The following is a 57,671-nucleotide window of genomic DNA, read 5'->3' as shown; positions in this document are numbered from 1 at the left end:
TTCGATAGTCCGCGTGATGCCATGGAGGCGGGGATCGCCACGGTGTTTCAAGATCTCGCCATGATCCCGCTGATGTCGGTCACCCGCAACTTCTTCATGGGGCGGGAACCGACGAAAGGCAGGGGGCTCTTCAAGCGCTTCGATATCGACACGGCCAACGACATCACCCGGGCCGAAATGCGCCGGATGGGCATCAATCTGCGCAGCCCCGAACAGGCGGTGGGGACGCTGTCGGGCGGGGAGCGGCAGACGGTGGCTATCGCCCGGGCGGTCTATTTCGGCGCAAAGGTGCTGATTCTCGATGAGCCGACCTCGGCGCTCGGCGTGCGCCAGACCTCGAACGTGCTGGCGACGATTGATCGCGTCCGGTCGCAGGGGATCGGCGTGGTGTTCATTTCCCACAATGTGCGGCATGCGCTCGCTGTCGGCGACCGCTTCACCGTGCTCAATCGCGGGCAGACGCTCGGCACGGCGACGAAGGGCGAAATCACGGCCACTGAACTGCAGGATTTGATGGCGGGCGGGCAGGAACTGGCCGTACTCGAAGGTTCGCTTGGAGGAACTGTGTGATGTCAGGGAAACCTCAAATGCTTAGTGGAATGCCCCTCACCCTTACCCTCTCCCCGCACACGGGGAGAGGGGGACATGAACGCCGCGCCTCCTTCTCATGCCAGGCAAGGGGGAGAAAAAGGGCGCCGGCGATGACGTCCCCCTCTCCCCGCAATTCGCGGGGAGAGGGTAAGGGTGAGGGGCGGATTGCTCCCTATCCGACCGGCTTTTTATCGAGCGGGAGTTGACGATGTCGCAGAAAGAATTGGGCGTCGCCCTGATCGGAACCGGCTTCATGGGCAAATGCCACGCCATGGCCTGGCGCAATGTCGCGGCGGTTTTCAGCGGGGCGCATCCGAGGCTGGAAATCCTCGCGGATGCGACGGAGGATGCGGCGAACGCTTTCGCTAGCCAGTTCGGTTTTGCTCGTGCCACGGCCCGCTGGGAGGAGGCTGTTACCGATCCCAAGGTCGATGTCGTGTCCATCACCGCGCCCAACGGTTTGCACCGGCCCATGGCAGAAGCCGCGTTGAAGGCCGGCAAGCATGTCTGGCTGGAAAAGCCTATGGCGCTGACGCTTGCCGACGCGGAAGCAATGGCCGCCACCGCCGCCGCCCATCCGGGACAGATGACGATGCTCGGCTACAACTATTTGAGGAACCCCGCCTTTCAGGCGGCGCGCGACATGATCCGCAATGGCGAGATCGGGGAGCCGCTTGCCTTTCGCGGCGTCTATGACGAGGATTATTCCGCCGATCCGCTCCTGCCATGGTCGTGGCGGATGACGCATGAGGGCGGAGGTCTCGGTGCGCTCGGCGACCTTGGCTGCCATCTTGTGAGCCAGATGCTGGCGCTGATGGGACCTGTCACACAGGTCATCGCGCAGACGCAGATCGCCATACCGGCACGTCCCTCGCGGGAGGGCGCGAAGGCGGTGGAGAACGAGGACAGCGCCATGGCTCTGTTGCGTTTTGCGTCCGGCGCGCATGGCTCCTTTGCCACGTCGCGCGTGGCGCGCGGGCGAAAGTGCCGGCTGCAATGGGAAGCGCATGGAACGAACGGAACCATCATTTTCGACCAGGAGAACATGAACGAGCTTTGGGTGCACCGAGCCGGAGAGGCCGGCTTCGTGCGGCACCTGAGCGGCCCCGCTCAACCGGATTACGCCGCCTTCTGCCCCGCTCCCGGCCATAATTTCGGGTTCAATGAGCAGAAGGTGATCGAGGCCCGCGATCTCCTCACCGCCATTGCAGGCGGCCCGAACGTTGGACCTGATTTCGCGGATGGGCTGGAGATAGAACGGATCATCCATGCCATGGCGGCGTCAAACGGAACGCCCGTCCGGATCGGAGGGCAGTGATGAAGACCCTCGATGTCATCACCATAGGCCGCGCCAGCGTCGATCTCTACGGAACACAAATTGGCGGGCGGCTGGAGGATATGGGCTCGTTCGAGAAATATATCGGCGGCTCGCCCACCAACATTGCCTGCGGCGCCGCGCGGTTGGGGCTGAAGACCGCGCTCATCAGCCGCGTTGGTGACGAGCATATGGGACGGTTCATCCTGGAGCAGCTCGCGCGCGAAGGTGTGTCAACCGCGGGCGTGAAGGTCGATCCCGAACGGCTCACCGCGCTGGTCATCCTCGGCATCCGCGATGACACGCAGTTTCCGCTGATCTTCTACCGCGAGAACTGCGCCGACATGGCGCTCTGCGAGGACGATATCGATGAAGCCTTCATCGCTGTCGCGCGGGCCATTGTGGTAACCGGCACGCATCTTTCCCACCCGCACACTGAAGCCGCCGTGATCAAGGCACTGCGGCTTGCGCGCAAGCATGGTCTCCGCACCGCGCTCGATATCGATTATCGCCCGAACCTCTGGGGCGTCGCAGGCCACGGCGAGGGCGAAAGCCGGTTTGTCGAGAGCGCCAAGGTCACCGCCCGGCTGCAATCGACGCTGCACTATTTCGACCTGATCGTCGGCACCGAAGAAGAGTTCCACATCGCGGGGGGATCGACCGATACGATTGCGGCCCTCCGCGCAGTTCGCGCCGTCAGCGCCGCGACGCTGGTCTGCAAGCGCGGGCCGCTCGGCGCGGTCGCCTTCGAGGGGGAGATACCCGATAGCCTCGACAATGGCCAAAGCGGACAGGGATTCCCAATAGAGGTGTTCAACGTGCTGGGCGCGGGCGACGGGTTCTTCGCCGGCCTGTTGCGTGGCTGGATGAGCGGAGCGGACTGGTCCACATCGCTGAAATTTGCCAATGCCTGCGGCGCCTTCGCCGTCAGCCGCCATGGCTGTACGCCGGCCTATCCGAGCTGGGAGGAATTGCAGTTTTTCCTCGCGCGGGGCGTAAAGCGCGCCGATTTGCGCAACGATAGGGAATTGGAGCAGATCCACTGGTCAACCACGCGCCACACGCGGGCGGGTGGCGATTGGTCTACCATGCGCGTGTTCGCCTTCGACCACCGCAAACAACTCGAGGACATGCCGGGCTACACCCCGCAAAAGGGCGCGGCCTTCAAGGAACTCTGCCTCGACGCTGCCTTGCGGGTGCAGGCGGCGCATTGCCCCTCACCCTTACCCTCTCCCCGCTTGCGGGGAGAGGGGCGCATCCACGCTGGTGCCCTATCCATTGAGCCAGGCACAGCAGAACAGAAAGAAGCGTCAACGCTGACGCCCCCCTCTCCCTGTAATTCACGGGGAGAGGGTAAGGGTGTGGGGCAGTCCACCACCTCCGATGGCTACGGCATCCTCTGCGACAACCGCATTGGCCGCTCGGCGCTGCATCGGGCATCCGGCACCGGTCTCTGGATTGGGCGCCCGGCGGAATGGCCGGGATCGCGTCCGCTGATGCTGGAGCCGGAACTGGGTTCCGATTGCGGAGGGCTCGCGGAGTGGGCGCGCGAGCAGGTGGTGAAAGTGCTGTGCTTCTGCCATCCGGATGACGATGCCGACACACGCGCTGCCCAGGAGGCGATTGTCAAAAGACTGTTCGAGGCGGCGCGGCGCAACCGGCTGGAATTCCTGTTGGAGATCATCCCCTCCAAGGTCGGCGCAACCGGCGATATGACGGTCGCGACGCTGGTCCATCAGTTCTACGCGGCGGGCATCTATCCAGACTGGTGGAAACTGGAATCGATGAAGACCGAGACCGGTTGGGCCAACGCCATCGCCGCCATAGAGGCGCATGACCCGCATACGCGCGGCATCGTCGTGCTTGGGCTGGATGCGCCGGAGGCGGAGCTTGCCGAGAGCTTCGACGTCGCCGCCCGTTTCGATCTGGTCAAGGGCTTTGCCGTCGGGCGCACGATCTTCGCCGATGCGGCGCGGCGCTGGCTTGGCGGAGAAATCTCCGATGGGCAAGCAGTGGACGACATGGCGGCGCGATATGCCCGGCTTTGCCGGGTGTGGGACGCCGCACGGGAGAAGGCTAAAGCGCAATGAGCACGATCAGACTAACGGCGGCGCAAGCCATGGTGAAATGGCTTGCGAGCCAAATGACGGAAGAGGGCGAGCGTTTCGTCGATGGCGTATGGGCGATTTTCGGCCATGGCAATGTGGCCGGCCTTGGCGAAGCGCTGCAGCAGGCGGGCAATGGCCTGCCCACCTGGCGCGGCCAGAACGAGCAGACCATGGCGCACACGGCCATCGCCTATGCCAAGGCGATGAAGCGTCGCCGCGCGCAGGCCGTGACGTCCTCCATCGGGCCGGGCGCGACCAATATGATCACCGCGGCGGCGCTCGCCCATGTCAACCGGCTCCCCGTGCTTCTCATTCCGGGCGATGTATTCGCCAGCCGCCGGCCGGACCCGGTGCTGCAGCAGGTGGAAGATTTCGACGACGGCACCGTATCCGCAAATGATTGCTTCCGCCCGGTCAGCCGCTATTTCGACCGCATCACGCGGCCCGAGCAATTGCTGACGGCGCTGCCACGGGCGCTGCGGGTGATGACAGATCCGGCCAATTGCGGCCCGGTGACGCTGTCGTTTTGCCAGGATGTGCAGGCGGAAGCCTATGACTGGCCGGAAGCCTTCTTCGAGCGACATGTCTGGCGCATCCGCCGGCCTGTGCCGGACAGGCGCGATCTGGAGGACGTTGCCGCATTGATCCGCGCCGCGAAAAGTCCTGTCATCGTCGCCGGGGGCGGCGTGATTTACAGCGAAGCGGAGCAGGAATTGGCCGATTTCGCCATCCGCCACTCTATTCCTGTCATCGAGACGCAGGCAGGAAAATCGGCTTTGGCGCAGGCCCATCCGATGAATTTCGGCGCGGCGGGCGTCGATGGTTCGGCGGCGGCCAATGCGCTTGCTCGCGAGGCGGATCTGGTCATCGGCATCGGCACGCGCTTTCAGGATTTCACCACCGGCTCGTGGTCGCTATTCGAGGCGAAAGATATGAAGCTCGTTTCGATCAACGTGCAGGGCTATGATGCGGACAAGCACGGCGCAGTCGGCCTCGTGGCCGATGCGAAGGTTGCTCTTCAAGGTTTAAGCGACATACTTGGAGATCATCGCGCCCCCATGCCGGATACTGCCTCGCGAACCGAATGGCTTGCCGCCGTGAACCGCCATTGCGCCGCCCCCTCAGGCGAAGGACTTCCAACGGATGCGCAAGTCATCGGCGCGGTGCAGCGCGCGACCGGGGAAAGCGCCATCGCCATGGGCGCCGCCGGCACCATGCCGGGTGCGCTCAAGCTGCTCTGGCAGGCGAGCCAGGGCGGCTATCATATGGAATACGGCTATTCCTGCATGGGCTACGAGATCGCCGGGGCGATGGGGCTCAAGCTCGCGCGGCCCGACCGCGAGGTGATCTGCTTCGCTGGCGACGGTTCCTACATGATGGCGAATTCGGAGCTGGCGACCGCCGTCATGCGCAAGGTGCCGTTCACAGTGGTGCTCACCGACAACCGCGGCTTCGGCTGCATCAACCGCCTGCAGCGGCTAAGCGGCGGGGAGCCGTTCAACAATCTCTACAGGGATTGCAACATAGAGCAGCAGCCACAGATCGATTTCGTCGCCCATGCGGCATCGATGGGCGCGGTTGCGGTGAAGGCGAAAGATATTGCCGATCTGGAAGCGCAAATCGCCGCCGCGCGGGGACGAGACATTCCGACGGTTATCGTCATAGACACGGATCCGACCCATGGGCCGGGCTTCGGCGATGCTGGACAGTGGTGGGATGTGGCTGTGCCGGAGGTGGGGACTACCGACAAGCTTAAAGAGGCCTATGCGCGGTACCTTGAGGCGTCAGCGAAACAGAGAGTTGTGAATTGAGGAAAACATGATCCGCTTCGGCACCAACCCCATCGCCTGGGCCAATGATGACGACCAGACCCTTGGCGCAAACATTCCGACCGAACAGATATTGCGCGAGGCGGCGGATATCGGCTTCGACGGCATCGAGAACGGCCATCGCTGGCCGGACGATCCGCAAGCATTGAAACAATTGCTTGGCTCTTATGGTCTGGCCTTCGTGTCCGGCTGGTATTCGCTGAATCTGCTCGCGCACTCCGTGGAAGAGGAGAAAAAAGCGATCCAGCGCCATCTGGACAGGTTGAAGCATAATGGCTCTACGGTGTGCATCGTCTGCGAGACCTCGAACAGCATTCAGGGTTTGGCCAGGCCGCTGAGTGAAAGTCCGGTTCTTACGCCCGAGGAGATGAAGGCTTTCGGTGCGAAAGTGGAAGAGCTTGCGGCGTTCACGGCGGCGCAGGGCATTCATCTCGTCTATCACCACCATATGGGAACGGTGGTTGAAACGCCCGAAGAGATCGACGCTTTCATGGCGGCAACCGGCCCGAATACGCGGCTGCTCTTCGATGCGGGGCATTGTTATTTCGGGTCAAACGGACAGGATCCAGCGCCGGTTTTGTCCCGATATGCCGACCGGGTCAGCCATTTCCACGCCAAGAACGTGCGCCCCGCCATCATGCGTCAGGTTCGAGAGAGCGGCATGTCCTTCATGGATGGCGTGCGTGCCGGGGTCTTCACCGTGCCGGGCGACGAGGAAGGCGGAGTCGAATTTGTGCCGCTCCTGAGCATCCTGAAAGATGTGGGTTATGATGGCTGGATCGTCATCGAGGCCGAGCAGGACCCGGATGTTCGTAACCCGTTTCAATACCAGTCTCTTGGCTTGAAGACGCTGAAAGCTGCTGCGGCTGAAACAGGTTTAATCCAGGAGTAAAACCATGCCCAATCTGCTTCACCGCCCGTTCGGCACCCATGGCAAGGTGCACGAGATCACTCCGGCGCTTGCCGGCTGGCGCTATGTCGGCTTTTCGCTTTACCGCCTGCGGGCGGGCGAGCGCGCGGCGGAGGCGACCGGGGACTGCGAGGTCATCCTCGTCATGGTCGAGGGGAAGGCGCAAATTCAGGGTGCGGGGCGGGATTGGGGTGTGCTGGGCCAACGCATGAGCGTTTTTGAGAAATCGCCGCCGCATTGCCTGTATTTGCCTGATGGCAGCGAGTGGGAGGCAGTCGCGGAGACGGACTGCGTCATCGCCGTCTGCTCCGCGCCGGGCAACGGAGGCCACGAGGCGCGGCGGATCGGGCCTGATGGCATCACGCTGACGCAGCGGGGCGAAGGCACGAACACCCGCTACATCAACAATATCGCCATGGAAAACGAGGATTACTGCGACTCGCTGCTGGTGACGGAGGTATTCACGCCGGCTGGTCACTGGTCGAGCTATCCGAGCCATCGCCATGACGAGGATGATTTCCCGCGCATCACTTATCTGGAAGAGACCTATTATCACCGTCTGAACCCGGCTGACGGCTTCGGCATCCAGCGGGTCTATACCGACGATCTGACGCTCAACGAAACCATGGCCGTGCATGACGGCGACGTGGTCTGCGTCCCCCGCGGGCATCATCCTTGCGGGGCGCCTCCCGGATTTGAGATGTATTATTTGAACGTCATGGCCGGACCGCTGCGCAAATGGCGCTTTGTGGCTGCTCCGGCGGTTGAGCGGTTGGTGTAGGGGTTTTTGATGTTTGTTCCAAGCCATACCCCCCTCCGTCCTGCCGGACATCTCCCCCTCAAGGGGGGAGATTACGCTTTCATAGACGTTCGGCACCAATCGCAAACGTCGAAGGATGAGAGGCGTGGTTCGCGTCAGCCAATCTCCCCCCTTGAGGGGGAGATGCCCGGCAGGGCAGAGGGGGGTGTTCGGCGGGTACGCGGCCACGTCGGGGATATCCACACATGACCCACCCCTTCACCCTTTCCGCCTGTGCCGAAATGTTGTGGCGCGACAAACCCATCGAGTGGCGTTGCGCTTGCCTGAAAGAAATGGGCTTCCACGTCGGTCTATGGAACTGGTCCGATCACGATCTCGTCGCGCTCAAGCGCTCAGGCGCGACATTCTCCATCATGAATGGCTATGTGACCGGGCGGCTAGCCGATGACGAAGGAGCCGGTGAACTCCTGCGCTCCGCCCGCGAAACGGCGCAAATCGGCAAAATGCTCGGCGTCGCGCGGTTGAACCTGCATGGCACCGGATTGGGTCCGGGCGGTCTCCCCGCGCGGCCAAGCGAGATCGTCACGGGCAGAATGTGGCTCAAGGCGCGCGACACGCTTTGCCGCATTGCCGATATGGCGGAGGAGGAAGGCGTGGTGTTCACGCTGGAGAATCTGAACCTGCCGGTCGATCATCCGGGTGTACCCTTCGCCCGCGCGATGGATACGCTGGCGCTGGTTTCCGCCATCGACCATCCGCGCTTGAGGCTCAACCTCGATCTCTACCATGTGCAGATCGGCGAGGGAAATCTGATCGAAACTTGCCGGACCTGCCTGCCATGGATTGGCGAAATCCAGGTGGCGGATGTACCCGGACGCTGCGAGCCGGGCACTGGGGAGATCAACTATCCGGCCATTGCGCGCGCGCTTCATGACATGGGGTATCGCGGGCCGGTCGGACTGGAAGCTTTCGCCAAGGATGATGCCGAAAAGGCGCTAGAGGCATTCCGGGCGGTTTTCACGTTGTAATATCCTGATTACTGGTTCAAACGACAAAACAGCATCATGGGAGGACCCGCCATGCCCACCGACATTTCTCATTTCATCGATGGCCGCCTCAATGCCGGCCGCGGCAGCCGCACGGCTCCCGTATTCAATCCGGCGACTGGCGAGCAAACCGGCTCCGTCGCGCTCGGCGGTGCGGATGAAGTGCGCGAGGCGGTCGCGGCGGCGAAGAAGGCGTTTCCCGAATGGGCTGGAACGACGCCGCTGCGCCGCGCGCGTATCTTGAACCGCTTCCTGCATATCCTTGAAGAGCGTGTCGACGAACTGGCCGCCGTCATCACCTCCGAGCATGGCAAGGTGCTTTCGGATGCCAAGGGCGAAATCCAGCGCGGCATGGAGGTGGTGGAATTCGCCACCGCGGCCCCGCAGCTTCTCAAGGGCGAATTCACGGAGAATGTCGGCACGCGGGTCGACAGCTATTCGCTGCGCCAGCCACTGGGCATCGTCGCGGGCATCACGCCGTTCAACTTTCCGGTCATGGTGCCGATGTGGATGTTTCCGGTGGCGCTGGCCTGCGGCAACTGTTTCATTCTGAAACCATCCGAGCGCGACCCTTCCGCCTCGCTCCTCATCGCCGCGTGGCTCAAGGAAGCTGGCCTGCCTGCTGGAGTCTTCAATGTCGTGCATGGCGACAAGGAAGCGGTGGACGCCATACTCCACCATCCCGACATTTCCGCCGTCAGCTTCGTCGGATCGACGCCGATCGCCCGTTACATCTATGAAACAGCGGCGCGCACCGGCAAGCGCTGCCAGGCGCTGGGCGGGGCCAAGAACCATATGGTCATCATGCCCGATGCCGATATGGACCAGGCGGTCGATGCGCTCATGGGCGCGGCATACGGTTCAGCCGGCGAGCGCTGCATGGCGATTTCGGTCGCCGTGCCTGTCGGCGAGAAGACGGCAAACACGCTCATCGAAAAGCTCGAGCCGCGCATACGCGCGCTGAAGATCGGTCCGGGAACCGACCCGGACGCCGAGATGGGCCCGCTGGTGACGAAGCAGCATCTCGAACGTGTGCGCGGGCTTATCGACGCCGGCGTGACGGAAGGCGCGAAACTCGTGGTCGATGGCCGCAATTTCCGGATGCAGGGCTATGAGAATGGCTTTTTCATCGGCGGCTCGCTGTTCGACCATGTGACGCCCGGCATGACGATCCACGCCCGGGAGATATTCGGTCCGGTGTTATCAGTCGCCCGCGCGGATTCCTATGAGGCCGCCGCCCGGATGATCAATGAGCACGAGTTCGGCAACGGCACGGCCATCTTCACCCGCGACGGCGACGCCGCCCGCGAATTCGCCCATCGGATACAGGTCGGTATGGTCGGCATCAACGTGCCGATCCCGGTGCCTATGGCCTTCCACTCCTTCGGCGGCTGGAAGGCCTCGCTGTTTGGCGACCATCACATGCACGGGCCGGAAGGCGTGCGCTTCTATACGCGACTCAAGACCATCACCAGCCGCTGGCCAACGGGGATTCGCGAGGGCGCGGAGTTCGTCATGCCGACGATGGGGTGAAGGCAATTCCACGCCGCGCGCCCTTCACCCCCGTGGTTCACCATGAGGGTGAAGGTTGCAACGCCGCAGTAGCCCTCATGGTGAGGTGTGAATGGAGCGAAGCGGAATGAGCCTCGAACCACGAGGGCGCTTGGCGGAACCGACTTAAACAACGGAACGAGGCGGCTCCACTATCGCCGCACCGCCTTTGCGCGAACTCTCAAGCGCCGCGACGCCGCACAGGACCGACATGGCGCCCGCCCGTGACCCCGCCCGCTGGCGCAGGCGATCGTTCGAGCCGGGCTTGAAGATCATGTCGCGCATTCGGTTGTCGCCGCCATAATGGCCGCCGGGCTCGTGCGGGACCCAGATACGCTCGACACCGCCGCCAAAGCTCCTGACGAGCAGGATCTCGTCAGCCGGGGGCTCGGTCCATGGCTGTTTTTCATATTGGCGCATCTCTATGCGCCCCTTGTGGCCGTTGAAGGCGATATGATGGCCTTCGATCGGCATGTAGGTGTTCAGCGAATAGGAAACCTGCACGCCGCTGGCATAGCGGATAGAAGCGCTCATCGTATCGGGAATATCGATATCCTCGCGGAAGACGCAGGCGTCGCGGACATAGCCGTCGACCTCGGACGGCTCTTCATAAAGCGTTTCGAGGAACGGATCGGCTGAGAGATCGAAATAGTAATCGCACTCGCCCTTGTGCGGGCAGGTGCGGCATCGTTCGCCGCGAAAGGGTCCGTTGCGGCCGTAATGCAGGAGCTGGCCGAAGCCTTTGACCTCGACGGGATCGGAATCCAGATACCAATTGAGCAGGTCGAAATGATGCGTCGCCTTGTGCACGAAGAGGCTGCCCGAGCGTTCCGTGAAGGCATGCCAGCGGCGGAAATAGTCCGCGCCGTGCTTGTTATCGAGATACCAGTGAAAATCGACGGAGGTGACATCGCCGATGGCGCCTTCGTTGATCAGTTCCTTGATGCGCGCGGCCGTGGGGGCGAAGCGGTAGTTGAAGGAGACGTCCACCCGCCGCCCGGTCCGCGCTTCCGCCTCCAGGATGCGGGCGATCTTTTCCGGGGTCGTGGTCATCGGCTTTTCGCTGATCACATCGGCCCCGGCTTCGAGCGCGCGCACGATGATGTCGTCGTGGGTATCGTCAGGTGTGCAGACGATCACGAGAGCCGGTTTCAGCTCGGCCATCATCCGGTCGAAATCATCGTAAAGCGGCGCATCAGAGCCGATCATGGTGCGCGCCCGTTCGGCGCGCATGAGGTTCAGGTCGCAGATGCCGACAAGCTCGACATAATCGCTCCACCCCGCCAACAACTCTCGGCCCCACATCGTCGTGCCGCGATTGCCCGTTCCGACGAGGACGTAACGCTTGCGTTTCAGAGACATGCCTTCCTCCTTCATGTTGAAATGGAGACGCCGGCTAATGGCGATCCCCTTCATCTCGTCCTTCGAGGCTTGGCTCACGCGAGCACCTCAGGATGAGGGTGAAGGGGCGTTGCGCTTAAAAGCATATCGCGTGGAGTGCCCCTCACCCTTACCCTCTCCCCGCAAGCAGGGAGAGGGGGACGTGAGCCTTGCCGCCTCTTTCTTCTCCTACAGCACCTAGCAGAAAAAGAAGGCGAAGACGTCCATGTCCCCCTCTCCCCGTATTTTCACGGGGAGAGGGTAAGGGTGAGGGGCATTCCGCGACATTCCAGCAAATCCCTCATGGTGAGCCTCGATACCCACGAGGGCGCTTGGCACTGACGCCGTCAAACCATGAACCACTCAACAAACCGCCCTGTACCGCTCGACCACGGTCGCCAGCACCTCCTCCACTGGGCGGCCATTCCAGCGATGGGAAAAGATTTCCACCTCCTGCGGGCCGAAGAAACCGGCTTTCTCGATCATGGCGCGGAAGCCCCTGAGGTCGATGACGCCGTCGCCCATCATGCCGCGATCGTTCAGCGGGTCGGTCGTCGGCACCAGCCAGTCGCAGATGTGATGGGCGAGGATCTGGCCGTTGCGACCGGCGCGGGCGATTTGGCTTTCCAGTTCCGGATCCCACCAGACATGATAGACATCGATCGCCACGCCGGTTCCCTCGCCGAGCCGGTCGCACAAATCGAGCGACTGTTTCAGCGTGTTGATGCAGGCCCGATCCGCCGCATAGAAGGGATGCAGAGGCTCTATGGCGAGCGGGACACCGGCGGCGCGCGCATGGGGCAGAAGCGCCGCCATGCCGTCTTCCACCATCTGGCGCGCGCCCTCGATATCGCGCGATCCGTGCGGCAAGCCGCCGACAACCAGCACCAGGCAATCGGCGGCGAGCGTTGCGGCTTCATCCACGGCGCGCTTGTTATCCTCGATGGCGCGGGCGCGGCCTTCCGCGTCAGGTGCGGGGAAAAACCCGCCACGGCAAAGCCCGCTGAGACGAAGCCCGTTCTGCCCGACGATACGGGCCGCCTCGCCAAGTCCGGCTGCGTGAACCTGATCGCGCCAGGGCGAAATGGTGGTGATGCCTTGCGCGAGGCAGGCATCGACAAGCGCCCCGAAGGAGCCGCCCTGCTTTATGGTCGCGAAGTTCACCGACAGGCCGGAAAGATTCATGTCATGCCCCCTTTTCAAGTGCCGCAAAGGTCGCTGCGGCGGCATCGCCGGAAATGCCGAGACCCGGAGCGTGAAGCGTGGTTGCGAGCGAAAGCCTACCATGGCGGATATCGAGGCGCAGGCCGCCGTCCATTTGCCGGTATAGGTCGCCATGCGCATCAAGCCAGGAGCGCGTCTCACCCTCCAATGCGCCTTGCATGCCCTCGACATAGTGATGGCCGTTGCGCTCGACATGGCTAGACCCAAGAATCGCAGCAAGCGCCAGATCCTGCTGCACGGCAATGCCCGGTTGGGTCGTCAAATCTTCCGCCGACATGAAGAAGCCGCCGGGTCCTTCGGCATTCCATTTTTCGACGCGGCAGCGATTGAGGAGCGAGCGGTAGAATCCCTTGCAGGATTTGGACGATACGCCGCGATAGCCCTGTTCCCGCGCGGCAAGAAACGCGTCCTGCGTTCCGTCCGACTCGTCAATTTCGAGCGCAACGCGCCCCGCCAGGTTTCGAACCGGGCTCACCAGGGCGGCGGCGCGGGCAATCGGCTGCTCCACGAAGAGTAGGGAGCGGCGCAGGCGCTGGAGCGAAGGCTCGGCCTCGATGCGATCCATGAGATCAATCACCGCCGCCTCGCTTTCGAACTGCTCGTTGCCATCAAGCGTCACCTTGTATTCCGGCAGCGTGTCCAGAACCGCGGCAATCGCTTTCAGGCGCTCGGCATCCTCTCGCGGACGCCCGGAAACCTTCAGCTTGAAATATCTGACGCCATAGGCGTGGATTTCCTCTTCCAGACATTCCGGCAGGCCATCCTCAAGACGCGCGGAAATATCGGAAGGCGTAAGCGAATCGACATAGCCAACCGTGTGGCGCAGGGAGAGGTTCGGCTGGGGTTTGAGGCTTTCCAGAAAGCCGGCGATATCGAACCCGGCGAGATCTGGCGTAGTGCTTGCATCGATTTGCGCCAGATTGTTGCGGATCGCTTCGGTAATGGAAACACCATTCATGCGGCAGAGCGCGTCGAGCACCGCGCGGTCGACAAGCGCAAGCCCGAAGGACGCTATGAGGCCGTTGAGCCCCTCCGCCGCCGCGAGGCGGTGCTGCTCGTCTTCAACCGCGGCATGCAGGGCAAAGGCGGGTGCGGCAGGCGCATCGCTCGCAAGTTTTACCGCGATACGAACCGAACGGCGCAGCTGATCTTCGTTCTCCGGAGCCCCAAGCGCCGGGTTCTTGTCGAACCATTTGGGCACCATCAGTTCGGCGGCATAGCCATGCGCATAATGACCACGCCCGTCCTCGACCGTCAGGCGCAGGAAAAGCTGGCTTGCTTCGCGCACCGTTACCGCGCCGAAGCGGAACGGCATGCGCATGGTCACGCGCCGTTCAAAAATCGCGGCGTCCCTGACCTTTAGCGACGGTGCGTCGGTCATATCACTCAACGCCTCTTACCGCGAGAAAGGCCTTCATGCGCCGGGCGGCGAGGTCCGGGTCGGCGAGAACATTCGCCTTGTCAGCCAGGCGGAAAAGCTCGGCGAAATGCCGGGTGGAGCGCGCGCTTTCCTGCCCGCCCACCATGGTAAAATGGTTCTGAAGGCTGTTCAGCCAGGCAAGGAAGACAACGCCCGTCTTGTAGAACCGGGTCGGCGCGCGGAAGATGTGCCGCGACAGCGCAACGGTCGGCTCCAGAATATCGAAGAATGCATCCGTCTCGCCGCGCTTGAGGGATGCCAGCGCGCTCGATGCGGCGGGGGCGATGGCGTCGAATATACCCAGAAGCGCGTCGGAATGGCCGTGCTCGTCGCCCGCGATCAGTTCGGCATAGTTGAAATCGTCGCCGGTATACATGCGCACGCCTTGAGGCAGCCGCCGGCGCATGGCGATTTCCTTTTCCTTCGACAGAAGCGAAATCTTGATACCGTCGATCTTGCCGGCGTTCGCCTCGATCATTTCAAGGCAGGTGTCCATGGCCTTCATGTGATCGGCGTTGCCCCAATAACCCGATAATGCCGGATCGAACATCTCGCCAAGCCAGTGGATGATCACCTTGCCTTGCGCTCTTTCCAGCACGCGGGCGTAGGTTTCCAGATAATCGTCCGGCGAGCGGGCGGCGCTCGCAAGCGCGCGGCTGGCCATGAGAATGACCCTGCCGCCATGGCCTTGCACGAAATCGAGCTGTTCGTGATAGGCATCGGCGATCCGCTGCAAATCGTGGCCCGTGCCTTCCAGATGGTCGGTCCCGACGCCACAGGCAATCAGCGCATCGTCCCGGCTGGCTGCTTCTTTCAGCGACCTTGCGATAAGCTCACGCGCGTCCGGCCATGAAAGGCCCATGCCGCGCTGCGCGGTATCCATCGCTTCGGCCACGCCAAGCCCCAGATCCCAGAGCCGGTGCCGGAATTGCAGGGTTGCATCCCAATCGATCGCCGGGGTGAGCCAGGGATCGTTGACGGCAAGCGGATCAGCCACCACATGCGCCGCCGCGAATGCGATGCGGTTGAAGTCGCTAGCCTTGCGCCGTTCGAGGGCGATTGGGTTTCCCTGGAGGCGATAGGTTTCGATGTTAGCTGTTTCGGTGGGGAGTCTGATTTCAGGCATTCCCGCTTCCCTTGAATGGATTATTTTGAAACGTTGGTGGGGCAGTACCCCCCTCTGTCCTGCCGGACATCTCCCCCTCAAGGGGGGAGATTACGCTGTCATGAATGTTCGGCACCAATCGCAAACGTTGCAGAATGAAGGCCGAGCGCCGTGTCAGCCAATCTCCCCCCTTGAGGGGGAGATGTCCGGCAGGGCAGAGGGGGGTATCTCGCGACGCCACGAAATCACCCCAGCGCCGGAACATCGAGCCAGCGGCGTTCCTTCCAGGATTGCAGGCCAAGCTCCGCCAGCTGCACGCCCTTGACGCCTTCCATCAGCCCGTAGGACCAGGGCTCGTCATCGACGATATGGCGGATGAACATTTCCCACTGCGTCTTGAAGCCATTGTCGTAGGCCACATTGTCCGGCACTTGCTGCCACGTCTTGTAGAAGTCGATCGTCTGCGGCTGATCGGGGTTCCACACCGGCTTCGGAGTGCTGGTGCGGTGCTGTGTCCAGCATTGCGTGAGCCCCGCCACGGCGGAACCATGGGTGCCGTCCACCTGAAAGGTCACGAGGTCGTCGCGGCGCACCCGGACCGCCCAGGAGGAATTGATGTGGGCGATCACCCCGCCTTCCAGTTCGAAGGTGGCGTAAGCCGCGTCGTCGGCATCGGCGGCATAGGGGCGGCCCTGCTCGTCGAAGCGTTCCGGGATATGAGTGGCGCCAAGGCAGCTTACCGATTTCACCGCGCCGAACAGATTGTCCAGCACGTAGCGCCAGTGGCAGAGCATATCGAGAATGATGCCGCCGCCGTCTTTTGTACGATAGTTCCAGGACGGACGCTGGGCCGGCTGCCAGTCGCCCTCGAAAACCCAGTAGCCGAACTCGCCGCGTACCGAGAGGATCTTCCCGAAAAAGCCGCTGTCGCGCAGCATGGCGAGCTTGCGAAGTCCCGGCAGGAAGAGCTTGTCCTGCACGACGCCATGCTTGACGCCGGAGTTTTCCGCAAGCCGCGCTATGCCAAGCGCCTCCTCCACTGTGTCGGAGATCGGCTTTTCGCAATAGACGTTCTTGCCCGCCTTGATCGCCTTTTCCAGCAGGCTGCCGCGCATCTGCGTCGTCCCTGCGTCGAAGAAAAGCGTGTCGTCCGGATTGGCGAGCGCGCCATCCAGATCGGCGGTCCAGCGGGAAACGCCATGGCGGCGGGCGATGTCCTCGACCTTGCCTGCATTTCGCCCGACGAGGATCGGGTCGAGCATGACCCTCTCGCCGCTTTTCAGCGTGACGCCGCCCTGGTCGCGAATGGCCAGAACCGAGCGGACCAGATGCTGGTTATACCCCATGCGGCCGGTAATGCCGTGCATGATAACGCCGATGCGCTTCATCGAATTCTCCTCCCACAGCATGATCCCAAAAAGTTGCAGACTTTTTGGATAAGATCATGCGGCCTAAAAACAACGACCTTTTCCCGAAGGCGCTTATGGCAATTTGTAACCATTTGGTTATTTAGTTGCGTGAAAGGAGTTCGCTGTCAAGCCGCTTGTAACGGCCGCAGCGCGGCGAGAAGCGTTTCCACGATGTGCTGCCCCCAGCGCTCCAGCTCCGCCGGTGCGATCAGGTCGCGCTGGAAGATTGTCGACAGCGTGTAGCGGTTCGAGAGATAGAAAAAGCCAAGCGAGGCGATGGTCAGATAGACATCGACCGGATCAAGCCCGGCGCGGAACTCGCCCGCCGCCTCGCCGCGCTGCAGCACGTCCTTCAGCTCCGAGATGAAATTCGAGTGCATCTCGGTGATCGCCTTGGATTGCCGGAGATAGCGGGCCTGATTGAGATTCTCCGTCGCAAGGATGCTCAGGAATTCCGGATGGTCCAAGTAATAGTGCCAGGTGAAAAGCGCCAGCTCCCGCAGGCCTTCGGACGGTGGCTTACGCGTCAGGTCGAGCCTGCGTTCCGCATGGCGGATATGGCGATAGGCATCCTCCAGCACAGCCAGATACAGCGCGTCCTTGTCGCCGAAATAATGGTAGATCATGCGCTTGTTCGTGCCGGCGCGGCGCGCCACGACATCGATGCGCGCCCCGGCCAACCCCTTGTCGGCGACCTCGCGACGGGCTGCCTCAAGGATCGATGCCCTTGTGCGCTCCGGATTTCGACCCTGGAGAGGGGTGCGTTTACGCTTCACCTCCCCGTCTTTCGCGGGCTCGGGGGTATTCTCTTTTCTGCTTTCAGTCATCCGGCATCCACTTGACAAGGCGATGGATCGATGGTCCCATGTAACCAATTGGTTATAAAATGACAATACTCGCATTATCCGCTTGGCAGTTATCAGGGAGGAGTTGCCAATGTCCGTGATGCTTCAAAGGCGTGCCGTTCTTACGGCAGGTCTGGCCGCATTTTCACTTGCAGCACTTGGTGGAGGGCGGGCGTTCGCGCAGGCGATACGCCTGCGGATGCTCTGGTGGGGCTCGCAGGAACGCGCCGACCGCACCAACAAGGCCATCGAGGCCTATAAGAAGATCAAGCCGGACCTCACGATCGCCGGGGAGTTCGCCGGCTGGAGCGATTACTGGCCGCGTCTTGCAACCCAGGTCGCCGGACGCAACGCGCCCGATCTTATCCAGATGGATTACCGCTATATCTTCGAATATGCCCGCCGCGGCGCGCTTGCCCCGCTCGACGATTATCTGGGCAAAGGGCTGAACATTGCGGATTTCGGCACGATGAACATCGATTCGGGCCGGGTCGACGGGAAGCTCTACGGCATCAATCTCGGCGTCAATTCCAGCGCGCTGATGTTCGACGGCGCGGCATGGGAGAAGACCGGCGCAACGCCGCCATCGCAGGTGAAGACCTGGGAGGAGTTTGCCGAAAACACCGCGAAGTTCGGGACCAACAAACCCAAGCCCGGCTATTACGCTACCGCCGATGCCAGCGGGCTTGAGCCGGCTCTCGAATGCTGGCTGCGGCAGCAAGGCAAGTCGCTTTATACGCCCGATGGCAAGATCGGCTATGACGCCGCCGATGCCGGGAAATGGTTCGCGATGTGGGCGAAGATGCGCGAAAGCGGCGGTTGCGTGCCGGCGGATATCCAAGCGCTCGACCAGCTGAATATTGAAACCAACGCGCTGACGACCGGCAAGGCGGCAACGGCGTTCGCCCATTCCAACCAGTTCGTCGGCTATCAGGCGCTCAACAAGGCCAAGCTTTCGCTTGCCGCCTATCCCCGGATTTCAGCGGACTCGGTTTCCGGCCATTATCTGAAGCCTTCGATGCTGCTCAGCGTCGCCAAGGACAGCAAGGGGATCGCCGACGCCGTGGGCTTCATCGATTTCCTCGTCGCAACACCTGAGGGCGTCGATATCCTGGGTGTCGAGCGCGGTGTGCCCGCGTCAAGCTCCATGCGCGATCAGTTGGCCACAAAGCTCGACGGCGTGAGCAAAAGCATGGTGCAGTTCATCGCCGACATCACCCCCGGCGTGGGCGATCTGCCGCCCGCTCCGCCGCCCGGCGCGGGAGAATTCGCCTTCGTGCTGAAACGAATAGCGGAGGAAGTGGCTTTCAAGCGGATCACGCCGGAGGAAGGCGGGAGCCGTCTGGTTCAGGATGCGGATAACGTCATCAAGCGGAAGTAACGGCTTATGACCCTTTATGCTGGATCCATTGCCGAGGAGAGGCGCGCGGCGTCTCTCCCAAAGCGGACAGGGCTGAAACGGATATTCGATCGCAACATTCATGCGTATCTGTTTCTTCTGCCCTGGCTGATCGGCTTCTTCGGCCTGACGCTGGGGCCGGCGCTTGTCTCGCTCTATCTCTCCTTCACCAATTACGATCTGCTGCAATCGCCGGACTGGGTAGGCGCGGCCAATTATGTGCGCATCGCCACATCAGATCCGAAATTCGCGGCGGCGATGCAGGTCACGTTCACCTATGTGCTGCTATCCGTTCCGCTCAAGCTGGCCTTCGCGCTTCTCGTCGCGCTGGCGTTCAATCGCGGCATCAAGGGGCTGACGCTTTACCGGGCGATCTTCTATCTGCCGTCGTTGCTCGGCTCCAGCGTCGCCATCGCCGTGCTGTGGCGCCAGCTCTTCGCCTCCGATGGGTTGATCAACATGCTTCTCTGGCGGGCCTTCGGCTATGAGGGGCCAAGCTGGATCTCCAACCCGGATTATTCGATTTATACGCTCGTCATCCTGTCCGTCTGGCAGTTCGGCTCTCCGATGATCATCTTCCTCGCCGGTCTGCGCCAGATTCCGCAGGATATGTATGAGGCCGCCGAAATCGACGGCGCCGGCAAGCTGCGCCAGTTTCTGCGGATCACGCTGCCGTTGCTGACGCCTGTCATCTTCTTCAATGCGGTGATCCAGACCATCGACGCGTTCAAGGCGTTCACCCCTGCCTTCATTATCTCGGAAGGTACGGGCGGGCCGATCAACTCGACGCTTTTCTACACGCTCTATCTCTATCAGGAGGCGTTCGGCTTCTTCCGCATGGGCTATGCGTCGGCGCTCGCCTGGATATTGGTGATCATAATCTCTCTGTTCACGGCGTTTTCGTTCCTCTCCGCGAAATACTGGGTGCATTACGATGACTGACGCCGTCACCGCCAGCCGTCCCGGCCAGATGCCGCAGCGCTCGCCCCTGAAATCCGTGCTGCTGCATGCCGCGCTGATAGCGGCATCCTTCGCCATGCTCTACCCGATCCTGTGGATGCTTTCCGGCTCGCTCAGGCCGCAGGACGAACTGTTCGGCTCCACCTCGCTCATCCCGTCATCACTGGATCTTGGCGGCTATATCAGGGGCTGGACCGGTCTGCAGGTCAGCTTCGGGCGCTTCTTCTGGAACTCGTTCGTCATTTCGGTTCTGGCGACCGTGGGCAATGTCATGGGGTGCTCGCTCGCCGCCTTCGCCTTTGCCCGCCTGCGCTTCGGCGGCCGGAACTTCTGGTTCGCGCTGATGCTGGGCACGCTGATGCTGCCCTATCATGTCGTCCTGATCCCGCAATATATCCTGTTCCTCGAACTCGGCTGGGTGAACACGCCCCTGCCGCTGATCGTGCCGAAATATCTGGCGACGGATGCGTTCTTCATCTTCCTCATGGTGCAGTTCTTCCGGGGCATTCCGCGCGAGCTGGACGAGGCGGCGGTGATGGACGGGTGCAGCCCGTTCCGCATCTACTGGAAGATCATGCTGCCGCTGTCATTGCCGGTTCTGGCGACCGCCGCCATCTTCTCTTTCATCTGGACATGGGACGATTTCTTCGGCCCGCTGATCTATTTGAACGACATCAACACCTACACGGTACAGCTCGGCCTGCGCTCCTTCGTGGATTCGACTGGCAGTTCCGACTGGACGGCCCTCTTCGCCATGTCCAACCTTTCGCTGGTGCCGGTCTTCCTGTTTTTCCTGTTCTTCCAGCGTCTTCTCATCGAAGGCATCGCCACGACCGGAATGAAGCGATGAAACCCGTAAAATTCGCCGCCATCGGCATCGAGCACGACCACATCTTCGGCCAAACGGCCTGCCTGCTGGACGCGGGCGCGGAGCTGGTTGGCTTCCATGCCGGAGATAACGAGCTGTCACGCGCCTATGCGGAAAAATATCCTGATATCCCTGATGTCGATGATATCAGACGCCTGCTTGAAGACGACGGCATCGACCTCATCATCAGCGCTGCGGTTCCCGATGAGCGGGCAGGCATCGCAATCGAGGCGATGCGGGCGGGCAAGGACGTGATGGTCGACAAGCCCGGCATGGTGACGATGGCGCAGCTGGAAGAGGTCAGGCAGGTTCAGGCCGAAACCGGCCGGATTTTCTCCATCCTCTATTCGGAGCATTTCGAAAACCGCGCGACCGTAAAGGCGGGAGAACTGGTTGGCGCGGGCGCCATCGGCAAGGTGATTTCCCTCGCCGGTTTCGGCCCGCACCGCCTGCGCGCGCCGACCCGTCCCGCGTGGTTCTTCGAGCGGGAACGCTATGGCGGTATTCTTGTCGACATAGGCTCGCACCAGTGCGAGCAATTCCTGTTCTTCACCGGGGCGGACACGGCGGACATTCTTTCCGCAACCGCCCGCAACCGCGCCCATCCGCAATGGCCGGGCTTGCAGGATACGGGCAGCATCCATCTGGCGACAACGGAGGCCGATGGCTTCATCCATGTCGACTGGTTCACACCGGACGGGCTGCCAAGCTGGGGCGACGGGCGGCTGTTCATCACGGGAACGGAGGGCGCGATCGAGTTGCGCAAAAATATCGATGTTGCCGGGCGCGAGGGCGGCAATCATTTGCTTCTCACCGACCGGCAAGGGGTTCATTACATGGATTGCTCGCAGGTGCCTTTGCCTTATGGCCGGCAACTCCTTGCCGATATCCGCGACCGGACGGAAACCGCCATGCCGCAGGCGCGATGCTTCGCGGCAATGGAACTGGCGCTGAGGGCTCAGAAAATGGCCGAGGAAAACCACCATGCCTAAGCGCTACAAGGTCGGCATCATCGGCTGCGGCATCGGCAGGTCGCATATCGTCGAGGGCTATGCGCCGCATGGCGACAAGTTCGAGGTCGTCGCCCTCTGCGACCTCGACGAAGCGCGCCTCACGACCGTAGCCGACGAATTCGCCGTACCGCGGCGTACGGTTTCCTCCGACGAACTGATCGCGATGCCGGATATCGACATCATCGATATCTGCACGCCCCCCGCTCCGCACACGCGTCTCATTTTGGAAGCGCTGGCCGCCGGAAAACATGTCGTATGCGAGAAGCCGCTGACCGGATCGCTCCTTGAAGTCGATCAGGTGATGGAAGCCGAAAGGACGGCACGGGGCGTCCTGATGCCGATATTCCAGTATCGGTATGGCGAAGGCGTCGAGCAGGCGCGCCGTATCATCGAAAGCGGTTTGGCGGGAAAACCTTATGCCGGCACCGCCGAGACGTTCTGGAAGCGCAGCGCCGGCTATTACGACAATCCATGGCGCGGCCGCTGGGCAACCGAGCTTGGCGGCGTGCTGATGACCCATGCCATTCATCTGCACGACATGCTGACGTTTCTCATGGGACCGGTCGAGCGTGTGTTCGGCCGCGTCGCCACAAGGGTGAACGCCATCGAGGTGGAGGACTGCGTTTCCGCAAGCTTGCTCATGCAAAACGGCGCGCTGGTTTCCGCAACCGCGACGCTTGGTGCGCAGGAGGAAATCAGCCGCCTGCATCTGGCATTCGAGAACGTCACGTTTGAAAGCAACCACGCCGCCTATTCGCCGGGCGACGGGCCCTGGCGCATCGTTCCCGCGAATGAGGGTGTTGCGGTGCAGATTGAGGCGCTGTTGAAGGATATGCCGCCGGTGGGCAGGCGTTTCACTGGGCAGATGGAAGCCTTCCATCGCGCGCTGGAAAGGGGCGAGAGGCCGCCGGTGACAGCTGAGGACGCCCGGCGCTCCCTTGAACTGCTGGCGGCGATCTATCATTCGAGCGAAACCGGCACCGATGTCGCTCTGCCGCTCGGACGCGAGCATCCGAAATATAAGACGTGGCGACCGTAGAGAGGTGGTTGTTTTGATGGAAGCGCGCGACACCCCCCTCTGCCCTGCCGGGCATCTCCCCCTCAAGGGGGGAGATTGGCTGACACAGCCTCCTGCCTCTATTCTGCCACGTCGGCGATTGGTACCGAGCACCTATGAAGGCGTAATCTCCCCCCTTGAGGGGGAGATGCCCGGCAGGGCAGAGGGGGGTGTTTCCCGCCAGCGGTTTTAAAAGAAATACAGGGAGGAACAGCATGGCAAGCAGCATCACACTCGAAAAGATCGTCAAGCGATACGGCTCCCTGCCGATTATCCATGGCATCGATCTGCAGATCGAGCCGGGTGAATTCACCGTGTTCGTCGGGCCTTCCGGCTGTGGCAAGTCTACGCTTTTGCGCATGATCGCGGGGCTGGAGGAAATCACCGGCGGCACCCTGCGTATCGACGGTGAGCAGGTGAATGAGGTCGCCGCCTCGAAACGCGGCATCGCCATGGTGTTCCAGTCCTATGCGCTTTATCCGCATATGACTGTTTACAAGAACCTTGCCTTCGGTCTGGAGACCGCCGGATACAAGAAACCGGCGATCGAGGAGCGGGTGAAAAAGGCTGCGAACATTCTGCAGATCGGCCCGCTGTTGCAGCGCAAGCCAAAGGCGCTTTCGGGGGGACAGCGCCAGCGCGTGGCGATTGGCCGGGCGATCGTTCGCGAACCGAAGATTTTTCTCTTCGATGAACCGCTGTCGAACCTCGATGCGGAATTGCGGGTGCAGATGCGGGTGGAGATCGCCAAATTGCATCAGCAACTGGGATCCACGATGATCTATGTCACCCACGATCAGGTGGAAGCCATGACGATGGCCGACAAGATCGTCGTCTTGCGCGATGGCCGCGTCATGCAGGCTGGAAAGCCGCTCGACCTCTATAACAATCCGGCCAACCAGTTCGTCGCCGGGTTCATCGGTTCGCCGAAAATGAACTTTCTTGCCGCCCGGATTTCGCCCGAAGATCCATCGCGCCGGACGCTTGAAATCGCCGGCAGCCGCATCGCCCTGGCAAAACCGGTGGAGGCAAACGATGACGAGCCGCTCACCTTCGGCGTCCGTCCGGAACACCTCAATCCTCGGACACAGGCGGCCTCGCTTGGCGATGCCTCGGTGCAGTTGGTCGAGCATCTGGGTGGATCGACGGTGGTTTATGCAAACACCCCCGACCGCCAGCCCGTGACCATGCTGCTGGAGGGCCAGCGCCAGATCCGCATCGGCGATGCCATCCCCTTCGGCTTCGAACTGGCCCAGACGCATCTGTTCGGCGCGGATGGAAGGCGCATTTAGAGCGGTATGCAATTAAGTTGAATCGGGCATTCCGCTCTAAACCTTTGTTTTAGCCGCATGATCTTATCCGAAAAGTCTGCAACTTTTCGGGACCATGCTCTAGCTGGCGCCGCCACCGCTGAGAAAATAGCAATCCACTCGCCGCGTGAAGTGTCCCATTCGATAGCCTATTCTTATCGTTGACACACTACCATGGTAGTATTAGGTTCTGCCCGTGACCATGCAGACATGGGAACGGGGAGGGAATAAGATTGATAGCAGTCCGCGTGCGCGAACCGCATTTTCTTGAGGTCATCGAGGCTGAATGCGCCGAACCGGGCCCGAATGAAATCCGGGTGAAGGTGTCGACATCAGGGATTTGCGGTTCCGACATCCATATCCTGCATGGCTCCAATCCCTTCGCCAAATATCCGCGCGTGATCGGCCATGAGTTCGCCGGCACCATAGCTGCAACGGGTATTGCCGTGACATCGGTGTCCGTGGGCGACAATGTCGTGGTCGACCCGGTCATCTCCTGCGGTCATTGCTACGCCTGCCGCGTCGGTCGATCCAATGTTTGCGCCAATCTGGAAGTGCTGGGCGTGCATCGCGATGGCGGCTTTCGTTCGGAAGTCGTCGTGCCCGTGGCCAATGCGGTGAAAGTCTCGAAAAACCTGCCGCTATCCGTGGCCGCGCTCGCCGAGCCGTTCTCGATTGCCGCCAACGTGCTTGTCCGAACCGGATGCGATGAGCGTGACACTGTCCTTATCTACGGCTCCGGCACAGTCGGGTTGACGGTCCTGCAGGTCGCCAAACTGAAAGGCGCGCGGGTCATCGTCGCCGATCCGGACAAGCGGCGTCTCGAGCGCGCGGAGCAATTTGGCGCCGACCGGGTTCTGCAATCCGGCAAGGATGATATTCCGGCAAGCGTCGCCGGCGAAAATAATGGGTTGGGTCCGACATTGGTGATTGATGGGGCCGGCGTACCCGCCCTTCTCGAAGAGGCGTGCCGTGTTGCAAGCCCGGCCGGGCGCATCGGTATTCTCGGCTTTTCGCCCGCGCCCTGCAACGTGTCGCAACAGGAAATCGTCAAGAAGGAACTGACGCTCGTCGGCTCCAGGCTCAGCCGGCGGCTTCTGCCGGAGGTGGTGAGCTGGCTGGAAAGCGGACAGTTGAAGCCGGAGCCGATGATCACCCAGACATTCCGGGGCAGCGAGGCGAAGGAGGCGTTTGCGCTGATCGAGCGATCCCCGGAACAAACGGTAAAGGTGCAGCTGGATTTCAGTTGAGTGAAATGCGGTGGGAGCCGCAAACAAGGGAGGAATAGCATGATCAAGACGAACCCTAGGAGACGCGGCCTGCTGGCTGCAATGCTCGCAACCTGCGTGGCCATGACGGCTTTGACGCCGGGCCTTGCCGAGGCCAAGACGCTGAAACTCGGCCATCTCGGAAACGAAGATAATTCCTGGCATAAGGCCGCGATGAAATTCGCCGAAGAGGTGAAGGCCCGCACCAATGGCGAACTCGAAGTGCAGGTCTTCCCCAACGAGCAGCTCGGCAAGGAAACCGACCTGATCAAGGGACTGCAGCTCGGAACCGTCGATTTCACCATCACGGGCGAATCCTTGCAGAACTGGACGCCTTACGCCTCGCTTCTCGCCGTTCCCTACGCGCTCCGTGACAGCGAGCACATGCGCAAGGTGGTCGAGGGTCCGATCGGCCAGAAGATCGCAACCGAAATCGAAGCCAAGGCCAAGCTGGTGCCGCTCACCTGGTTCGAGCGCGGTCCGCGCGAACTGACCTCCAACCGGCCGATCAAGACGCCCGACGAACTCAATGGATTAAAGTTGCGCGTGCCGAACGTGCCGCTGTTCGTCTCGGTCTGGGAGGCGCTCGGCGCCAAGCCGACGCCGATGGCCTTCTCGGAAGTCTTCACCGGCCTGCAGAGCCATGTCATCGACGCGCAGGAAAACCCCCTCGCCCTGATCCGTTCGGCCAGTCTGTATGAAGTCCAGAAATATGTGAACATGACCGACCATGTCCGCAGCTGGATCTATCTCGTCGCCAGCCAGCGCCTGATGAAGAACCTGACGGACGAGCAGCGCGGCGCCGTGCTTGAGGCTGCCAAGGATGCGCAGGCCTATGAGCGCGAGCTCTTCCTCGCCGATGAAGAGCGCTTCAAGAGCGAGTTGCAGGGCAAGGGCATGGAATTCGTAGAGGTCGACAAGGCGGCCTTTGCCGCGAAGGCGAAGGATGCGGTGGCCAAGTCGCTCAATCCCGAAGTCACGCCTCTCTATGAAGAGATGCTGGCCGTCAAGTAAGCGCAACGCTCGAAATGCCGGCCGTCCCTTTTCCGGGGCGGCCACATTTTCCAGGATTTAATGCCATGAAAAGCCTATTCGGCAAAATCATCGAGGGCGCTGCGATCCTGTGCAGGGTTGGCACGGTCATCGCCTTTGGCGTACTTATCGTCATGGTGACCCTGCAGGTTCTGGGGCGCATCCCCGGATTCCCCGCCCCGATCTGGACGGAAGAAGTCTCGCGCTTTGCCCTGCTCTATCTCGTCGCGTTCTCCTGCGGCCTTGCCGCGCTGGGCGGGGAACTGGTCAATGTCGATCTCCTGACCTCGACCTTGCCCGCCAAGGCGCAAGCGGCAATCGAAAAGCTCGCCGATCTCGCCACGATCATCTTCTCGCTGGCGATCATTCCCGGCGCCTATGCCTATGTGATGAACAGCTTCGGCGAACGCGCCCGCTCGTTCGATGCGCCGATGGTCATCGTCTATATCACGATCCTCATCATCCCCGTATCGCTGGCCTTCTTCTATCTCGCCCGGCTCTTCGGCTTCGGCAGGCCGATGCAACATCAGGAGACGCTGTAATGCTGGTCGCAGCCCTTTTCGGCACGTTCATCGTCTGCCTGGCGCTCGGCGTTCCCGTCGCCATCACGCTCGGCATATCCTCGGTCGTCTACCTCTTCCTCGCCGATATCGACCTGGCGGTCGTCCCGCAGTTCATGTTCTCCGGCATGGACAGCTTCGTCCTGCTCTGCATTCCCGGTTTCGTGCTGGCCGGCAATCTGATGAACAATGGCGGCATCACCGACCAGATCGTCCGCTTCGGCAATGCCCTCGTCGGCCATATCAGGGGCGGACTTGGCCTCGCCAATGTCACCGGATCAATGATCTTCGCCGGCATTTCCGGGACCGCCGTATCCGAGACCGCTTCAATCGGCTCGGTCATGATCCCCGCCATGAAAAAATCCGGCTACGGCGCCGGCTTCGCCTCCGCGCTCACCGCCGCCGCCTCGACGGTCGGCCCGATCATTCCGCCCTCGGTTCCGATGATCATCGTCGGCACGCTCACCGGACTGTCGGTCGGCCGCATGTTCCTCGCCGGCGCCATCCCTGGCATCATGATGGGTCTCGGCATGATGCTGACTGCCTATATCATCGCGCGGGTGCGCAATTATCCCAAGGGCAGCTGGGTCGGCTTCCGCGAGGTTTTCGTCTCCGGCAAGGCCGCCTTCTGGGCCGTCCTCATGACCGTGATCATCCTTTTCGGCATCGTCGGCGGCATCTTCACGCCCACCGAGGCATCGATCGTCGCCTCGCTCTACGCCTTTGCCGTCGGGCTCTTCATCTATAAGGGCTTCAAGCTTGGCGACCTGCCCCGCATCATGCTGGAATCCGCCGTCGGTTCGGGCGCGCTCATTCTTCTCGTCGGCCTCGCCAATGTGTTCGGCTGGATTCTGACAAGCGAGCAGATCCCGCAGATGATCGCCGCCGCGATGCTCTCGGTGACGGATAACAAATACCTGATCCTGCTGATGATCAACGTGCTGCTTCTCTTCGTCGGCACGTTCATGGAGACGATTGCCGCGCTGATCATCCTGTTCCCGCCGCTGCTCGCGGTGGCGCTGCAGGTCGGCATCGATCCGATCCAGTTCGCCATGATCGTGGTCATCAACCTGATGATCGGCCTGACGACACCGCCCGTCGGCATCTGCCTGTTCGTTGCCGGCAATATCGGCAAGGTGCCGCTCAGCGTCATCAGCCGCGAGGTTCTGCCCTTCATCCTCAGCAATGTCATCGTGCTGATGCTGGTGACGTTCATTCCGGCGCTGTCCCTGTGGCTGCCTTCCGTCTTCTTCGATTGAGCGCGCCCATGAGACTTGACAACGCAACATTGCAAAACGCGAAGGCGCGCCTGCCCGCCTTCGACAGGACAAGGCTGACACCGGGCATCGTCCATATCGGTCTCGGCGCCTTCTACCGCGCCCATGGCATCGTCTATAATGACGACGCGATCGAGACCGATCCGGCGGCCCACAATGGCTGGGGGATCATCGGCGTCAGCCTGCGCAGCCCCTCTCAGCGCGACAGGCTGGCGCTGCAGGGTGGCCTTTATACCGCGATCGAGCGTTCAGCTTCCGGCGACAAGCCGCGCATCATGGGTTCGCTGCTGCAAGCGGTCGTGGCGCCGGAAGATCCGCGAGGTCTTGTCGAAACGCTGGCTGATCCCGGCATTCGCATCGTCACCATTACGGTGACGGAAAAGGGCTATTGCCACGATCCGGCGACGGGAAGGCTCAATCCGGCCCATTCTGACATCATCCATGATCTGGAGCATCCCGAAGCGCCCGTCTCCCTCCCCGGCTTTCTCGTCGCTGCGCTGAAGCTACGCAAGAACCGTGGAATAGCGCCGTTCACGGTGATAAGCTGCGACAATCTTCCCTCCAACGGCAAGCTGTTGCGCGGCCTCATCCGCGATTTCGCCGCGCTCCGCGACGATGGGCTTGCCGCATGGATCGAGAGCAATGTCGCATTCCCAAGCACGATGGTGGATCGCATCGTTCCGGCTTCGACAGACAATGACCTGGCGCTAGCCCGTGACCTCATAGGATTGAATGATCTGGCGCCGGTCATCCACGAACCGTTCCGCCAATGGGTCATCGAGGACATTTTCGGTTCAGCGGATCGGCCTGCCTGGGAACGCGCCGGGGCCCAGTTCGTCACCGATGTCGAGCCGTTCGAGCTGATGAAGCTGCGCATGCTCAACGGCTCGCATTCTGCGCTCGCCTATCTCGGTTTCCTCTCAAGTTTCGAAACCATATCGCAAACGGTTGCCGATCCTGTTTTCAAGGATTTCCTCGCCGGTTTGTGGGGCGACGAGATTATCCCGACCGTGCCCGCACCCGCCGGGACAAACCTTTCCGCCTATGCGGGCCAGTTACTGGAGCGTTACGCCAACCCGGCCATCAGCCATCGCACGGCGCAAATCGCCATGGACGGATCGCAGAAGCTGCCGCAGCGCATCCTCGGCACCATCCGCGACCGGCTGCACGCCGGCCAGCCGTGGAACCGGCTTGCGCTCACGGTCGCAGCCTTCATCTACTATGCCGGCGGCTCGGACGAGAAAGGGCGCCCCATCGACGTCAAGGACCCCCTCGCCGACCGGCTGAAAGCGGACGGGCAGGATCCCGCCGCCCATGTGCGCCGCGTGACCTTCATTGAAACCATATTCGGCACCGATCTCGGGCGGGACGAACGGTTCCTCCACACGGTCGAAGCGGCCTATCGCAAGCTTCTTACCGGCGGCGCCCATGCGGCGGTCAGCGCAATCAATCAGACAGCGGAATAAGAGAAAATGACAGACCAGACCGGAGCAATCACCATGGAAGAAACTTGCACCATGGAAGAAACCTGGCGCTGGTTCGGCGAGGGCGATGCGTGCGAGCTGAAGCACATCCGGCAGACCGGCGCGCGCGGGATCGTCACCGCACTCCACCACATTCCCTATGGTGAAATCTGGACGACGGATGAGATCAGGCGCCGGCAGGCAATCATAAGCGCCGATCCCTCGCTCGGACTGGAATGGCGCGTGGTCGAAAGTCTTCCGATCCACGAGGATATCAAGCTCGGCTCCGGCAATCTGACGCCGCTGTTCGATAATTACCGGCAGTCGTTGCGCAATCTCGCCGCATGCGGCCTGAAAATCATCTGCTATAATTTCATGCCGATCCTTGACTGGACCCGCACCGAGCTGGACGCTCCGCTGCCCGGCGGCGGCACGGCGTTGCGCTTCAATATGCACGAATACGCCGCCTTCGATTGCTATATGCTGAGGCGTCCGGGCGCCGAGGACGAGCAGGACAGCGCCACGCTGGACAAGGCCCGCGCCTGGATCGCCGCGTCCTCTGAAAGCGACCGCGAGAAACTCCTCGCCAACATCATGGCCGGCCTGCCCGGCGCCTATGCCCGCTATGACGTGCCGGGGCTCCGCGCCATGCTCGAACGCTACAGCGACGTTTCGCGTGAACAATTGCGCGAGAATTTCACTCGCTTCCTGCGCGAGGTGGTGCCGACGGCCGAAGAGGTCGGCATCAGGCTCTGCGTGCATCCCGATGATCCGCCGCGCCCGCTTTTCGGACTGGACCGCATCGTCTCTTCCGCAGAGGATATCGATTTCATTCTCTCCGCTGTCGCCTCTCCCTCCAACGGCTTGACGCTGTGCTCCGGCTCGCTCGGCGCGAACCCGGCCAACGACGTTCCCGCCATCGCCGAACGCTTCGCCGACAGGATCCACTTCGCTCACTTACGCAATGTGAAGAAGGATCCGGACGGCTCTTTCATGGAGGCCGACCATCTCGGCGGCGACACCGACATGGTCAGGCTGGTTCAGGTGCTCCTCAAGGAATGCCGCCGCCGCAAGGCCGAGGGCCGCGCGGATTGGCAAATTCCCATGCGCCCCGACCATGGCCATGAGCTGATCGACGACCACACACGCAAGACTCACCCCGGCTATCCGATCATCGGTCGCATGCGCGGACTTGCGGAACTGCGCGGAGTAATGGCAGCCTTATCGGCGTTGGAATAACAGCATGGTTCTGAACCGAAGGTCAGCGTGAGCAAAAAGTTGCTGACTTTTCGTAATTGACCATGCGGCTGAACAATCAGCAGGAGAAAATATTTGTCAGTTCGTCAGGCACCAGACTGGACCGGTCCCATCGACCCGAAATCGCCAATCGGGGCGCAGGTGCACAGCCAGATCAAACGGGCGATCCTGACGCTCGAACTGGCGCCGAACGAAGCCTTGAGCGAAAAGGAACTGTCGCTGAAGCTCGGCGTCAGCCGCACGCCGGTGCGCGAAGCGCTCATCAAGCTGGCCGATGAAGGACTGGTCGATATCTTTCCGCAGCGCGGAACCTATGTCTCTCCCATCCGTGTGGCGGAAGTGATGGAAGCGCAGTTCATCCGGGAAGCCCTGGAGATCGCTGTTGTGCGCCGGGTCGCGCGTGGTGCCGACGCTGCTTTCGCTGCGCGCCTGGACGAATTGCTACGGCTGCAGAAACAGGCCGTCGATGCGAGGCATCTCGATGATTTCATGGTGCTCGACGACCAGTTTCACCGCGCCTTCTCCGATATCGCAGCACTGCCCCGAAGCTGGAAGGTCATCCAGTCGGTGAAAAGCCAGCTCGACCGGGTACGCTACCTGAGCCTGCCCCAGCCGGGCCACATCGAACAGCTTTACATTCAGCATGCCGATATCGCCGCCGCAGTGAAAGCCAATGACCCTGACGGGACAGCCCGGCACATGAAGACACATCTGAGGCAGGTTTTCAGTTCGATCGATGAGCTCGTCAAACAGCACCCTTCCCTCTTCGGGGAGAAAGCCAACCGGCCGGCGCGGTAGCGATAACGTCAAGTGATGTTATTGTCCTGCTCCCGGCTCGTCCCTATATGAGCCTCACGTTTATTTGAGCAAGGGATAGCCATGACGACGATGCCGCGAACGACCCGATTTGCAACTTTATTTGCAGGATTGCTCCTGGCATTTTCCATGGTGGCCATGGATCACGCCGAGGCGCGCCGTGGCGGCAGCTTCGGCAGCCGCGGTGCCCGCACCTCCCAGTCGGCTCCGGCGACCCCGACAGCGCCGCAACCAGCCGCTCCGGTGGAGCGTTCGATGACGCCGAATACTGGCCAGAGCAACACAGGCCGCCAAGCGCCGGCGGCAGCCTCACGTCCGGGCTTCATGAACGGTTTCGGCGGCTCGATGCTGCGGGGATTGGCGCTGGGCGGCCTTATCGGGCTCCTGCTTGGCCAGGGATTTGGCGGCATGGCCGGCATGTTCGGCTTCCTGCTACAGGCTCTGTTGATCGGCGGGTTGGCCATGCTGGCCATCAGAATGTTCCGCTCGCGATCGGCACAGTCGCCGGTCGCTGCAATGGCTGGAAATTCATCCGCTCCCGGCAACTTCTCCTATCGCGAAGCTCCGGCTAGCAGCTCCTCCTCCTCCTCAGCCAGTGGTTCGGGATATCCAGGCTTTCCGGGTTTCGGCTCCCGTGCGCAAACCGCGGCCCGCTCCGGCAATGCCGATGAGATCGGCCTGACGCAGCAGGATCGCGAGACTTTCGAGCGCCTGCTGGCGGAGGTGCAGGATGCATTCGGGCGCGAAGACCACGCCGGTTTGCGCCGGCTGGCAACGCCGGAAATGGTTTCCTACTTCTCCGAGGAACTGGCTGAAAACGCCAAGAACGGCGTGAGGAACGATGTTTCCGACGTCAAGCTGCTGCAGGCGGATATCGCGGAAAGCTGGAGCGAGGGCGATCGCGATTATGCCACCGCCGCGCTGCGCTACGCATCGCGTGATGTCACCGTCGACCGTGCCGATGGCAGCATCGTCGAAGGAAATGCGGACCAGCCGACGGAAACCACCGAACTGTGGACGTTCACGCGGCAGAACGGCTCGGACTGGAAACTCTCGGCAATCCAGGAAGCGTAACTTACCCTATACGGTTCACCGGAACTCAGGCAGTTCCGGTGAACCTGTGCCTACTGCCGAAGCGGAATCGTCAATCTCGCGATGAGGCCGGATGGTTGCCGGTCAAGAAGCTCCAGCCTGCCCTGATGAGCCTGTACAATTTCATCGACAATGGAAAGTCCGAGACCGAATCCGGCATCGCCTCGTGTCCTGGCCGCATCGATCTTATAAAACGGCTCCAGAACCCGTAAGCGGGATTCCTCCGGTATTCCGGGACCATCATCCGCGACTTCGATCACGACCGTCTCCATGGTCGATCGCAGTTCTACAATGACATTGTTGCCGAACTTGACCGCATTATCGCAAAGGTTGGTGACCGCGCGCGTAATCGCAAGCGGTTTGAAATGCGCGGTGGCATGGGGGGGACCATCGTAAACAACGTTGTGTCCGATATCGCTGAACTCGTTGCAGATCGTTTGAAGCGTCGTTGCGAGGTCCACCCGTTCGATCTGTTCGCGGTGATGATCATCCCGCATATAACTGAGGCTTTCCTTGATCAGGCTGTTGATACGTGCGATGTCGGCCAGCAGCATATCGCGCAAATCAGGCTCGCGGATGCGTTCCGCTCGAAGTCTCAACCGCGTCAACGGCGTGCGCAGATCATGGCTCACGCCCCGCAACATGCGCGTTCGGCCATCGATCATGTTTGTGATGCGACCGCTCATTTCGTTCAATGAGCGGGCAACGGCCATGATTTCAACGCTGCCTTTCTCTTCGAAAATGACCCGCCCCGATGTGATATCCGCATTTGCCGCCGCCGAAGCGATATTTCGTAGGGGTCGCGTGATCGCCCACACTGCGAAGGACGAGAACAGGATGATCAAAGTAATGAGCGCCACCAGATAGTGTGGACCACGTCTCAGGAGTACGGTCCAGAAAACCGTATTCGGAACGCCCTCCATGACGAGTATTGATTGCCCGTCAACCCCGGCCGCGACGACCCGCCTTCCGTCAACGAAAGTCTTCCAGCCTCCGAGCGGCGTCTGTGGTCCATCGGGCTGGAAAAGAGACTCGAAAGCGATATCAAAAGTACTCTCCGTAGGAGATGACCTCGTGAATGTCCTGGCGAATTCACGAGGCTGCAGACTGATATCCCAGCCGGCGCGATTGGCAGCGCGCAAAATAATCCCACGCTCTTCGGGCGTCGCATCCTTCAGGATCGAACTGATCGAAAAAACACGTTCGGCAAGCCTCTCCACCTCAGGGATCGGCTGGTCGTTTCCAATTCTCTGTTCGAGCATGGAGCCGCCAATCTCCAGCATCGAACCGCCAATGACGATGATGATCAGGCCAACGAGAATGATGCCTGTGATCTGACCATGAATGGTCCGTAGCGAAAAGAGCTGACGAAAGGGCATGGGATCTCTCTGTGCGTATCACTCAATCTCTCTCATGAGAGAGCAGGCATTTCACCCGTTTAAATATTTCGTTTTGTTGCAATGGGAGGTTGCCGTGTTTCCCCATCACGGAGGGTTCGCAACAAACCGTAACAAAAATACACGCTCATAACGGCCCCAGTGTGGAACAAATCCGCAGCAAGTCCCCCTTCCGCCCCGGATCGGGGGCCGGCAAAATATCCTGGAGCCTCCATGTCATATCTTGAACAAAACAAGCGGCGTCTTTCGCCCGTCGCCATCTGCGCTGCAATCGGCATCGCAGGGCTCACCTCCCAAGCCCGTGCCGCCGACCAGACCGCTTCAGAGCAAGCGCCCGAACCGGCAATCGACAGCGCGCGTTTCGGCGATGGCCAGCCGAAACGCGACTGGAGTTTGATTGTCGGGGGTGGAGGAGCTTACAAGCCAAAATACGAAGGAAGCGACGAATTCGAGGTCAGTCCCATCCCCTTCATTATTTTCAAATATGGCGATTGGCTGGAAATCGATCCGGGCGGCGTGAGTGTTACCGTGCTCGATACCAATGGGTTTACGCTCGACGCGAAAGTCGGCTACGAATCGGGACGTGACGAAGACGACGGCGATCGCCTCAAGGGGCTCGGCGAAATCGACGCCGGGGCGACTGTCGGCGCGAAACTCGCTTACGATCTGGGTCCCGTTGAATTATATGCCGGCATCGATCAAACCATTGGCGGCAGCAAGAGCCTTCTGGGAACCTTCGGCGCCGAATACTCCGCCCCGGTGACGGAGCGGCTTGTTCTGGGTGTCCAAGCTGAGGCGACATGGGCCAATGAGGAGCACATGCAGGCCTATTTCGGCGTCGATGCCGCCCAGTCGGCACGCTCTGGCCTTTCCGAATATAAGCCGGGAGCGGGCATCAAGCGCGTCGATTTTTCGGCATCCGCCACCTACGCCTTGAGCGAAAACTGGATGGTCCGTGGGCAAGCAGGCATTGGCGTGCTGACCGGCGATGCGGCGGACAGCCCCGTCGTCGAGAAAAAGATGCAGCCGTCCGTATCGGCTTTTGTTGGGTATAAGTTCTGATTAGAGCATTGATTTAGAAGAAGCGCGGGCTGGACGGCACCCCCCTCTGCCCTGCCGGGCATCTCCCCCTCAAGGGGGGAGATTACGCCTTCATAAGCGCACGGCACCAATCGCAGGCGTTGCAGAATGAATGCCGTCATCTATGTCAGCCAATCTCCCCCCTTGAGGGGGAGATGCCCGGCAGGGCAGAGGGGGGTTATGCCTCGCGTTTCCATAAGACCAGCCCCCCTCAAGCCTCCTCCACCACCGCGGTAAACAAATACCCACCCAGCCTGACAGTCTGCAAAAGCGTCGGCTCCTTCGGATCGGCCTCGATTTTCTGCCGCAACCGGCTGATATGCACATCGATGCTCCGCTCGATCGGCCCAGCCAATCCGGCATGGGTGAACAGCAGCAACTCTTCACGTGTAATGATCCGTCCTGGATTTTTGCAGAACGCCAGGAGAAGATCGAACTCCGTCGTCGTCAGCGCAATGCGGGCGTTGTTCGGGTCGTGAAGCTGGCGGCGCATGGGATCGATCAGCCAACCGTCAAATCGCAGCTTTCGCTGTCCGGAACTGCTCGTCAGCCCGTATGAGGCGCGCCGGAGAAGGCTGCGAATACGCGCGACCACCTCTCTGGGGCTGAACGGTTTGGTGATGTAGTCATCCGCGCCGACTTCCAGCCCGACAATCCGGTCGATTTCCTCTCCAAGCGCCGTCAGCAGGATAATAGGCGTCGTCTTCTCGGAGCGAATACGCTTGCAAATGCTGAGGCCGTCTTCGCCCGGCAGCATGACGTCCAGGATGATCAGATCGAAGGAATTGCTCCGCAGGAGAGCCTGCATCACCCGTCCATCTTCCGCAACGGTCGGGAGCATTCCGTTTTCCTGCACCGTCAGCGCGAGGAGATTACCAATTTCCGGATCATCCTCGACGATCAGTATTCTGGCGTTGGCGGAACTTGGCTGCATGACATATTTCCTATGTGAAGACGGGCACAATGCGTTCCGCGCCCGCCTCCAGACATTTCACTTTATTAAGTTTTGTTGCGACCGGCAACGCGCGTCATATCTCAGCCGACTGGAAGAACGGCTTGAAGATCCGCGCCGCCCGATCACCCAGACCGGAAACGACCAGATGGAGAGACGGGATCACGATCAGGGAAAGCAGGGTGGAAACCAGCAACCCGCCAATCACCGCGATCGCCATGGGCGCTCGGAATTCGCCTCCATCCCCTACGCCGAAGGCCGAAGGCAACATGCCGCCGATCATGGCAAGCGTGGTCATGACGATCGGACGCACGCGCTCCGAACAAGCCTCGATGATGGCATCCATCCGGGACAATCCATGCGCTTCACGTTCAATGGCGAAGTCGAGCAGCATGATGGCGTTCTTGGTGACGATCCCCATCAACATCAAGATGCCGATGACGACCGGCAGCGACAGGGCGCTCCCGCTCAGCAACAGACCGGCGGCAACCCCGCCGATCGACAGGGGAAGAGAGGCCAGAATGGTCCATGGTGCCAGAACGCTGCCGAACAACAGGATAAGAATGACAAGAACCAGCATGACGCCCGCGGCCATCGCCACGGCGAAGCTGGCGAACACCTCGCCCTCGGTGTCGGAATCGCCCGTCGTCTGGATGCGCGCGCCTTCCGGCAGGTTCTTGACGCTGGCGAGTTGCATGATTTTTTCGAGCCCCTGCCCCGATGTCATGCCGCCGGCCATATCCGCCCCAATCTCGATATAGCGCTGGCGATCGTATCTCGAAATGGCGGAAACCGTCTCGTCAAAGCTGATATCGACAACAGCCGATAATGGCACCGATGTTCCGTTCGCCGCCGGCACGGTAAGCATTTCCAGCGTCGGCAGATCGTTGCGCGCATTGCGGTCGAGCAGGACACGGATGGGAACTTGCCTTGAACCATCGGTGAAATCCGGCAGGCGGCTGTCCACGTCACCCGCGGTCGAAACCCGGATCGTCCGTGCGATTTCCGCCGGGGACACGCCCATCGTCAGAGCTTTATCCGCCTGAACCTTCATGCGCAGTTCCGGGCGCATCGCCGCATTGTCAGCGGTCGGGTTGATGAAGCTTGCATCCGCCGAGAGTTCCCGGAGTATGCTGTCCGCAGCCTGCTGCGCCAAATCTCCATCAGCGGAGAGAACGGCAAACGACAAATCCCGCCCGCCGCGCATATTGAGGAACCGGAGTCTCGCGTCGGGGACTGAGGACAGCTCCTTTTCGAGGTCGGCTTCGATAGCAAATGATGAGCGGCTTCTTTGTGATTTGTGTAGCAGATCGACAAGAATGCTGGCGTAGCGCACATCCTCCTGCCCCGTTGTGCTCGCGCCGGCGCGAACAAACACCCCTTCCACCTCACTGTCCTGGCGGATACGGCCCGCGATTTCATCAGCGACCGCGCGCGTCTCGTCCAGTGTCGCGCCTGGCGGCAACTCGACGGAAAGCGTCAGGCGCCCCGTATCCTCCTCCGGCAAAAAGGCTGATGGCACCGAAGTCAATGCCATCATCGCCAGCGCGAAGAAACCCAACGCACAGCCAATCGTCGTCCACCGCCATCTCAGCGTTAGTTTCAGGAGCCGCTCGTAGGCAAGCGTGAGACGCCCTCTCCTCTCCAGCGAGGCCGTGCGGTTCGTCATGATATAGGCGGCCATGATCGGGGTGATCAACCGCGCAACCAGCAGCGAGAAGAACACAGCAATCGCGACCGTCAGCCCGAACTGCCGGAAGTATAGGCCTACAACGCCGCTCATGAAGCCAACAGGAATAAACACCGCCATGATGGTGGCGGATATCGCAATGACGGCAAACCCGATTTCGCCGGAGGCATCCAGCGCGGCCCGGTAGGCGGATTTGCCCATATTGCGGTGGCGCACCACATTCTCGATTTCCACGATCGCATCGTCGACAAGGATGCCGGTCACAAGGGTGATCGCCAGCAGGCTGAGGATATTGAGCGAAAATCCCATGAGATAGATGGCAAAGAAGGTCGGAATAATCGAAAGCGGCAATGCCACGGCGGCAACGATCGTAGCCCGCCAATCCCGCAGGAACAGAAACACCACGACCACCGAAAGGGCCGCGCCCTCGAACAGCGTGTTCATGGCCGAATGATAATTGCCCGCCGTATAAGACACGTTGTCGTCCACGAGCTTGAAGCGGACATCCGGATTCTCCGCGCTCAAGTTTGCCAGAGCCGCAGCCACCTCGTCCGCAACGGCGACATCGCTTGCCCCTTGGGAACGGTACACGGCAAAACCGACCACATCCCCCCCATCGAGTATGGCGATAGACCGGGGTTCCGCAATCGTGTCCCGCACACTGGCAATGTCGTCCAGCCGTATGCTGGCATTGTCCGACAAGGCGATCCGCACGCCGGCGAGGTCGGATACGCTTGGCGCCGCGGCCACGGTCGTAAGCGCCCGCTCGCGCCCGTTGAGATTGCTCCGCCCGCCGGACCCATCGGCTTGGCTCGCGATCAGGCTTTCGTTGACCGCGTGTGCGGTCAATGAAAGCGCCTGCAGCCGGAACGGGTCGAGTTCAATGTGAACCTCCCTGTCGACGCCACCGGCGCGCTCGATACGCCCGACACCCTTCAAGCCCTGCAATCGCCGCGAAACGACGTCATCGATGAACCAGGAAAGTTGCGCGAGTGTCATGTCCCGGCTGGTCACCGCATAGGTCACCACGGACTGCGCTTCTTCCTCAACCCGCTCGATGACAGGCTCATCGATCGTATCAGGCAAATCAGAGCGTATCTTGGAGACGGCGTCACGCACATCGGCGATAGCGCGATCCGGCGATATCACACCCAGTTCAAACTCGACTTTGGTTACCGAGCGCCCTTGTCCAACCGTGGATTTGATCTCCTCGATGCCCGGCAGCGGCGCTACGGCATCCTCTATGCGCCGGGTGACTTCCATCTCCAGTTCGCTTGGCGTGGCGCCGGATTGCTCGACGGTGATGTTCACGACCGGCGTGTTGACGGTCGGGAAATAGGTGATGGGCAGTTGCGTGAAACCGTAGAGACCGATGATTGTGAGAATGACGAAAAGAAGAATGGACGGAAGAGGTTTGCGAATGGCCCAGGCCGAAATGTTACTGTTCATCAGAGCGGCGCTCCCGCTTGACGGCTGAGCGATGCGGTTGGCTCGTCAGCCAGAGCGTTCGGCGCGATCACCGGCGTGACCCGCTCATTAGCCTTCAGGAACGCACCGGCCTTCAGCGCGATCGTTTCCCCATCCTTGACGCCGTCGACAATCTCGACGAAGCCGCTTTGCTGCGAGCCGATGCGAACCCGGCGTATATCCACCACGCCATCGGAAACGACATAAACGCTATGCGTCCCGCCAGAGCTTTCCACGGCGGAGCCGGGCACCAGGATATTCTCCCGTTCGGCGATATTGACGGTCCCGCGCGCGAAAACACCGGGAATGAGCCCTTCCTTTTCGGCAAGCTCGATCCGGACCGTCCCGCTTCGCGTCTTCGGGTCCAGTTGCGCCGCGTTCAGCCTGATGATGCCTGTGACGGCACGATCACGCCCCGGCAGGACAATTTCGGAACGCATGCCTTCACGAAGACGCACGAAGCTTGTCTCGGTCACCTGCGCGACAAACTCTATGTCATCATCGCCGGCGATGAGGAAAAGCGGCTCCGCGGAGCTTGATGTCATCGCGCCGATGCGAGCGCTCCGGCTCAACAGCTTGCCGGCGGCGGGAGCCCGCAAGGTGCTTCGCTCAACCGTCAGTTCGATCTCCTGCCGTTCGCGGGCGATCAGCTGTTCTTCAGCCGTCGCAAGCTCCAGCGATTGGCGCGCCAACCGCAATTCCGCCACGGCACGGGCATGCGCATTCTGATGTTCATCGAGGACATGATCCGCGATAATCCCTTTCGGCTGAAGCAAGCGGCTTCGCTCCAGCTTCTTGAGCGCCTCCGCCTCATTCACCAGCGCCACATCCACCTTGCTGCTTTCGACCGCGACGGCGGCCTTGGCGCGGAGCAGGCTCACCGCGTTCTTGTCCAGCAGCATCATTGCTTCCGTCGTATCGAGCAGCGCGAGTGGCTGGCCCTTTTCAACAGATTGTCCGGCCTCCACGAGGATCTGCCTGATTTCCTTGCCCACGACAAAAGGATGGACCTGGACCTCCTCGCGGGCGGCAAGCGTTCCAACCACCGATATCCGCTCCGTGACAGCGCTTTTCTTGGTAATCAATGCCGTAACCGGCATCTGCGCCTCGGAGGCCGCCGCTATCGGTACGGCATAGACGAGGGACGCTGCCGTCACGGCAAGCGTGACGTTGCGCCGGAGCGAGGGAAACAGAAGAGACGATGCCGTCATGGAGCGACCTTTGCTTGAACCGGAGGACAGAGAGCCCTCGAATGTCAGGCCACACTGTATCGATGACGAACGCCTGAGCTGTTTCGTCATTTAAAGAAATGTTGCAGTGTCAGGATTGCATGGAGATGACGTGGTCATTTGGCTTGAAAGTCATATCCGATACGGTAATAGAACCGCCCGGCCAACTTCCCGTCCTTGAGAACCACCCGCTCCATCGGCTCGCTCAAAGTGCTGAAATGACCGGCGAGGTCAGGATTCTCAATCTGACCGCGCTTGGATGCCAGCAAGATGGCTGGACGTCCCTCAAATGCTTCCGGCTTGAACCAGTAATCATACATGAGACTATCCTCTCCGAGGACACCCCGCCCGACCGAACTGGATACCCCGTTCCCGTCAATCCCGCCGTAGAAGGCTAGCTCGCTCGCCAGATTGTATTTATCAAGCGCGATCATGATCGGCTCCGCGCCGGTATCCTGCCTGACATCGCGCTGGATGCTCGCCGCCTCGCGCCCGAATTCGCTCCACGCCACCGGCAGGTTCGGCAATTTCACAGCGTAGTCCACACCTGGCAAACCCAACACCAGATAGTTCAATCCGACTCCGTAAAAGACCAGCGCGATTGCCACCGTCGACACCCAGACCCGCCGCATCCTCAGCGCGAAGTTGGATGAGGCCTCCGCAATGGCGAGCATCATCATGGAAACCGCCGGCAGCGCCGCCAGCCAAAGCGGGCCGGTCCAATTGAGCTTCGTGGAATAAAGCAGGCTGAAGCCCATGAAGACCGAAAGCGGCGCCAGCGTAAAGATTGTCATGAACAACGTAAGACGACGGAGCGCGGAGTGTCGCGGCGCCCTGCTCGTCAGGCTGTGCCGGTGCCAAAGCGCGATGATCGCCGCCACCAACCCCGGAGGCGTAAGCAGTACCGTTGCATTCAAAATAAGCGAAGGCAAAGCGAACCGGAATTTGTCCGCCATGCGGCCGGTGCTCTGGAAAGCGAAAGACGCCAGGCCATTCTCGATGTTCCAGTAGATAACCGGCGAGAAGACGAGGAGCGCCAGCGCCGCCGCAAGATAGGGTTCCGGCCGCTTCAGCCAGCCCCGCGCCCGGACATCAACCAGCATGAATATCAGCGTCGCCGGGCCTAGCAGGGCGATGGTATATTTAGAGAGCATACCGAGGCCGATGAAGATGCCTGCCCCCCACCAGGCGCGACGTTGGCCGCCGAGCAGCGCCCGCTCCAGGAAATAGAGCGAACCGGCCCATGCCGCTGTCAGCGGCGCATCTGGCGTCATCAAGAGGCCGATGCCGAAATAGAACGGCATGGCAGCGACCAGCAGCAAGCTGACAAAGGCAACCGACTTGCCGAACAGCCGCCGCGAGAGGCTAAACGTAAAGAATGCGGTTGCGAACCAGCACGCCAGGGCGGCGATGCGCACGCCGAACTCATTATTGCCGAATATGCTGGTACCGGCCCGGATCAGCCATGCCACCATGGGCGGATGGTCGAGATAGCCGATATCGAGATGCTGGGAATAGTTCCAGTAATAGGCCTCCTGCGGGATCACGTCGATGACGCCGATAAACAGGAAGCGCAGCAGGACGGCATAGCCGACCACACCAATGGCGGCAACGCGCCAGCGTATATCGTATGGCACACGCGGATTGACCGAAGGAAATACAAAGAACGCCGAGCCGAGGTAGCTGACGACAGCCGCCGCGCCGATGGCGAAGATTATGGCCCATTGCGCCGGCATATCGAACAAGCGCGATGCGCCTGCCAGCACGCTGCCCCGCATGGCGAGCGCAAGGAGGCATATTACCAGATAGCGCAAGTAGACTTCGCTTGCGCGCTCCCCGCTCGCCTTCCACCCTGCGAAAGCCCAGCGTGAGTTCAGGCAATAGTTCGAAACGGTGGCGACGCAGAAGCTCAACACATGCGCGGCAACAAGCCCTGCTCCGACGGCGATCAGGGCCTGAAACACGAGAAGATCGACAAACATGCCGATGAAGCCGACCGCCGCGAAGCGGGCCGCGCCGCCAGCCGATATCGCCCCGCCGCCCAGCACCAGAAGGCGGCGTAAATAGGCCACCATTTGCGCCTTGCCGATCTTGGATTCGCCATGGACCCGATCCGGAAAGCTGATCGGCACCTCGATGACGTCAAGCGCCCCGCCGCCATGGGCCATGACCTCCAATGCGATCTTGAACCCCGCCGCCTCCGGGTCGACGGCCAGCAACCGCTCGCGGCGCACGGCGAAGAAGCCGGACATCGGATCCTTGATCTCGGTCAACGGCCAGGCAATGAGGCCGCCGAGCCGCGAGAGCATGCGCCGTGGCAAAGGCCAGCCGGGCGTCGCACCGCCGGGCACGTAACGGCTGCCCACGACCATGTCGGCTTCCCCGTTGAGCACGGGCTGGACGAGCGCATGGATGCTGGACGGCGCGTGGCTGAAATCCGCATCCATGACGACGACGACATCGGAGCGAGCAACTCTGGCAGCCGCCAGCACATCACCGGCGAGACCACGGGAGCCTCCACCCGCGACAAGGCGGACATCGGCCCTTTTTTCCCAATCGTTTACCCGCTCGACGGTGCCGTCCGTCGAGCCGCCGTCCGCAATGAGAATTTCGAATTCGAAGCCATAAATGGCCTCATCGAAAATGGCGGCAAGCAGAGGGTCGATATTCTCCGCTTCGTTCAGCGTGGGAACAATGATCGAAACAAGCGGGTCCCCGCGCACAAGGAAGGCCGGGAGCGCCTCTTCCCCCATGCGCTGGATCTGGATGGAATTTGGTATGATCGTGGACATGGGGCATGGAACCTGAAGCCGTAAATGGGAGCTTCAGGCGTACCAGAGGCAACGACAGGCTCGACGCGAAGTTTTGTTACGAAACATTGCGCGAGCATGACGATATCGAGGCGTGTCAATCCATCGCCCGGATCGGATTTCCTACGGTTGCCAATCCGTCATCCGGAGAACGGTGCCGCCGAGCTTCTGGAACGCGCGCTGGCGGCAGGAGAAGACGATGATCTGTTGATCCTTCGATTGCCGGTGGAGCGCATCGAACATCTTCTCGATGCGGTCGTCATCCGAATAAACGAGGGCATCGTCGAGAATGACCGGCGCCGGCCGGCCATCGCGGGCGAGCAGCCGCGCGAAGGCTAGCCGCGTCAGCACCGACAATTGCTCCCGCATACCGCCGCTCAGGCGATCGACATCTTCTTCCTGGCCATTGCGCAAAATCTTGTGGGGCAGAAGAGTCTTGTCGTCAAAAGTGATGGATACGTCATCGAACAGCAACCCGAGAAGCGGCCTAAGCTCAGCCATGACGGGCTTGAGATAAGTCTCGCGAGCCTCGGATCGGGCACTCTCCAGAGCCGCCAACAGCCGCTGCGAGACCGCGACTTCCTTCTCGAACGCGGCCACGCGAGCCTTTGCGGTCACGAGCGCCTCGCCGGCCTCGCGCCATTTCTCTTCCACCGCCTCATCGGATCGAGCCACAATTTTCCCGTTCAGCCCCGCAACATCCTCGCGCAGCTTATTGATCTCTTTCTCGACGGTTTCCTCGACGGAACGGGCACGCCTCAACCGCGCCTCGGCGGAATCCAGATCGACTGCCGCAGCCCGCAACGTCTCTACCGCCTCCTCTGCCCCGGCGAGTTGACGGCTCAAATCCTCCAGCGCGTTCGCCAAAACGCGCTCGCGCTCGCCGCGCTCCTCCTGCGGACCAAGAATTGCATTGACCTGCGCCTGTTCGCCCTTCAGCGAAGCCAACGCTGTTTCAGCTGCAATAAAGGCTTCGTCAGCGCCCTTCTGCATGGGCTCCACTTCACGTAGAGCCAGCCGCGCAGCCTTTCGCCGTTCCTCCGTCTCAGCATGCGCCGCTCGGACTTGCGCCGGGTCTTCGCTCATTTCGGGAATCTCGGCGCCGGTCACACTATGCGCTTCGACCTCCGCCCGCAGCGTAGGCAACCCCTTCGGCGCAAGCAGGGACAACCGGTCTCGCAATACACGAAGATCCCCATCCATCTGCTGCGCGCGCATCTGCCGCTCCCGCGCGGCGGCAAGGTCTGCGACGCCCATCGCGTCAAGCAGCCCGCGCCGCTTCTCTTCACCCTGCTCCAGGCGGCCATCACTACGAGCCGCACGGTTTGACCGCAGCGTGATTGTGCCGACACCCGGCACGACAAGCCGCGCCTGTCCGTCAAAGCCGCGCTCTTCGCCATCCATCAGCGGGGTACCGTCCACTGTTACGCGAACCGATGCATCGTTGTCATAGGCAATGGCAACCGAGGGGCGCGCCGCGGCTTCGACCGCGCGCAGTGTCGCGATTTCCAGCTCGATTTCCTGGAGCGCGTCAATGTCACCAGGCTTTATCTCCAAGAGCGCGAGCTTCGCTTCGCCCTCTTCGAGCGTCCGGCGGGTGGCTTCCGCCTCCCTCAGCCGTTCCTTCAAGTCGGCCAGTTGATCCGCTTTTTCCTTTGCCTTCAACGCTGCGTCCAGGCGGGTGAACAGGTCACGCATCTCCTGCTCCTCGGTCTCAGCCGCCGCCGCATCCGCCCGTGCCTTCTCGATTGCATCCGCGGTGACCCGGCGCTTGTCGATGGCTTCGTTGCGATGCTGCTCGGCATCGCGAAGCCGCCCCTTCAGCTGTTCCGCTTTTTCCAGGGCATCCCGGAAATTCGCAAGGTCCCCCCCGACGCTATCCCGACGTTCTCGAACGAATTTCAGTTCGGTTTCCGCGGTCTTGAGCATCCCGCTCCGCGCCTTTGCCGCATCAAACGCCAACTGCGCCGCCTCGATCGCGTTGCGCCGCTCCTGTCTGTCGTCCTCCCTGCCCAGTTCGGCGAGCCGCTTCGTCGCCAGCGCCCGTTTGTCCAGCGCCTCGCGCAAGGCGGCAACTTCGCCGGAAAGCTTCTGTTCTTCGGCGACGAGCCTGTCGTGCTCCTCGACTGCGGAGGCGTAACGACCGCCGATTTTCGGCCCCCTCGTTGTAATCAGTTTTCCAAGTTCGTCGGTCACGGCATCAATAATATCAGCCATGCGCCGCCCGCCGGTGACGGCCTCCACCTCACCCTGGACGGATTCGACAAGGCTTCGGCGCACCTTCTCGTCTTTTTCTTCGGAATCGCTCTGCTTTTCGATGCCCGTGATGCCTTGCCTGACCCATAGCAAGCCGGCCGGCCCCGCCGTGCCGCCCTTGATCAGACCGGCAATGAAATTCTCCGCTTCATCCGCCTGAGCCAAAAGCCGTCCAGAAGCGATATCGGTTACCCGCGCCCATCCGCCGCTATAATATTGTTTGGCGATGCGAAAACGGCCTTCCACAGTCGCAATATCCGCCTCCACCAGCGGGCTTCCACCGCTATAGGGCCGTAGCTTGGTGACTGCCCCGGACTTGCCCGAATGCCGCTGGAAGAACAGCGCGTGGAGCGCCTCGAAGCTGGTCGATTTGCCGAACTCGTTGACGGCGCAAAGCACGTTGACGCCGTCACCGATCCCTTCGATCGCAACCCCGCGGCCGGCGAAGCGCTTCACATTGAACAGACGCAGCGCTGTGATCTTCATGATGCGCCCTCTTGCCCATGGGACTCCTGCGCGTAAGAATAGAGGCGAGCGAGTGCGGCGCGCGCGATTTCACGGTCAACGGCGGAGCGGCTCTCATCCCCAGCCTCGGCAAGCAGCATGTTGGCTGCCTCACGCAATGCCCCGCCGCGATCGATCATGTCGAGGTCTTCCCCCTCGCATTCCGTCGCCAGATTTGTCTCATCGAGTTCCAGGAATGCAAAATCCGGCGCGGCTCTTGTGACCGCTCCCGCCAAAGCCGTACGCAACGGCAATCGGCTGCGTCCGGTTGCCACCACGCGGGCGAGCGTCTGTCGGCGCTGCCTCGGCCCAGGCAACAGTGCTTCCAGCGCCGGTACGGGATCATCGCTATCGAGCAGATGCAAATCCAGCGTTCGCCAGGCGAAGCCGGCCATCTCCAGCGAAGTGACCTCCGGCAGGGCGGAGGGACCGGGGATGTTCACAAGCAAAGCACTCCCAGGCCGATCGTGCTTGAACCGGTCTGGTTCGGGCGTTCCGCTGTAGCGCGTGCGCGGATCGACTTCGACCGCGCCATGCCAATCGCCCAGCGCGAGATAGTCGAGGCCCGCCCGCCTCGCCCGATCGGGCGCAATGATTTCGGATGCGTTTCCTTCCTCGGAAAAACTCCGGATCGCGCCATGAGCAAGCCCGATGCGGACGGCTCCTTCAGGCGTCGCTTCGCCGTCCATCCATTCGGTCAGATCGCGGCCGGGTCGCCGGGTTGTGCATGGCGCAGGCAGCAGCACGACATCAGCCGCCAGTTCGAGCGGCCGGGGCTCGTCCAGCACAATGACATTCTCCGGCGCGTCTGCTTTCAGCATCGTCCAGAGCTGGGTCGCCTGCAGGGAATCATGATTGCCGGGCAGGATCACCCACCGGATTGGCGCATGATGCGCCATCTCCACGAGCGCCTGCCGGCGGACATCGGGCGCAGGCGTCTCGGTATCGAACGTATCGCCCGCGAGCAGGACGGTCAGCGCGCCCTGTTCCCGCGCTTGGCTCGCAAGCCGCCCGATGACCATATGCCGGGCTTCACGCAACCGGCTGGGTAGATCACCGGAAAAATTGCCAAAGCGCTTTCCAAGATGCAGATCGCTTGAATGAATAAAACGGAACATGCCTATCCGCCTCCCCGCTCAGCTGTTTAGCGAAGATTTCCGTGGCCAAGAAGCCCCTTGTCACGCTTTGCGAATATATCTTCGCGGAGGGGTGCAATCCATGTATCCGATAGTCCGTTCAGCAATAGTCAGTATCCGGCCTTCATGATCGACCGCTCGCCGCGAAGATGCCGTGCAGCGGCATCCCTTTGGTCCTTCTTCAAGCGACCATTGGCGATAAACCTGATGAGCCACGGAATGCGCTTGACCTTGTCCCTGGCGGCTTGCGCGAGAATGAAACTCTCGGCGCATTTTTCGAGGATTTCCACATTCATCAGCAGGCGTTCGAGGTTCATGCCGAAACAGAGCGCCATCTCATCGAGGCAATAGGCATTAGCGCCATTTGAGAGGGCTTCCATCAGCCTCTCCATCGACCGCACGTTCACCCGTTTCGCTTCGATACCCAGATGCCGGACCTGCTCGTCGAACACCGCCGGCATGGACAGATCAAGGCGCGCAAGCCGTGAAGTCCACGGAAGCGCGCCGGTGGCAATCGCGCCAACATCGGGTCGCGCCGAATATATCCGATGGTGCAATCCCTGGCGCGGGGCGGAAAGTCGCGCCCACTCGAAGACTGGGGTGACATCCCGCGTCGCGCTGATCTGGACACTGACAAATGCATCCTGTTCGGGGATGCGTTGGGAAAGCGTATCGCCCGGCACTAAAAGCCCCTTGCTGGCGAGCCTCGCCGCCGCCTCGCCTAGAGCCGTCTCGATTTGGGCGTTGTCCACCTTGGTCAGCATCACACCAGCCGGAAAACGGTTTCGAAACGGTCGAGAGCGTCGTCGATGACGTCGTCCGTATCGGCCATGCTCGTATAGATGCGGCTACCGGCCAGCGTCAGGATGCCGTGGGCCATGTAGGCCGCGCCCATTTCCTCCATCAGATGCTTGCGCGCATTGGCCTCGCGCATAACCTTGATCGGGTTGCGCATGCTCATCAGCAGCACCGCTGAGGTCTGCAGATGGACGATCGAGCCCATGTTATAGACCACATAGGGCAGGCCCAGCCGGTCGAGGATTTCCTTCAGCCCCTTGGCGAGCCTGTCGCCTGCGCGCCCTGCGATAACAGGCGCGTTGGTGCGCGCCATCTCTTCGATGGCATGATACCCGGCGACGCAGGACAAGGGATTGGCGGAAAGCGTGCCGCCGACGAAGGCGCGCTTCTTGGTCGTGCCGATGCCGCCCACCAGCGTCATCATGATTTCCTTGCGCCCGCCGATGCCGCCCGCCATCAGATAGCCGCCGGTCAGGCACTTGCCAAATACGGTTATATCGGGGCTCACGTTGAAATAGCCTTGCGCGCCTCCCATGCCCACGCGGAAACCGGTGACCACCTCGTCGAAGATCAGCAGCGCACCGAATTCATCGCAGAGCTTGCGGACCTCGCGGTTATATTCAGGCGTGACGGGCCGCGTACCGCTTTCCGGTCCGAGCGGTTCGACTATGACGGCGGCGGTGCCGCCGCGGATGCGGTTCAGCATCAGCTTGCGCCGCAGCGTGGCAAGTTCGTTGGGGAAAACTTCTTGCGTATAGGCGGTGACGCCTTTCGGAATACCCGTGGCCTCGCGTCGCCCGGTGCCCGGCACGCGCATGCCGTAGACCATCTGGTCGCTCCAGCCGTGATAATCGCCGCCGACCTTGACCACCCACTTTTTGCCCGTGTAGGCGCGGGCAAGACGGATCGCCCCCATGCAGGCTTCGGTGCCGGACCCCAGCATGCGGAACATCTCTATGCCTGGCATATATTGGCGGATGATTTCTGCGAGCTTGAACTCATATTCATGGGTGAGGCCGGTGACCGCACCGCATTCATCGATGACCCGGTGCACTTTTTCGCGCACGGGAAGATAGTTGGAACCCAGAAGCGTCGGGCCGCCCGCTTGCAGAAAGTCGGTATAGCGGTTGCCGTCGACGTCCCAGATATAGGGGCCATCCACCTTGGCGGCGGCAATCGGGAAAGGATAATTGAAGGCAAGGTTATGCTGGACGCCGCCGGGGATGACTTCCGCCGCCCGCGTGGCCCATTCCTTGGAAGTAGGACATTTCCGGTCGAAATAATCGAGCACACCAGGCATGTTCGCCCTGGAAATGCCGCGCGGAGGCTGCTTGAGCAGCGCGTTCAACCGATCCATCAGGTCCTTGTTATCAGGCCAGGCGCTGATGGCGTAGGCGGGTTCCGGCGTACGGGCGGCCATGTTCATTTCAGGCTCCATTGGTCTTAAGCCTTCTCCAGCGCGTCCATGATGAACGCCTGTAATTGGCTGTCGAGATTGATGTTTTTCAAGATGCGGCCACGCAGATAAGCGGCGGCGCTGGCTTCGATCTCGCGAATCATCCCGGTCGCGGTCTTGAGGTCGGTTCCGGCGCAGATGATGCCGTGGCTTGCGAGAAGATAAGCAAAAACATCCGGCCGCAGCGCGTTGGCGAGAGCCTTGACCAGCATTCCCGTGCCGGATGGCCGGTAAGGGACGCGCGCGACATGGGAGCCGAGCGCCGCGATGCCCGATTGCCCCTCACCCTTACCCTCTCCCCGCGCGCGGGGAGAGGGGGGCATCGATGTTGCCGCTTTTCCGTGTTCGTCATCTCCTGGCAAAGAAATTGGCGAAAGCGCGGACGTCCCCCTCTCCCCGTTCTTACGGGGAGAGGGTAAGGGTGAGGGGCAACCGGCGGATGGGTCTAGTTGCCAATTCAGCTTCTCATGCAGCAGCGCCACGGCGCTTGCAATCGGCTGATGCGTATGGACGCTGGCTTTGCGGTTACGATGAAAGCCAAGCATCCGCGCATGCAGGCCCTTCTCGATGGTCGGGGCCTTGTCGCCTTCCACCACAACGAGGGTTTCGATATCGAGGATCACCACATCTTCCGCCCGCATGGATGAATAGTCCGTGGCGGATGGCGTCACGGCCATCAGCCGGTCATCGACGCGAACGCCGATATTGCCGCCGGTTCCGGCGAGATAGCCATTGTCCGCGAGAGTACGACAGGTATCGGCAATCTCCTGCCGCTCGATCATGAACCTAGCCATGCGCGCTGCCCTTCGCACCATTCAGACGTTTGTAAAGCGGCGCGAGCCGCCGGTGGAATTCGGTGAAAATGGCGAAGCGCTCATCATAAAGCGCGCACTGGGCTGCCGCCGGCTCGTAGACCTTATCGATCGTCACGAGATTTGCGGCATCCTCGATGCGGATGAGGCCGAGACCGGCGGCGCCGATAAAAGCGGCGCCGCGCGCATTCGCCTTCATCGGCTCATGCGGCTGGCGGATGCACACCCCCAGCACATCGGCGAATATCTGGCACCAGGCGCCCGACATCGCACCGCCGCCGATCATGGTGATCTCGTCCGGCTTACGGCCAAGAAATTTGCTCACCGGTTTCATCATCCAGCGCGTGTTGAGCGCAACGCCCTCGAATACGGCCCGCACCAGTGTCTCCCTGTTATGCCCTATGCTCATGTTGAAAATACCCGCTCGAAGCGTGGGGTCGTCCACCGGGCATCGCTCCCCGAAGAGCCAGGGCAGATACATCATGCCGCCGGCGCCCGCTGCGGTGCGCGCCGCGATTTCATCGAGTATCCGGTAAGTGTCGGGTGTCGGTTCCGAGCGGGTCAGGCCGTCATCGTGGAAGACGATGCGATCCTTGAGGAAGGCGATGTTGCTGGCTCCGCTCGATTGCATCGCCATCATCAGATATTTCGACGGAACCGGGCAAGGAACGGATGTGATCTGATTTAGAACGTGCGTCTTCTTGAAGGGTACATGCGCGGCGATCCAGGAGGACGACCCCATGTAGAGATGGGTGTCATAGTCCCCAAGCGTACCGGCGCCAATAGCCGCCGCCGAATTATCGATGGCGCCGGCCACAACGGGCGTCTTCGGCGAAAGGCCTAAGGATTCGGCGACGGAAGGAAGCAGGGTTCCCACGATATCCGTACAGCGCGCCAGCTCCGGAAATTTTGCCTTGTCGATGCCGCCTAAGCCAATCAGCCCGTCGTCATAGCGGATATTGTCGACGTCACGGTTGTCGGTAACCCAGGAGGTCAGGATCGAATCCTGCGTGGCGCAGAAGCGGCCGGTAAGCCGCAAGTTGAGAAAATCCAGGACATTGAGGAATTTATAGGTCTTCTCGTAGATATCAGGAAAGGCGTCGCGGATCAGCAGCATATGGCCGGCAGGGTCTTTGCCGGACAAGGCCGGCGCGCCGCCGCACAGCCTCAGCCATTTTTGCAGCTTGATCGGATCGTAACCCGCGACGTTCAGCAGGCCGCGCATTTCCTTTTTCAAGTAGCGCGCCCCGCGCATGTCGAGCCAGATGATCGCGTTCATCAACGCCTTGCCATCGCGGTCGACGGCGATCGTTCCTTCACCCTGGGCCGACGAGCAGACCGCGACGATGTTTTCGCGCGGGACGGCATTCTGAGCGAGCACATCCCGCGCCGCCTCGATGAATGCATCCCACCATTGCGCCGGGTCTTGCTCAGCGCCGATTTCATCCACCACGATCAAGGGAACCGGCCGGAACCCCCAGGCAACCACCTTGCCGGTGATCGAAACCAGCCCGACCTTGCAGCCGCTGGTGCCAAGATCGATCGCCAGGATATATTGGTCGGCTTTGGTCATGTGCCGACGATAGTGAGCCCCGCATCTTCTGCGTAGCGCAAAGCTGCCCTTTTAGGGGTCTTATCCGGTCAAAGGGATAAGTGAGCCCGCAGCGCGCCGGGCGTCGCGCCTGTCCACCGGCGGAAGGCGCGGCGGAAATTATGGGGGTCCGAAAAGCCGACGGCGAATGCGATTTGGTCGACCGGCATGTTCTGATTGGACAGAAGCTCGAGCGCGCGGTTTTTCCTGAGGCCGTCTAGGATCGACTGGAAGGACACCCCGCTTTCCGCCAGCCTGCGGCGGAGTGTCCGCTCACTCATACCGAGCGCACGCGCCACCTTGGAAATATGATTGCGGCTGTCGAGCTTCTGACGGAGCACCCTTTCGACGGACTCGATGATTTCCGCGGCCTCGCGGCGGCGGGCCCGGTTATAGGCCAGGAACTCTATCAGTTGGCGATGGGTGAAGGGATCAGCGGTCGCCAGCGGACGCTTGTACCAGGCGGGATCAAAAACGAAGACGCTCTCCATCTGGCCGAACCGCACCGGACAGCCGAAGACCCTTTGGTAAGCCTCCGCATGCGCGGGCGCCGGATAGGCTAGATCGATCCGCAACGGCTTGAAACCATCGCAGGCAAGGCTAGTGGCTATCCCCATGAAGCTCGCGAATGCTTCCTCCACCAGAAACACGTGGATCTCGGAATCGTGGAACCGGCTCGCCGCGGTGACAGCGATTTCTTCCGCGCCGATCCTCGTGTCGAATTCGAGCATGCTGCCCGTATCCTTCTGAAGATCGAGGCCTAGCTTGACCGCATCACCGACCGTACCCGCCGTCAGCATCGCATAGCCGACCAGACCGACGGATGTTATCTTTTCGCGCATTCCGGTCTCCAGCCCCAGCGCCCTGCCCTTCGCCATTTTCAGGCCGCGAAGAATTGCTTCGCGGCCTTGGCGAAAGGAGACCTGACAGGCGGGATCGGCGAGATCTTCCTTTTCCATGCCGAGACCGGCGGTCAGCCGCGAGGCATCCAGACCGATCTCACCAAGCGTCGCGATGAGGCTGCGAATAAGAAATACCGGAATATTGGCGGTGACGTAGCGCGCATCGACTATATTCATATTCTCCCCCCAAGATTCATATCCTTCCCCAAGACGATTTTCCCCTTCGTCCCGCAGCCAGACAATGCGGCTGCCTATGGTCTGAATGAGAATACAAACACACCTGCCTGGCAACCATCAAATGCAGCATTACGCCACGAATTGGCCGGATAGGACACCACAGAGGCCCCAAACTCCCTTGGCCGGAAAAGGCCTGCCTTCTATTCTTCGAGATAAGAATAAGGGAACGGCGATGCTTTTGTGGATACTCGGCTTGAGCGCCGCCTATGCGGTGGCGCTGAACGGCACGATGGTCATGCCCGTCGTCGTGCTGTCGATAAGCAAGCTTGCAGGCTATGATGAGGGAATGGCGACGCTGGTCGCCAGCGCGGAGCTGGCCGGCATCGCGCTTTATGGGCTGTTTCTGCCGAAACTGGCGCTGAAATCCTGGAAGGCGGTCGCCATCGGCGGCCTCGTCGCGGTCGTGGCCGGCGAAGCCGTGAGTTTCACGCTTCACGCCCCCTTGCTCCTCGCCGGCGCCCGCTTTGCCACCGGCCTTGGCGAAGGCGCGGTGTTCAGCCTTGTTGCGATGAGTCTCGCTTCACGCGCGAATGCCGAGCGGCTTTGGGGCGCGCTCTGCCTCGTCGGCGGCTCCGCGATGGGGGTCCTGCTTTTCGTGGTGTCGCTGATGCCTCAGCCGGAAGCGGACGCGCCTGTCTTCCTCATGCTGGCCGCGTTTGCCGCCGTCATGGCCCCGCTTCTGCTCTTCGTCACCCGGCGCTCGCCTTCCCTGACCGTGGCCACTCATCATTCCAGACTCGATCGCAGCAAGATGCTGCTGGCGATGGTCGTCGTCTTTCTTGTTTACGCGGTGCAGGCGGCGCAATGGGCGGTCTGCGGCTATGTCGGCGAGCGAGTGGGCTTGAGCAACGGTGAGGTCGGCTTCTACCTCGCCGTCTCGTCATTGGCGGGTTTCGCGGGCGCGGTCATACCTTCCTTCACGCGTGACAAGGCCAAGCGGCTGCCCGCCGTCCTTGCGGGCTTCCTGATCATGGCCGCCTCGATCTATTTCCTGTTCAACCGGTTGACGCCGCCGGTCTTCGTCGCGGCGCAGGTTTTCGTGAACATGGGCTTCTATGCCGTGACGCCGTTCGTCACCGGCATTTTGACCGAGAACGACCCGGACGGGTCACTGATGTCTCGCACGCTGGTCGTCGCCATCGTGGGCGCCACGGTCGGGACGGCGCTCGCCGGACCAGTCTTCGCGGCGGCGGGCGCCAGCGCCTTCGCGTGGGGTTGCCTCCTGCCGCTCGCCATCGCGGCGATCTGCGGTGTGATGATCTTCGGCCATCTGCACCGCATCCTTCCCGCGATAGAGGCTGTCAAAACAGCGGAGTGACCTTTGTCAGATATCGACCCCCTTAGGTTCATGCTGAAACGACAGCGCGAAGCATTCGATGAGGAAATGCATCCATCGCTGGAAGTGCGCCGCGACCGGCTGAACCGCATCGGCAGATTGCTGAAGGAAAACCAGGCCGCCCTTTGCGAGGCGGTTTCGCGCGATTTCGGGCATAGATCGCACCATGAAACGATACAGCTCGAAATCGCGCCGCTCATGGGCGCGCTCCGCCATACGCGAGCGCGTCTGCGCCGCTGGATGAAGCCTGAGCGCCGGAGCCGGTCGCTGGAGTTTCTCCAATTTTCAAACTGGGTTCAATATCAGCCACTCGGCGTGATCGGCATCATGGTGCCGTGGAACTATCCGCTTCTATTGGCGCTTGGGCCGCTCATCGACATTCTGGCTGCGGGAAACCGGGCGATGATCAAGCCCTCGGAACTGCTCCCCGTGACCTCGGCGCTTCTCGCCCGGCTTGCCGGCACCTATTTCAAGCCGGAAGAAGTTGCCGTCACCGAGGGCGGAGTGGAGACCGCAGAGGCCTTTTCCGCCCTGCCTTTCGATCATCTGATCTTCACCGGCTCGACCGCCGTCGCGCGCAAGGTCATGGCGGCGGCGGCGGAAAACCTCACGCCGCTGACGCTGGAGCTTGGCGGCAAATCACCGGCCATCATCGCGCCGGATTATCCAGTGGCACAAGCCGCGCGGGACATCGCGTTCGGCAAGCTGATGAATGCCGGCCAGACCTGTATCGCGCCCGACTATGTGCTGATCGAGAGAAGCAAGCTCGAAACATTCGCCGCCGCCTTCATCGCAACAGCCGAAACCTTTTATCCGCGGCAGTCCGGCGAGACGCACTACACAAGCCTTGTCGGGGAGCGCGCCCATGACCGGCTCATGCGCGGGATCGGGGAATGCCGGGCGCGCGGCGTCAAACTCATGAGCGCCGGCATCGCGCTGCCCGCCAAGGGCGTCCACATTCCGCCTACGCTGGTTATCGACCCGCCAGCCGATTGCCTGTTGATGGAAGAGGAAATCTTCGGGCCGGTCCTGCCACTCATTCCCTATGATGATTTCGACGCAGCGCTCAAATTCATCCGCGAACGGCCGCGCCCGCTGGCGCTCTATCTTTTCACCTGTGACAAAGCCATTGAGGAAAAAGCCCTCCGCAACACGATTTCCGGCAACGTGACCGTCAACGGCACGCTTCTCCATATCGCACAGAACGATCTCCCCTTCGGCGGCATAGGCCCAAGCGGCATCGGCGCCTATCACGGCCATGAAGGGTTCAAGCGGTTTTCCCACGCGCGCGGCATTGCCAAGGTGCGCATCTTCAATCCCGCCCGCCTCGCCATGCCGCCCTATGGACGCATCGCCGCGCTGCTGGCGCGTTTCATGATGCGGGGGTGAGGCAGCGCCTGTTCGCCTGCAAAGCTTGGCCGCATATGACACCAATGTGACCCCATTTTCCCTTGCTGAAAGCAAGGTCAAATCTATCGTCGCAAGTGGGAAGAATAGGAGTTTCTGAAGAGCGCCGTCGAAACTGCCGGAAGCTTTACACTACATAAAAAACGAGGGGACAAAATGAACACGAATATTGAGGCCGGAAAGGCGCGGTTTGCGCTTGCAGTGTTGGCTGGCGCGTTATCGCTCGCATCCTCGACCGCGCTTGCGGGAGGGTTCACCCGAGGCGAAGCCGACACCGACATCCTCTTCATGGAAGGAAACTACGCGATCCGTTCCGGCGGCGCATATGTCTCGCCCCGCCGCACCTATTCCACGCTGAACGGACGCTCAAGCTCCGATAGCGCCTATTCGGATACGTTCTGGGTGCCGGGCGTCGCGCTCAAGGCAAAGCTTGGGTCATCGCCCGTCACTTGCGCGCTGACCTATACGCAACCGTTCGGCGTCGATGCCACCTATGGCGAACAAGCGCAGTATGCCGAAGCCGAAACGGCCACCGGCCAAGGTCTGCCGCTCGTCAACCCGACTAGTAAGCTGAGCTTCTCGACCGACGAATATGGCGCCACCTGCGCTGTCCGCTTCGATGCCGGTCGCGGCGGCCTTCACCTGATCGGCGGCCTGTTCTACGAGACTTTCGAATATGACGAAGATACCTGGTTCGGTTCTATTCATCTGGAGGATGACGGCGGGTTCGGCTACCGGATCGGCGCTGCCTACGACATCCCGGAATACGCCATGCGTTTCCAGCTCATGTACCGCTCGCAGGTGAAACACGATGCGGAGGGCACCTTCACGCCTTCGGAGCTCGCGGCCAGCTATGGGATAATCGGCAATCTCCCATCGGTCGGCGGCGGAACCCTGCCGCAATCGGTCAAACTCTCCGCCCAGACCGGTATCGCACCCGGCTGGCTGGCCTATGGCTCGGTGACCTGGACGGACTGGAGCGCCCTGCCTTATTTCCGGTACGACGTCGAGAATCTCGCCCAAAGCATCAAGACTTTCAACTACAAGGACGGCTACACAATCCAGGTTGGCGTGGGCCACGAATTTACCCAGAAACTTTCGGGAACCGTAAACCTGACCTGGGATCAGGGCGTGGGAAGCGGAGCCGACATCGCCACCGACACCTGGACCGTTGGATTGGGTAGCGAATACAAGACCGAAATCGGCACATTCGGCCTGGGCGTCTCCTTTTCCTACCTGACCGAAGGCTCGCAAAGCGAGACCAAAGGCGCCACATTCAACGCAACCGCCGATGACGATTGGGCGACCGCCGTGGGCGTGAGCTATTCGTATTCGTTTTGATTATCGCGCGCCCTAGAAAGCTTCCTCTTTTGGTGGAATCGCTTGGTGTCCTTTTGCGCCGTTGTCGTGAATGGATAGGTTGAGGCATGGATTCCTGTGACAAGCACAGGAATGACGGAAGAGAGGGTTCTTCGCCTGAAACTTCATCGTCTTGCAGGCGGAAATGTTTGGGCTGGTGTCAAAAGCCATGTTGCCGTCATCAAGTCAGTTGCGGTTTGGGAGCGATTTGGTCACGGATGCGGGCGTTTGCGCGGATGATGATCTTTCGCATGATGGCTGCAAGAGCGAGGCGCTTTGGCTTCCCGGCTTTGAGGAATGCCTTGTATGCCGCGGCCAGATCATTTTTGCCGCGGATGGCGGTCAGGGCTGCGATGAAGAGCATCGGCCTGATGTGACGGCGCCCGC

At 61.3% G+C, this 57,671-nt stretch carries 44 protein-coding genes and 1 pseudogene (1 of these 45 running past the window's edge); 26 read left to right on the top strand and 19 right to left on the bottom strand.

The features are described from left to right. The 8 genes from C7477_RS15690 to C7477_RS15650 all read left to right on the top strand — a co-directional run. A protein-coding gene (locus C7477_RS15690) for an ATP-binding cassette domain-containing protein (protein ID WP_110753846.1) crosses the window boundary here: on the top strand, nt 1-570 show its 3' portion. Its footprint begins 210 nt before the window's first position; 570 of the gene's 780 nt are visible here — the last part of the coding sequence; the start codon falls outside the window, past its left edge; its stop codon occupies nt 568-570. 229 nt (nt 571-799) lie between these two features. Continuing rightward, a complete protein-coding gene (locus C7477_RS15685) occupies nt 800-1,909 on the top strand; it encodes a Gfo/Idh/MocA family protein (RefSeq protein ID WP_110753844.1) in 1,110 nt (369 codons plus the stop codon). Continuing rightward, complete coding sequence (gene iolC / locus C7477_RS19270; RefSeq protein ID WP_342633286.1) at nt 1,909-3,996, top strand: 5-dehydro-2-deoxygluconokinase; 2,088 nt, start codon at nt 1,909-1,911, stop codon at nt 3,994-3,996. Before C7477_RS15685 ends, iolC begins: the two co-directional genes overlap by 1 nt. Next, entirely contained in the window at nt 3,993-5,825 is a 1,833-nt protein-coding gene (iolD, locus tag C7477_RS15675; RefSeq protein WP_110753842.1) for a 3D-(3,5/4)-trihydroxycyclohexane-1,2-dione acylhydrolase (decyclizing), read from the top strand. The genes iolC and iolD overlap by 4 nt, the downstream gene beginning before the upstream one ends. A 7-nt stretch (nt 5,826-5,832) precedes the next feature. Then, nucleotides 5,833-6,735: a myo-inosose-2 dehydratase gene (iolE, locus tag C7477_RS15670; RefSeq protein ID WP_110753840.1), complete on the top strand. Its 903-nt coding sequence runs from the start codon at nt 5,833-5,835 to the stop codon at nt 6,733-6,735. A gap of 4 nt (nt 6,736-6,739) precedes the next feature. Continuing rightward, nucleotides 6,740-7,534, top strand: a complete 795-nt coding sequence (iolB, locus tag C7477_RS15665) for a 5-deoxy-glucuronate isomerase (RefSeq protein ID WP_110753839.1) — start codon at nt 6,740-6,742, stop codon at nt 7,532-7,534. Nucleotides 7,535-7,758: 224 nt separating this feature from the next. After that, nucleotides 7,759-8,541, top strand: coding sequence for a TIM barrel protein (locus tag C7477_RS15655; protein ID WP_110753835.1), 783 nt, complete (start codon nt 7,759-7,761; stop codon nt 8,539-8,541). 51 nt (nt 8,542-8,592) lie between these two features. Then, nucleotides 8,593-10,092 (top strand): CoA-acylating methylmalonate-semialdehyde dehydrogenase, encoded by a 1,500-nt coding sequence (locus C7477_RS15650; RefSeq protein WP_110753833.1) that lies wholly within the window; start codon nt 8,593-8,595, stop codon nt 10,090-10,092. A 144-nt stretch (nt 10,093-10,236) separates the two neighbouring features. Here the strand turns inward: C7477_RS15650 and C7477_RS15645 are convergent, their stop codons facing one another. The 6 genes from C7477_RS15645 to C7477_RS15610 form a co-directional block, all read right to left on the bottom strand. Then, a complete protein-coding gene (locus C7477_RS15645) occupies nt 10,237-11,472 on the bottom strand; it encodes a Gfo/Idh/MocA family protein (protein WP_425373580.1) in 1,236 nt (411 codons plus the stop codon). Between the two features lie 381 nt (nt 11,473-11,853). Then, nucleotides 11,854-12,675, bottom strand: a complete 822-nt coding sequence (locus C7477_RS15635) for a sugar phosphate isomerase/epimerase family protein (RefSeq protein ID WP_110753829.1) — start codon at nt 12,673-12,675, stop codon at nt 11,854-11,856. 1 nt (nt 12,676) lies between these two features. Next, complete coding sequence (locus tag C7477_RS15630) at nt 12,677-14,095, bottom strand: enolase-like domain-containing protein (RefSeq protein ID WP_110753827.1); 1,419 nt, start codon at nt 14,093-14,095, stop codon at nt 12,677-12,679. A gap of 1 nt (nt 14,096) precedes the next feature. Then, the gene (locus tag C7477_RS15625) at nt 14,097-15,260 is read right to left on the bottom strand and encodes a dihydrodipicolinate synthase family protein (protein WP_110753825.1); all 1,164 of its coding nucleotides are present in this window, start codon (nt 15,258-15,260) and stop codon (nt 14,097-14,099) included. 224 nt (nt 15,261-15,484) lie between these two features. Then, nucleotides 15,485-16,627 carry a Gfo/Idh/MocA family protein gene (locus tag C7477_RS15615; RefSeq protein WP_181418448.1) on the bottom strand — a complete coding sequence of 381 codons (1,143 nt, stop codon included), beginning with the start codon at nt 16,625-16,627 and terminating at the stop codon, nt 15,485-15,487. Nucleotides 16,628-16,773: 146 nt separating this feature from the next. Further along, nucleotides 16,774-17,475: a TetR/AcrR family transcriptional regulator gene (locus C7477_RS15610; RefSeq protein WP_110753823.1), complete on the bottom strand. Its 702-nt coding sequence runs from the start codon at nt 17,473-17,475 to the stop codon at nt 16,774-16,776. A gap of 109 nt (nt 17,476-17,584) precedes the next feature. Here C7477_RS15610 and C7477_RS15605 point away from each other — a divergent pair, with 109 nt between their 5' ends. From C7477_RS15605 to C7477_RS15535, 14 genes are all read left to right on the top strand, one after another. Further along, nucleotides 17,585-18,874, top strand: coding sequence for an ABC transporter substrate-binding protein (locus tag C7477_RS15605; protein ID WP_110753821.1), 1,290 nt, complete (start codon nt 17,585-17,587; stop codon nt 18,872-18,874). 6 nt (nt 18,875-18,880) lie between these two features. Then, nucleotides 18,881-19,834, top strand: coding sequence for a carbohydrate ABC transporter permease (locus C7477_RS15600; protein ID WP_181418447.1), 954 nt, complete (start codon nt 18,881-18,883; stop codon nt 19,832-19,834). Continuing rightward, the gene (locus C7477_RS15595) at nt 19,827-20,702 is read left to right on the top strand and encodes a carbohydrate ABC transporter permease (protein ID WP_110753819.1); all 876 of its coding nucleotides are present in this window, start codon (nt 19,827-19,829) and stop codon (nt 20,700-20,702) included. Before C7477_RS15600 ends, C7477_RS15595 begins: the two co-directional genes overlap by 8 nt. After that, the gene (locus C7477_RS15590) at nt 20,699-21,712 is read left to right on the top strand and encodes a Gfo/Idh/MocA family protein (protein ID WP_110753817.1); all 1,014 of its coding nucleotides are present in this window, start codon (nt 20,699-20,701) and stop codon (nt 21,710-21,712) included. The genes C7477_RS15595 and C7477_RS15590 overlap by 4 nt, the downstream gene beginning before the upstream one ends. Beyond that, the gene (locus tag C7477_RS15585) at nt 21,705-22,772 is read left to right on the top strand and encodes a Gfo/Idh/MocA family protein (RefSeq protein WP_110753815.1); all 1,068 of its coding nucleotides are present in this window, start codon (nt 21,705-21,707) and stop codon (nt 22,770-22,772) included. The genes C7477_RS15590 and C7477_RS15585 overlap by 8 nt, the downstream gene beginning before the upstream one ends. Before the next feature lie 233 nt (nt 22,773-23,005). Beyond that, nucleotides 23,006-24,082, top strand: a complete 1,077-nt coding sequence (locus tag C7477_RS15575; RefSeq protein WP_110753813.1) for an ABC transporter ATP-binding protein — start codon at nt 23,006-23,008, stop codon at nt 24,080-24,082. Nucleotides 24,083-24,333: 251 nt separating this feature from the next. Then, on the top strand, nt 24,334-25,350 hold the full coding sequence (locus C7477_RS15570) for a Zn-dependent oxidoreductase (RefSeq protein ID WP_110753811.1): 1,017 nt from the start codon (nt 24,334-24,336) through the stop codon (nt 25,348-25,350). A gap of 39 nt (nt 25,351-25,389) precedes the next feature. Beyond that, a complete protein-coding gene (locus tag C7477_RS15565) occupies nt 25,390-26,382 on the top strand; it encodes a TRAP transporter substrate-binding protein (protein WP_110753809.1) in 993 nt (330 codons plus the stop codon). A 65-nt stretch (nt 26,383-26,447) separates the two neighbouring features. Beyond that, nucleotides 26,448-26,942 carry a TRAP transporter small permease gene (locus C7477_RS15560; protein WP_110753867.1) on the top strand — a complete coding sequence of 165 codons (495 nt, stop codon included), beginning with the start codon at nt 26,448-26,450 and terminating at the stop codon, nt 26,940-26,942. Continuing rightward, complete coding sequence (locus C7477_RS15555) at nt 26,942-28,219, top strand: TRAP transporter large permease (protein WP_110753808.1); 1,278 nt, start codon at nt 26,942-26,944, stop codon at nt 28,217-28,219. Before C7477_RS15560 ends, C7477_RS15555 begins: the two co-directional genes overlap by 1 nt. Before the next feature lie 8 nt (nt 28,220-28,227). Then, on the top strand, nt 28,228-29,703 hold the full coding sequence (locus C7477_RS15550; protein WP_110753806.1) for a mannitol dehydrogenase family protein: 1,476 nt from the start codon (nt 28,228-28,230) through the stop codon (nt 29,701-29,703). A gap of 51 nt (nt 29,704-29,754) precedes the next feature. Continuing rightward, a complete protein-coding gene (gene uxuA, locus C7477_RS15545; protein ID WP_110753804.1) occupies nt 29,755-30,939 on the top strand; it encodes a mannonate dehydratase in 1,185 nt (394 codons plus the stop codon). 93 nt (nt 30,940-31,032) lie between these two features. Continuing rightward, on the top strand, nt 31,033-31,755 hold the full coding sequence (locus C7477_RS15540) for a GntR family transcriptional regulator (protein WP_110753802.1): 723 nt from the start codon (nt 31,033-31,035) through the stop codon (nt 31,753-31,755). 81 nt (nt 31,756-31,836) lie between these two features. Next, nucleotides 31,837-32,847, top strand: coding sequence for a Tim44 domain-containing protein (locus C7477_RS15535; protein ID WP_245411862.1), 1,011 nt, complete (start codon nt 31,837-31,839; stop codon nt 32,845-32,847). Nucleotides 32,848-32,897: 50 nt separating this feature from the next. On the opposite strand, the gene C7477_RS15530 is transcribed toward C7477_RS15535, so the two are convergent. Next, the gene (locus C7477_RS15530; RefSeq protein WP_110753800.1) at nt 32,898-34,244 is read right to left on the bottom strand and encodes an ATP-binding protein; all 1,347 of its coding nucleotides are present in this window, start codon (nt 34,242-34,244) and stop codon (nt 32,898-32,900) included. A 231-nt stretch (nt 34,245-34,475) separates the two neighbouring features. Here C7477_RS15530 and C7477_RS15525 point away from each other — a divergent pair, with 231 nt between their 5' ends. After that, on the top strand, nt 34,476-35,324 hold the full coding sequence (locus C7477_RS15525) for a MipA/OmpV family protein (RefSeq protein WP_110753798.1): 849 nt from the start codon (nt 34,476-34,478) through the stop codon (nt 35,322-35,324). Between the two features lie 229 nt (nt 35,325-35,553). Here C7477_RS15525 and C7477_RS15515 read toward each other — a convergent pair whose 3' ends face one another. The 11 genes from C7477_RS15515 to C7477_RS15465 form a co-directional block, all read right to left on the bottom strand. Next, complete coding sequence (locus tag C7477_RS15515) at nt 35,554-36,276, bottom strand: response regulator transcription factor (RefSeq protein ID WP_110753797.1); 723 nt, start codon at nt 36,274-36,276, stop codon at nt 35,554-35,556. A 94-nt stretch (nt 36,277-36,370) separates the two neighbouring features. Further along, entirely contained in the window at nt 36,371-39,433 is a 3,063-nt protein-coding gene (locus C7477_RS15510; protein ID WP_110753795.1) for an efflux RND transporter permease subunit, read from the bottom strand. After that, on the bottom strand, nt 39,433-40,662 hold the full coding sequence (locus C7477_RS15505; RefSeq protein ID WP_245411861.1) for an efflux RND transporter periplasmic adaptor subunit: 1,230 nt from the start codon (nt 40,660-40,662) through the stop codon (nt 39,433-39,435). Before C7477_RS15505 ends, C7477_RS15510 begins: the two co-directional genes overlap by 1 nt. A gap of 134 nt (nt 40,663-40,796) precedes the next feature. After that, on the bottom strand, nt 40,797-43,472 hold the full coding sequence (locus C7477_RS15500) for a glycosyltransferase family 39 protein (protein WP_110753793.1): 2,676 nt from the start codon (nt 43,470-43,472) through the stop codon (nt 40,797-40,799). Between the two features lie 141 nt (nt 43,473-43,613). Further along, nucleotides 43,614-46,232: an AAA family ATPase gene (locus C7477_RS15495; RefSeq protein ID WP_110753791.1), complete on the bottom strand. Its 2,619-nt coding sequence runs from the start codon at nt 46,230-46,232 to the stop codon at nt 43,614-43,616. After that, complete coding sequence (locus tag C7477_RS15490) at nt 46,229-47,368, bottom strand: metallophosphoesterase family protein (RefSeq protein WP_110753789.1); 1,140 nt, start codon at nt 47,366-47,368, stop codon at nt 46,229-46,231. Before C7477_RS15490 ends, C7477_RS15495 begins: the two co-directional genes overlap by 4 nt. 128 nt (nt 47,369-47,496) lie before the next feature. Continuing rightward, nucleotides 47,497-48,150 carry a hypothetical protein gene (locus C7477_RS15485; RefSeq protein ID WP_110753787.1) on the bottom strand — a complete coding sequence of 218 codons (654 nt, stop codon included), beginning with the start codon at nt 48,148-48,150 and terminating at the stop codon, nt 47,497-47,499. Beyond that, complete coding sequence (locus C7477_RS15480; protein WP_110753861.1) at nt 48,150-49,610, bottom strand: aspartate aminotransferase family protein; 1,461 nt, start codon at nt 49,608-49,610, stop codon at nt 48,150-48,152. Before C7477_RS15480 ends, C7477_RS15485 begins: the two co-directional genes overlap by 1 nt. A gap of 17 nt (nt 49,611-49,627) precedes the next feature. Then, nucleotides 49,628-50,434: a class II aldolase/adducin family protein gene (locus C7477_RS15475; RefSeq protein WP_110753785.1), complete on the bottom strand. Its 807-nt coding sequence runs from the start codon at nt 50,432-50,434 to the stop codon at nt 49,628-49,630. Continuing rightward, complete coding sequence (locus C7477_RS15470) at nt 50,427-52,025, bottom strand: xylulokinase (RefSeq protein ID WP_110753783.1); 1,599 nt, start codon at nt 52,023-52,025, stop codon at nt 50,427-50,429. Before C7477_RS15470 ends, C7477_RS15475 begins: the two co-directional genes overlap by 8 nt. 68 nt (nt 52,026-52,093) lie before the next feature. Then, on the bottom strand, nt 52,094-53,122 hold the full coding sequence (locus C7477_RS15465; RefSeq protein WP_110753781.1) for an AraC family transcriptional regulator: 1,029 nt from the start codon (nt 53,120-53,122) through the stop codon (nt 52,094-52,096). 232 nt (nt 53,123-53,354) lie between these two features. Here C7477_RS15465 and C7477_RS15460 point away from each other — a divergent pair, with 232 nt between their 5' ends. The 3 genes from C7477_RS15460 (at nt 53,355) to C7477_RS15450 (ending at nt 57,266) form a co-directional block, all read left to right on the top strand. Beyond that, nucleotides 53,355-54,500, top strand: coding sequence for an MFS transporter (locus C7477_RS15460; RefSeq protein ID WP_110753779.1), 1,146 nt, complete (start codon nt 53,355-53,357; stop codon nt 54,498-54,500). Nucleotides 54,501-54,503: 3 nt separating this feature from the next. Then, nucleotides 54,504-55,907 carry a coniferyl aldehyde dehydrogenase gene (locus C7477_RS15455; protein ID WP_245411860.1) on the top strand — a complete coding sequence of 468 codons (1,404 nt, stop codon included), beginning with the start codon at nt 54,504-54,506 and terminating at the stop codon, nt 55,905-55,907. 174 nt (nt 55,908-56,081) lie between these two features. Beyond that, nucleotides 56,082-57,266: an OmpP1/FadL family transporter gene (locus C7477_RS15450; protein ID WP_110753775.1), complete on the top strand. Its 1,185-nt coding sequence runs from the start codon at nt 56,082-56,084 to the stop codon at nt 57,264-57,266. A 199-nt stretch (nt 57,267-57,465) separates the two neighbouring features. On the opposite strand, the pseudogene C7477_RS15445 reads toward C7477_RS15450, so the two are convergent. Next, nucleotides 57,466-57,671: pseudogene (locus C7477_RS15445) on the bottom strand (IS110 family transposase); the annotation flags it as partial.

The sequence above is a fragment of the Paramesorhizobium leguminum genome (assembly GCF_003217235.1).
GTDB classification, from domain to species: domain Bacteria; phylum Pseudomonadota; class Alphaproteobacteria; order Rhizobiales; family Rhizobiaceae; genus Paramesorhizobium; species Paramesorhizobium leguminum.
Note: the sequence above shows the minus strand (reverse complement) of the source record. Positions and strands in the feature narration are given on the sequence as shown.

What these genes read in the sequence shown, in the direction of transcription:
- C7477_RS15470 (WP_110753783.1), bottom strand. Translation starts at nt 52,025, where the DNA reads ATGACCAAAGCCGACCAATATATCCTGGCGATCGATCTTGGCACCAGC.
- C7477_RS15600 (WP_181418447.1), top strand. Translation starts at nt 18,881, where the DNA reads ATGACCCTTTATGCTGGATCCATTGCCGAGGAGAGGCGCGCGGCGTCT.
- C7477_RS15595 (WP_110753819.1), top strand. Translation starts at nt 19,827, where the DNA reads ATGACTGACGCCGTCACCGCCAGCCGTCCCGGCCAGATGCCGCAGCGC.
- C7477_RS15525 (WP_110753798.1), top strand. Translation starts at nt 34,476, where the DNA reads ATGTCATATCTTGAACAAAACAAGCGGCGTCTTTCGCCCGTCGCCATC.
- uxuA (WP_110753804.1), top strand. Translation starts at nt 29,755, where the DNA reads ATGGAAGAAACCTGGCGCTGGTTCGGCGAGGGCGATGCGTGCGAGCTG.
- C7477_RS15480 (WP_110753861.1), bottom strand. Translation starts at nt 49,610, where the DNA reads ATGAACATGGCCGCCCGTACGCCGGAACCCGCCTACGCCATCAGCGCC.
- C7477_RS15585 (WP_110753815.1), top strand. Translation starts at nt 21,705, where the DNA reads ATGCCTAAGCGCTACAAGGTCGGCATCATCGGCTGCGGCATCGGCAGG.
- C7477_RS15450 (WP_110753775.1), top strand. Translation starts at nt 56,082, where the DNA reads ATGAACACGAATATTGAGGCCGGAAAGGCGCGGTTTGCGCTTGCAGTG.
- C7477_RS15475 (WP_110753785.1), bottom strand. Translation starts at nt 50,434, where the DNA reads ATGGCTAGGTTCATGATCGAGCGGCAGGAGATTGCCGATACCTGTCGT.
- C7477_RS15535 (WP_245411862.1), top strand. Translation starts at nt 31,837, where the DNA reads ATGACGACGATGCCGCGAACGACCCGATTTGCAACTTTATTTGCAGGA.
- iolC (WP_342633286.1), top strand. Translation starts at nt 1,909, where the DNA reads ATGAAGACCCTCGATGTCATCACCATAGGCCGCGCCAGCGTCGATCTC.
- C7477_RS15500 (WP_110753793.1), bottom strand. Translation starts at nt 43,472, where the DNA reads ATGTCCACGATCATACCAAATTCCATCCAGATCCAGCGCATGGGGGAA.
- C7477_RS15650 (WP_110753833.1), top strand. Translation starts at nt 8,593, where the DNA reads ATGCCCACCGACATTTCTCATTTCATCGATGGCCGCCTCAATGCCGGC.
- iolD (WP_110753842.1), top strand. Translation starts at nt 3,993, where the DNA reads ATGAGCACGATCAGACTAACGGCGGCGCAAGCCATGGTGAAATGGCTT.
- C7477_RS15510 (WP_110753795.1), bottom strand. Translation starts at nt 39,433, where the DNA reads ATGAACAGTAACATTTCGGCCTGGGCCATTCGCAAACCTCTTCCGTCC.
- C7477_RS15550 (WP_110753806.1), top strand. Translation starts at nt 28,228, where the DNA reads ATGAGACTTGACAACGCAACATTGCAAAACGCGAAGGCGCGCCTGCCC.
- C7477_RS15485 (WP_110753787.1), bottom strand. Translation starts at nt 48,150, where the DNA reads ATGCTGACCAAGGTGGACAACGCCCAAATCGAGACGGCTCTAGGCGAG.
- C7477_RS15635 (WP_110753829.1), bottom strand. Translation starts at nt 12,675, where the DNA reads ATGAATCTTTCCGGCCTGTCGGTGAACTTCGCGACCATAAAGCAGGGC.
- C7477_RS15465 (WP_110753781.1), bottom strand. Translation starts at nt 53,122, where the DNA reads ATGAATATAGTCGATGCGCGCTACGTCACCGCCAATATTCCGGTATTT.
- C7477_RS15560 (WP_110753867.1), top strand. Translation starts at nt 26,448, where the DNA reads ATGAAAAGCCTATTCGGCAAAATCATCGAGGGCGCTGCGATCCTGTGC.
- C7477_RS15495 (WP_110753791.1), bottom strand. Translation starts at nt 46,232, where the DNA reads ATGAAGATCACAGCGCTGCGTCTGTTCAATGTGAAGCGCTTCGCCGGC.
- C7477_RS15625 (WP_110753825.1), bottom strand. Translation starts at nt 15,260, where the DNA reads ATGCCTGAAATCAGACTCCCCACCGAAACAGCTAACATCGAAACCTAT.
- C7477_RS15630 (WP_110753827.1), bottom strand. Translation starts at nt 14,095, where the DNA reads ATGACCGACGCACCGTCGCTAAAGGTCAGGGACGCCGCGATTTTTGAA.
- C7477_RS15565 (WP_110753809.1), top strand. Translation starts at nt 25,390, where the DNA reads ATGATCAAGACGAACCCTAGGAGACGCGGCCTGCTGGCTGCAATGCTC.
- iolB (WP_110753839.1), top strand. Translation starts at nt 6,740, where the DNA reads ATGCCCAATCTGCTTCACCGCCCGTTCGGCACCCATGGCAAGGTGCAC.
- C7477_RS15460 (WP_110753779.1), top strand. Translation starts at nt 53,355, where the DNA reads ATGCTTTTGTGGATACTCGGCTTGAGCGCCGCCTATGCGGTGGCGCTG.
- C7477_RS15575 (WP_110753813.1), top strand. Translation starts at nt 23,006, where the DNA reads ATGGCAAGCAGCATCACACTCGAAAAGATCGTCAAGCGATACGGCTCC.
- C7477_RS15490 (WP_110753789.1), bottom strand. Translation starts at nt 47,368, where the DNA reads ATGTTCCGTTTTATTCATTCAAGCGATCTGCATCTTGGAAAGCGCTTT.
- C7477_RS15555 (WP_110753808.1), top strand. Translation starts at nt 26,942, where the DNA reads ATGCTGGTCGCAGCCCTTTTCGGCACGTTCATCGTCTGCCTGGCGCTC.
- C7477_RS15685 (WP_110753844.1), top strand. Translation starts at nt 800, where the DNA reads ATGTCGCAGAAAGAATTGGGCGTCGCCCTGATCGGAACCGGCTTCATG.
- C7477_RS15645 (WP_425373580.1), bottom strand. Translation starts at nt 11,472, where the DNA reads ATGTCTCTGAAACGCAAGCGTTACGTCCTCGTCGGAACGGGCAATCGC.
- C7477_RS15605 (WP_110753821.1), top strand. Translation starts at nt 17,585, where the DNA reads ATGTCCGTGATGCTTCAAAGGCGTGCCGTTCTTACGGCAGGTCTGGCC.
- C7477_RS15505 (WP_245411861.1), bottom strand. Translation starts at nt 40,662, where the DNA reads ATGACGGCATCGTCTCTTCTGTTTCCCTCGCTCCGGCGCAACGTCACG.
- C7477_RS15615 (WP_181418448.1), bottom strand. Translation starts at nt 16,627, where the DNA reads ATGAAGCGCATCGGCGTTATCATGCACGGCATTACCGGCCGCATGGGG.
- C7477_RS15515 (WP_110753797.1), bottom strand. Translation starts at nt 36,276, where the DNA reads ATGCAGCCAAGTTCCGCCAACGCCAGAATACTGATCGTCGAGGATGAT.
- C7477_RS15610 (WP_110753823.1), bottom strand. Translation starts at nt 17,475, where the DNA reads ATGACTGAAAGCAGAAAAGAGAATACCCCCGAGCCCGCGAAAGACGGG.
- C7477_RS15655 (WP_110753835.1), top strand. Translation starts at nt 7,759, where the DNA reads ATGACCCACCCCTTCACCCTTTCCGCCTGTGCCGAAATGTTGTGGCGC.
- iolE (WP_110753840.1), top strand. Translation starts at nt 5,833, where the DNA reads ATGATCCGCTTCGGCACCAACCCCATCGCCTGGGCCAATGATGACGAC.
- C7477_RS15590 (WP_110753817.1), top strand. Translation starts at nt 20,699, where the DNA reads ATGAAACCCGTAAAATTCGCCGCCATCGGCATCGAGCACGACCACATC.
- C7477_RS15530 (WP_110753800.1), bottom strand. Translation starts at nt 34,244, where the DNA reads ATGCCCTTTCGTCAGCTCTTTTCGCTACGGACCATTCATGGTCAGATC.